This is a genomic window from Roseivirga sp. YIW32, assembly GCF_057219245.1.
Window position 1 is genome coordinate 1,209,318 of record NZ_JBXVVG010000002.1, and the last position, 57,671, is coordinate 1,266,988.

Genomic DNA, 57,671 nt, shown 5'->3' on the forward strand with positions numbered 1-57,671 from the left:
GATCATTGAAAAAACGCCTTTCGACGAGCAGCAACTTATGGCTCGTGCTTTGGATAATATGCGAAAAAAGGCTGATCCTACTTATCAGGGCGCCTTTCATGAGAAAAAAAAGAAGCCTGGTAAACCCTCCACAAAGAAGAACTTCCGTCAAAAACGAAAAAAGCGTTAAGCATTCCTTTCAGGAATTTTCGTAGTTTCATTTAGTCAAAACGAAGATGCTATGAAAACAACACTTATTGCTTTATGCTTGCTCATAACAATCCCGATTCAGCTGGCTGGCTGCACAAGAAGATGGAGAATACCATTTGGACGAAGTTTATGCAATGGCGACCGAGGGAACCCTTTTTCTGAGGTCTGAAGATGCGAAGGTGCGCATCACTGGAAGCGATCGGAAAGATGCACGGGTAGTGATCGACAGGGTAGAAGAAATTCGAGGGATCACCACTAAACGGGCGAGTTTTGAAATGGAGATAGAAGAAAAAGATGGCGATCTATATGTCACAGAGAAAAGCCGTTCATCTACACGTGTGAATTTTGGAATCAGTGTTAGCAGTTTGAGCTACGATATTTCAATAGAGTTACCTCAAAACGCCTCATTGAAAATAGACGGAGAGGACGATGATTACTTGATCAGATCAGTGAATGGTCGTATTCGAATCGATACGGAAGACGGTGACATAGAGCTATTGAATTGCCAAGGAGATGACTTCGAAATAACTATAGAAGATGGTGATCTGACCATGGATGGAGGAAATGGGAAGCTTTATGCCAACGTAGAAGATGGTGATCTTGATTTTCGCAATGGAAATTTCAGAGAAGTTGAGTTGATCACTGAAGATGGTGATGTCATCCTCGAGACACACCTAATGGATGGTGGTATGTATGACTTGGATGGAGAAGATGCCACCATCGAATTGATCGTTTTAAGTGGAGCAGGTACTTTTACTATTTCCCGAGACGATGCACGCGTCAGCGCCAGCAGTGCATTTGAGTTGACCAGAGAGACGGAATCAAGAGTGGCGTATCAGCTGGGAACCGGAGGTGCTGAGGTTCGAATAAGTACAAAAGATGGGCGAGTCAAGCTCGAAAAGAACTAGAAATAAAAAAAGAGCTACTCGTCGAGTAGCTCTTTTTTGTTGAAGCGTTTATCTACTTCCGTAATCCATATCGTCTTCTCTGTCAACAGGTGTTCTTTTGTCTCTGTTGGCCAATAACCAAGCGGTGTGGAAAACCAACTGCGCTCTTTTTGCCATGACGTCAAAAGCAATCTTATCGACTGTATCGGTAGGTCTATGGTAATCCGCATGTGTCCCATTAAAATAGAAAATGATCGGAATACCACTTTTTGCAAAATTGTAATGATCCGAGCGATAGTAGAATCTGTTTCTATCGTTAGGATCATCGTAGCGATAGTCTAGGTCCAGACCAGTATAGGTGATGTTGGCATATTCTGAAATGACCTTCAAGTGACTTGACAGTTTTTCAGATCCAATCACGTAAACGTAATCTCTGTTACCGGACTCCTCGTGCTCAGGGTCTACTCGGCCGATCATGTCAATGTTTAAGTTGTTGACTGTATTTTCAATCGGGAAGATCGGGTTATCGGCGTAGTAGGCAGAACCTAAAAGTCCTTTTTCTTCACCGGTTACATTTAAAAACAAAATGCTGCGACGTGGTCTGTGACCCTCCTTGGCAGCCTGTGCGAATGCTTCCGCGATCTCCATAACACCTGTGGTTCCAGAACCATCGTCATCTGCACCGTTGTTAATGACGGTACCGTCTTCATTCTGACCGATGTGGTCATAATGTGATGAGATCACCAATACCTCATCTTTCAGGTCAGTTCCTTCAAGGTAGGCCATCATATTTTCTGTAGAAATGGTATTTAAGTTCTCTTTGATCATCAGGCGAACCGTTCTGTTCTTTACGGAAGAAGGATCGTCTAATTTCTCAACAGAGGTATTCATCATTTCTGCCGCCATGGCTTTTGATACATAGAACGTAATGTTCTCTTCGCTTACTTTTTCATCAAAACGAAGTCGGCTGTTCATCATTGATCTGGTGAATCGCGGTAATCTGCTGGCAAATTGCTCATCGTCTGCACTGGCAATGAACACAGCTTTGACACCGGCCTCGTTCATTTTAGTCATGACTTCTCTGCCACCACCGATGATGATCACGCCCATGTCTTTGTAGGCTGTGAAATCGGTATCGGCCGTCACTTCACCCAAATAGGCTGTGGTAAGCTTCATTTCTTTGTCCATGTTGGCATATCCGGCAAAAATGTATCCGTCACCGTTCATTTTTTTGCCTTTTGTTCTGACATAAACATTCTCCCAGTTCGACTGGTACATATTGAATTTTTGTCTGTAGGTGCCATCTACGGGCCCTTGAAGGCCGATATTTTGGTAAAAGTCTTCTAAGAATCGAGACGCTTTCTTTTGTCCTTCTGTTCCTGTTTCTCTACCCCCGAATTCATCAGAAGCCAAGATGGTCAGTTTGGCTCTCATGTCTTGAGGGGTAATGGTTTCAGCATACTTTACTGATGCATCTTGTTGTGCCAAGAGGCCTGCGGGAAAGAGCAGGGCTGCACAAATCAATGAACTTAATTTCCTCATTTTTTAAACAATTATGGATTACAAATTTTTAGCGCAGTAAAGCTAAAGATTATTTTGAAAGCTGCACGGAGGTTTTCCTTGAAAGGGAAGGTTTTTATCCCTTAGATGTAAGGAAATCAAGACATTGTAAATTACATTTGCAGCTCGAAAAGTGATGCGACTTATTCGCTTAGAAAAATACATATGACAAAGATCGATCTACGCAAAACGCAGAAATTCGAAGACCGTCACAATGGTCCGGATCAACAAGAGATTAACGAAATGTTAGAGGTGATCGGTGCATCCAGTTTGGATACACTGATAGGTGAAACGGTACCCGCCGGGATTCGAATGCAAGCCCCACTGAATTTGCCTGCGGCGAAGTCAGAATTCCAGTTCATGAAAGATCTGCGTCATATTGCTGCGCAGAACAGACTGTTCAGATCCTACATTGGAATGGGTTATTACGATACCATCGTGCCGGGAGTGATCCAACGAAACATTTTGGAAAACCCAGGATGGTATACAGCCTATACGCCTTATCAAGCAGAGATCGCTCAAGGTAGGTTAGAAGCCTTGATCAACTTCCAAACCATGGTGATGGACTTGACTGCCATGGAGATCGCGAACGCCTCTTTGTTGGATGAAGGAACGGCAGCTGCTGAGGCCATGACCATGTTCTTTGGTCAGCGCAAAAAGGAGAAGAAAGATGCCAAGGTGTTCTTTGTCGATGAAAATACTTTTCCGCAAACGATCGATGTGTTGAAAACGAGGGCAGTACCCGTTGGCATTGAATTGGAGATCGGAAAATATGCTGAACTTGATCTAACAAGAGAAGATCTTTACGGTGTCTTGATCCAGTACCCAGCAGGTGATGGACGAGTCATCAATTACAAATCATTCGCTGAGTCTGCTCATGAACAAAATGTGTTTGTCACATTCGCGGCAGATCTGATGGCCTTAACATTGATCACACCTCCTGGTGAAATGGGTGCAGATGCAGTGGTAGGAACAACACAACGCTTCGGTGTACCGATGGGCTATGGAGGACCGCACGCTGCATTCTTTGCGACTCGCGATCAGTTCAAACGCCAAATTCCGGGACGAATTATCGGTGTTTCACAAGACTCTCAAGGGAAAAAGGCATACAGAATGGCCTTGCAAACTCGCGAGCAGCACATCAGAAGAGAAAAAGCCACATCGAACATTTGTACGGCTCAGGTTTTACTTGCAGTAATGGCCGGAATGTACGGTGTGTACCATGGATCGAAAGGGGTGAAACATATCGCGCTGAAGATTCATGGATTTGCAAAATTATTAGAGAAAGGCCTTGCACATTTCGGTTTTGAGCAGCTCAACAACTTATACTTCGATACGCTGAGAATATCATGTGAGTCTGCCTTGGCAGATAAGATCAAAACCATTGCAGAGGTAAATGAATCGAACTTCCGGTACTTCGAAAACGGCGATATTGGTATTTCTGTAGATGAAACCACAAGGGTAGAGGATATTGAAACTGTACTCAATGTCTTTTCAGAAGCCGTTGGACAAAAAATGGATTTCGACTTGGACGGAGAGGCTGCTGATTTAGCGGTTGAACTTCCTGAAGAATTGAAAAGAACTTCTGATTTCATGACGCATCCGGTGTTCAACCAATACCACTCTGAGCATGAGATGTTGCGTTACATCAAGAAGTTAGAAAACAAAGACTTGTCGTTGGTGCACTCCATGATCTCATTGGGTTCGTGTACCATGAAGTTGAATGCTACTTCTGAAATGATGGCTGTGACTTGGCCAGAATTCGGCGGTATCCATCCGTTTGCTCCGAAATACCAGACTCGTGGCTATCATATGATGTTCAACGACTTGGTGGATTGGTTATCGGAGATCACCGGTTTTTATGATGTGTCCTTGCAGCCGAACTCCGGTGCACAAGGAGAGTACGCCGGTTTGATGGTGATCAGGGCCTACCATCAAAGCAGAGGAGATCATCACAGAAATATTGCCATCATTCCTTCATCTGCTCATGGTACGAATCCAGCTTCCGCAGTTATGGCAGGAATGAAAGTAGTGATCGTGAACTGCGATGAAAAAGGTAATATCGACCTTGATGATCTAAAATCTAAGGTTGAAGCCAATAGTGAGAATCTTGCCGCCTTGATGGTCACCTATCCTTCTACCCACGGGGTATTTGAGGAAGACATCAAAGAGATCTGTCAAATGATCCATGATCATGGTGGACAGGTGTACATGGACGGTGCCAACATGAATGCTCAAGTCGGATTGACGAGCCCAGGCTTGATCGGAGCAGATGTGTGTCACCTGAACTTGCACAAGACCTTCTGTATTCCTCACGGCGGTGGTGGACCAGGCATGGGCCCTATCGGTGTTGCTGAGCACTTGGCTCCTTTCTTGCCAAATAGCGCAGTAATGGATACCACGGGTGGAGATCAGCCGATCAGTTCGATCTCATCAGCTCCTTGGGGCAGCGCGAGTATTTTGACCATCTCCTACGCTTACATTGCCATGATGGGGGCCGAAGGACTAACCAATGCTACGAAGATCGCTATCCTGAACGCGAATTACATCAAGTCAAGATTGGAAGGTGAATTCGATATTCTGTACACCGGTAAAAATGGTTGGGCGGCGCACGAAATGATCGTGGATTTGAGAAAATTCAAAGCCCAAGGCATTGAAGTAGAAGACATCGCGAAGCGTTTAATGGATTATGGTTTCCATGCACCAACGGTTTCTTTCCCGGTAGCCGGAACCGTGATGATCGAGCCAACTGAATCTGAAGCTAAGATCGAACTCGATAGATTCTGCGATGCCATGTTGAGCATTCGAGAAGAGATCAGAGAGATTGAAAACGGTTTAGCGGAAGAGGGCAATAATGTGGTGAAGAATGCACCACACACAGCGAGTATGGTACTTGAAGGGGAATGGACCAGACCATACTCTCGAGAAAAGGCCGTCTACCCGACGGAGTTTGTAAAAGAGGTGAAGTTCTGGCCAACAGTGGGTAGAATCGATTCTGCCTATGGCGACAGAAACCTCATGTGTAGCTGTATTCCGGTTTCCGAGTACCAGGAAGAGGAAGCAATTGTCTAGACGATAGACAAGAGATGATTGATATTAGAAAGGCTACCTTAGGTAGCCTTTTTTGTTAGCCATCTTAAAAGCAGTAGGATACATAAGATTGAATAGTAGCGAAATGAGGATGATCACTCAATCTGAACCTATTTTGAGGGTTTCTATTGCGTTAGCATCTCCTGACTTAAACAGAATATTCTTCCTTATCAAAAATCAAAGCGTTAATTCCGGCTGATTTTCAATGAGCATGTAGCATATCAAGTCGTTTGTTTACTTCGGTCATTCCGATACACGAATCCCATAAAAAGAAAAGCCATCCTGATCGATCAAGATGGCTTTTGATATTTTTTCTTAAGCACTGAGCACCTAAACATGCACATGTCTTTCCGCATGGTAAGATGATCTCACCAATGGTCCAGACTCAACGTATTTGATTCCTCTTTTCTCACCTTCTTCTTTAAAGAAAGCAAACTTATCGGGGTGAATGTACTCGATCACCTCGTGATGTCTTTTGGTGGGCTGTAGATATTGGCCTAAGGTCAACACATCTAGTCCAACTTCTATCAAATCGTCCATTAATTGGAAAACCTGATCATCTGTTTCACCCAAACCAAGCATGGCACCCGATTTTGAGCGCTTGCCGAACTCTTTGATCCTGCGTAGCTCTTCCAAACTTCGGTCATATTTCGCTTGAGGACGTACTGGGCGATACAACTCCCTTACCGTTTCCATATTGTGCGAGACCACTTCCTGCCCTGCTTCGATCATGCGATATAAGGCATCCCAGTTTCCTTTTACATCGGGTATTAGCGTTTCGATCGTGGTGCTTGGGCTTAATTCTTTCGTTTGTACCACTGTCTGGTACCAGATCTCTGCGCCACGGTCTTTCAACTCGTCACGGTTGACTGAGGTGATCACCGCGTGTTTGACACCCATTTTCTTGATTGACTCTGCGACTCTTCGTGGTTCGTCCGTGTCGTATTCAGGTGGTCGACCTGTTGCTACTGCACAAAAAGAACATGAACGCGTACAGACATTACCCAGAATCATGAAAGTGGCTGTTCCAGCTCCCCAGCATTCACCCATATTCGGGCAATTTCCACTTTCGCAAATGGTGTGAAGCTTATTTTCGTCAACCAGCTTACGGACCTTCGCATATTCAGGTCCAATAGGCAACTTGACTCTCAACCAATCTGGCTTTCTTCTCTTATTCTCAGTGGTTTCCTTAGAAACGACAGGTAGTTCAATCATAACGTTCTCCTCTGTCTTAATGAACACAAAGTTAAACCAAAGGTTCCAAAATTAAAGAGGATTGAATTATCTTCTTTTGCCGAAATAGAGTGATAGGAAGGCAGCAGGGAAGGCACTGTAATTCTCAACAAGCGGTAAGATCTCTATTTCTCGCGTATACACGTCTAAGGTAAATCCTACTTCAAAGCCAAACACACGTTGTTTGGTTGAGTTGGTTTCAAAAGTAAGCGAGGCTTTTGCATGCAATCCGACCACAACATTGGTATCTCCTATTCCTCGGAAAGGTCCTGCACTACCACCTATAAAGGGGCGTGCGTGTTGTGGGTTCAAGGGGTCGTATTGTTCCTTTCTATTTCCCCCTAGTTCAACATAATACGGGATCTCTAGTCCTAACGTAGGTCCTGCGGCGACGATCGCAGTTACTCGAGCACCCTGTTGAGGTGCTTTTTTGAACAGAATTCTTTCCCGACCATAGGTCGGACGAACGGACACAAAGTAATTGGACTTGCCAAAAACAAAAGAGCTTCCTGTGAATGTGGTTTCTCTCGCTTCTCTTGGATGCTTGATATTGACCAGTTCAATGCCAATATTGCTGAGCGTCAAGTCATTCAATTTTTTTGAACGACGGTAATAAAACCCTGAGATCAAGCCACCGTTTGTCGCTTTAACGATACCAAAGACATTTTCAATCAAATACTCTTCATCTACCTCGCCGCTAGGGTTCACTTGAGCTAAAAGTTCAGGGGAGCCTAAAAGGAGACAAATCAATAAACAGAGAAAATATTTTTTCATCGTGCGGAATGTGTACCAAATCGGAAACGCTAAATTAACGAAAAAATAGAGCCCTTAGTTTATGATAACTGTCAAATCGAAATATGAAGGAGGATTGCGTACAAGTGCTGAGCACGTCAAATCAGGCAAAACTTTCCAAACGGATGCTCCGGTAGATAACAATGGCAAAGGAGAAACATTTTCACCTACAGATACGGTAGCTGCTGCATTGGCTAGCTGCATGATGACGGTAATGGCCATTGATGGAGAAAAGAAGGGGATCGACATGTCCGGTATGCGCACAGAAACGACAAAGATCATGTCTGCCGAACCGCGTCGCATTGCCGCTTTAAAACTAAATTTCTATTGGGATAACTGCTCAGCCTCGAAAGAAGAAAGGGCAGCGCTCAAAAACATTGGACGAAATTGCCCAGTGGCCTTGAGCTTGTCAGAAAACCTAAGGCAAGAGATCACATTTCATTTTTAGTGCATGGTTATAGTACATGGTATCTGGTACAAAGTACGTGGCTAATGGCTTTGTACTAAATACTATGTACCATGTACTAGTAACCATCAGCCCATCAATTTCTTGTACTTGATCCGTTGCGGATCGACATCTCCCATGCGTTTTTTACGATTCTCCTCGTAATCCGAGTAAGATCCTTCGAACCAATATACCTGAGAGTTGCCTTCAAAGGCCAAAATGTGCGTACAAACACGGTCTAAGAACCAGCGGTCGTGAGAAATGATCACTGCACAACCTCCAAAGTTTTCCAAGCCTTCTTCCAGTGCTCTCAAGGTATTCACATCTAGATCGTTTGTTGGTTCATCAAGCAATAAAAGATTAGCGCCTTGCTTCAGGGTCAGTGCGAGGTGAACACGGTTTCGCATACCGCCTGAAAGCTCACTCACTTTTTTGTTTTGGTCGCTTCCGCCAAAATTGAATCGGCTTACATACGCCCGGCTATTGATCTCTTTGCCACCTAGCTGAATCAATTCATTTCCTTCTGAGATCACCTCCCAAACCGTTTTGTTCGGATCGAGCTTGGTGTGTTCCTGATCGACATAAGCGATATCCACTGTTTCGCCCACTTCAAAGGTTCCAGCATCCGGTTTTTCTCTTCCAGTGATCAGGTTGAAAAGCGTGGTTTTCCCCGCTCCGTTCGGTCCGATCACCCCTACGATGCCTCCTTGAGGTAAGGAGAATTCTAAATTTTCATACAGCAGTTTGTCTCCGAAGGCCTTCGACACGCCGTTGGCTTCGATCACCTTGTTCCCCAGTCGTTCCCCAGGCGGGATGTACAATTCGAGCTTTTCTTCTCGCTCTCTCGCTTCTTGTCCGACGAGTTTGTCGTAAGCAGAAAGCCTCGCCTTCGATTTGGCCTGTCTTCCTTTAGGTGACATCCGCACCCAATCGAGCTCTCGCTGAAGTGTTTTTTGCCGTTTTGATTCTGTTTTTTCCTCATCAGCCAGTCGTTTTTGCTTTTGATCGAGCCAAGAAGAGTAATTGCCTTCCCAAGGAATACCTTCTCCACGATCCAATTCAAGGATCCAACCGGCTACATTATCAAGGAAATACCGATCGTGTGTTACTGCTATGACGGTTCCTTTGTATTGTTTCAAATGTTGTTCAAGCCAATGTACGGACTCCGCATCGAGGTGGTTGGTTGGTTCATCAAGTAGGAGCACGTCCGGTTCTTGGATCAGCAAGCGGCAAAGGGCAACTCTTCTCTTTTCACCACCTGATAGGTTTTCGATCTTGGCATCACTTGAGGGAGTTCGCAAGGCATCCATGGCACGCTCTAGACGAGAATCGAGTTCCCAAGCATTCATCTGATCGAGTTGCTCCTGCACTTTGCCCTGCTCTTCGATGAGGTCATTCATTGCATCGGGATTGTCCAAAATCTCAGGATCAGCAAACTTGAGGTTGATCTCTTCAAATTTCTTCAGTGCATTGACCACATCGGCAGCACCCTCTTCCACAACTTCCTTGACCGTTTTATTCAGGTCAAGTTGTGGTTCTTGCTCCAGCATGCCAACTGTGTAGCCAGGAGAGAAGACAACTTCTCCTTGGTACTCTTTATCTACCCCAGCAATGATGCGCAGCAGACTTGATTTACCGGCACCGTTCAGACCGAGTACCCCAATCTTTGCTCCATAGAAAAAGGAGAGGTAAATATTTTTAAGTACTTGTTTTTGTGGCGGGTAGATCTTGCTGACCCCTGCCATAGAGAAAATGATCTTATTGTCACTCATGTTGGCTGATTTTGAGTCCAAATATGGAAAAAATATCAACTGGATGCTGCTGAATGAATGAAATAACTAATTTCGGGCTAAAATCAGATAAGGAAGAAGTGGGTAAGTCAGCTTTTGGATTTGTAGAGGACGGTAAAGTGGTCAGAGCGCCTTTTGGTAAACACAAGGAGCGCATCATCGGTGAGGTGAATTCTACCGAGGAGGATGCGCTTCAATATTTCGAGAAAAAGTTTGCCAAGCTAGCGGAGGAGGTGAGTGAGATTGCTGAAAAAATTAAAGAGCAAGACAACAAGGGTTCTTTTTTGACCAAAGTGGAATACTTAAAAAGCACATTGCCTGAGTTTGATGGCATAGGAGATTTTGAAGCCCTTGAGCAAAAGATCGACGGCATGCTGTTGGATTTGAATGCTTACATAGAGCAGAATAGGCACAAGAATTTACAGATCAAAACCGCTTTATTGGAACAATTGAAGCCCATTGCTACCAGTCATGAATGGAAGACGGCATCGGCTCAGATTAAGGAGATTCAGCATAAATGGATCAAAACAGGAGCCGTTGTTGAAGACAAAAGAGAGCGAATTGAAGGAGAATACACTTCCTTGATCGAGGGTTTTTATGCACGAAGGACTGCCTTTTATGATGACCTCAACAAAATGATGGAGGAGCGAGAAGCCGATTATCAAGAGTTCATCAAAGGAGCTGAAACACTCCTAAAAGTAGATGATCTTGAAAAATTGCGTCAATTGATCTATCAAAAACAGGAGGAGTGGAAAGGACTCGGCAAGATCAAACCGGCAAAACACAGCGAGTTTTGGTCGCAGTTTCAAGAGCTGATAAAAAAGGCCTTATCGAAGACAAAAAAGAAAGCAAAAAAACTAAGTGGTGGTAGTGCTAAAGAACAGCTTGAGAAAGTCAACAACTTCGCTGACCGCTTAAAGAAAGCCAATGAGCAGTTAATGCCGACTCTTGACTTGAAAGAAGTGAAGGAGCAATGGCGGTATATTCAAAAAGTCAAGCACAAAGACGCTGGTGCCGTAAAGCGTGAAATTCATTTTTTGATGGATATGCTGTCAGAAAAACAATTCATTGACAGTTTAGTGAAGAAAAGAAAAGGAGATCGAACTGATCTCAAGTTGCGATTGAAGATCAGCAGGGACCTTCTTGAGAGAGACCGTAGAGAGTTTCTTACCTTCCAAGAGAACCTAGGGAAGTTCAACATGGCCGATGGTTTGGACAATATGTTGACTAAAAAACTCAAACAGCAAGAGCAAAAAGTGGAAGTAAAGAAGACAATTCTTGAGCAGATCAAATCTCAGTTAGCCTAAATATGCTGTTTTCGCGTGCTTACGGGAGCTTTTAGGCTGAGAAAAATAAATGGGGGTATCCTTTTGAAAATTAATGATTTATTATCTTCTTTTGCACGCTAAATAAGGAGTAGAAAAATGTATTGGACGTTAGAATTAGCCTCATATCTGGAAGATGCACCGTGGCCTGCAACTAAGGACGAGTTGATCGATTTTTCGATCAGATCGGGTGCGCCATTAGAAGTGGTTGAAAACCTTCAGGAACTTGAAGACGATGGTCAACCCTATGAAAATATTGAAGAGATCTGGCCGGACTATCCGACCAAAGAAGATTTCTTCTTCAACGAAGACGAATATTAAAAGAGACCCTGGCAACTTTGTCAGGGTTTTTTATTTACCGTTAACACAATCCTTCGCAGATCTGCAGACAGTTCAGTCTGCTTTTAAATTTTGGAATGCTTATATTTCACTACTGACCAAATGAGACATTGGGTTCGGTGGATTGCATAACATTCTAAAATTATTCTCAATGAACTTAAACCTAAAGGCAAAGCAGGAACGCACCTTTGATGCTATTGTAGTTGGCTCCGGAATTAGCGGGGGGTGGGCTGCCAAAGAACTAAGCGAGAATGGCTTGAATACCTTAGTGCTGGAAAGAGGTCGAAAGATCGAGCACATCAAGGATTACCATACCGCAACAATGGATACTTGGGATCTTCCAAACAGAGGAAGAACGCCCAAAGAAGTAATTGAAAAAGATTACCCAAAACAGAACCGAACCGGATACACGACCGCTGAAGCACATCGACACTTCTTTGTCAAGGATAGTGAACATCCCTACCAAGAGGATACCCGCTTTGATTGGATGCGTGGCTATCATCTCGGTGGACGATCCATTACCTGGGGTCGTCAGAGTTACCGTTTGAGTGATGTTGATTTTGAGGCCAACCTCAAGGACGGCATTGCTGTGGACTGGCCGGTACGTTATAGAGACATCAAACCTTGGTACGACAAGGTGGAACGCTTTATTGGTGTTAGTGGTGAGAATCGAGGATTTAAGCAATTACCCGACGGGCAGTTTCTTCCTCCAATGGAGATGAACTGCGTGGAAAGGGATTTCCAAAAGGCAGTAGAATCGAAGTGGAACAACCGATGGGTAACGATTGGTCGAACCGCACACCTAACCCAACCCTTGAGTGTCAATGATCCAAATCACCCTAATCAGGGCGGTAGAAGCCAGTGTTTGATGAGAAACAGGTGCATGAGGGGCTGTCCATATGGAGGGTACTTCTCTAGTTTGTCTTCCACATTGCCTGCAGGTTTAGCCTCCGGGAATCTGACGATCCAGACGGATGCCATTGTTCATGAGGTGATGTATGACGAAAGCACGGGCAAGGCTACTGGAGTTAGAGCGATCGATCAAAACACAAAAGAGTCAACAGAATATTATGCTAAGGTGATCTTCCTTTGTGCATCGGCTATTGCATCAGCTGGCATATTGCTTCAATCCAAGTCGGCGCGTTTTCCTAATGGTATGGGTAACGACAGCGGTGAATTAGGGCATAACATCATGGACCACCATCTCGGTGTGGGAGCGTATGCTCGGGTTGAAGGTTACGAAGACAAGTACTATAAAGGACGTCGAGCCAATGGTATCTATGTTCCGCGTTTCAGAAATTTAGGAGGAAGTTCTAATGTCGATAACTTCATCCGTGGTTACGGCTATCAAGGTGGGGCATCGCGTGAAGGATGGGGTCGAAATTTAGGAATGGAGGAACGTGTTGGTGCTCAGGCCAAAGAAGCGGCTATGGAACCGGGCTCTTGGACCATGAGCATCGGTGGTTTTGGTGAGGTATTGCCTCAACATAAGAATTATATGTACCTCGATTATGACAACTTGGATCCTTACGGCCTACCTCAAATGCGATTTGATGCAGGAAATTTTCATGAGAATGAATATGAAATGCGTAAGGACATGGCCTCAGCCGGAGCCGAGATGTTAGAAGCGGCCGGTTTCAAGAATGTGGGTACCTATGACAATGGTCCACACATGGGCTTGGGTATTCACGAGATGGGAACCGCTCGTATGGGTAGAGATCCGAAAACATCTGTTTTGAATAAATGGAATCAGATCCATGCGGTCAAAAACGTATTTGTGACGGATGGGGCATTCATGACATCAGCTGCTTGTCATAACCCATCTTTGGGCTATATGGCTTTCTCAGCAAGAGCAGCAAACTATGCGGCAGATCAATTGAAAAAAGGAAACATTTAAATCATGGAAAGAAGAGAAGCACTTAAAAATATTGGTTTTGGTTCAGCAGCCATCTTTAGTACCTCTGTTTTGTTCGGTTCTTTGCAGAGTTGTTCTGCGACTCCGAAAGTAAACTGGGTTCCTGTTTTCTTTAATGCAGAGGAGGCAGCTCAACTCGAGCGTGTTTGTGAAGGGATTTGTCCGAAAACAACCACACCGGGTGCCATTGAAGCGGGTGTGCCCGCGCATTTGGATAAAGTGATGGCGGCCACCGCTAATGAGCCAGAAATACAGTTGACTCGTCAAGGGCTTGGGGTATTTGTTGAGCAATTCAACGAAAATCAGGAAGTTGATTTCTTTGAGGCTACTACGGAGCAAATGACATCGGTTATCAACGGGTATTTCAAAAAGTATGACGAAAATCCAGAGACGTTAAGAAGTTTAAGGGAGGCGATGCGTGAGGAAAACCCCACCTTGACACCAGAGTTACAAGAAGCGCTATTTGTTACGCAGATAGTCAACTCAACCTTCTGGAGTTACTTTACCTCTGAGTTGGTCGGTGAAACTGTGATGCGGTATGATCCGATTCCAGTCAAATATGAAGGATGTATTCCCTACGAGCCGGGGCAAAAAGCCTGGTCGAGTGTGTGATCATCATAAATCGAAGCGTCCTGATGGCAGCGTCAGGACTTTTTTTGAGACGATAAAAAAAGCCATTCTGATCATTCAGAATGGCTTTTCTTGTTTTTGGGCTGTCGTGTTTATAGCTCTCTCACCCAAATATTCCTAAATCTGACAGGGTTGCTGTGGTCCTGTAAGATGATGCTGCCGTCCCCATGTGCTGGATTTTTAGGGAAGCCGATATACTCAGTCGTTCCCAGCAGTCTTTGATGGTTTTGAATCACCACGCCGTTATGAATCACGGTCACATAACCGTCTTTTACCTTGATGCCATCTTCATTGAACTCAGGGGCATGGAAGATGATGTCGTAAACATTCCATTCGCCGGGTGCTACTGTTGCGTTCACCAATGGGATGGACTGTTTGTAAAGTGAGCCTGCTTGTCCGTTGGAATAGGTTCTGGAAACATAGCTATCCAATACTTGTACTTCGTATCGTTCTTGCAAAAAGACTCCGGAGTTGCCTCTTCCTTGTCCTTCTCCTTCGATCACAGTTGGGGCGCTCCATTCAATGTGCAATTGGATGTCACCAAATTTGCGATTGGTCATGATGTCGCCGGTGCCTTTGACCACTTCCATATAGCCATTTTCAACCTTCCATTGTGCTGAGGAGCCATCTTTTCTCGATTTCCACTCGTTCAGATCAGTCCCATCAAATAATACAATGGCATCCGATGGAGCTGCGCCGTTCTTACCTGGCGTCACTTTTCTCGGTACTGGATCCCAGACCTCTGTCGCTTTGGGGTCGGTGATTTGGCCAAAGGCGCTTCCTCCGAGAATGAATAAGGCGATGATTAGTAGTTGCTTTTTCATGATTTGTCTATACCTAAAAGTTTCTTGAATTCTTCTTCGCTGATGCCTGCGTCTGCAAAGTCATCAAAGTTTTTCTGTGTGGCTTCAATGATAAAATCACTGATGTACTGAGCACCCTCTCTTGCCCCTTGTTCAGGTGATTTGATGCAACACTCCCATTCCAGAACAGCCCACCCGTCATATCCGTATTGGGTCATTTTCGAGAAGATGGCTTGAAAATCAACCTGACCATCTCCAATGGAACGGAAGCGTCCCGGACGATCTATCCAATCCTGGTACCCACCGTAAACACCTGATTTTCCATTGGGATTGTATTCGGCATCTTTCACATGAAACATGCCGAAAAACTCATGGTAATGGTCGATATAGGCAAGGTAATCGAGTTGTTGTAAAATGAAATGTGAAGGGTCATAAAGTAATTTCACTCGCTCATGCTTCCCGGTAGCCTCATAGAACATCTCAAATGAAGTGCCATCATGTAGGTCTTCACCTGCATGCACTTCATAACAAACATCGACACCTTGCTCATCGAAGTGATTGAGGATTGGCTTCCATCGATCGGCTAATTCTTTGAATCCTTTTTCGATCAAGCCGGCTGGTCTTTGTGGCCAGTTGTAAAAATAAGGCCATACCAAGGCGCCTGAAAATGTTGCATGGACATCAATACCTAAGTTTCTTGAGGCAACAGCAGCCTTTTTGACCTGATCGATGGCCCACACATTGCGCTGTTTGGCATTCATGCCTTTTGGCGCAAAGCCTTTAAAAAGTTCTTCATAAGCAGGATGTACAGCCACCAATTGACCTTGTAAGTGTGTAGAGAGTTCGCTCACTTCAAGCCCGTATTGAGCCAATGTACCCTTCAATTCGTCACAATAGGTTTTGCTCTCAGCAGCTTTGTCCAGATCGATCAAACGACTATCCCAAGTAGGTATTTGAACTGCTTTATAACCTAACTCACTGGCCCATTTGGCAATGTTAGGTAGGTTGTTAAAAGGCGCAGTATCATCTGCGAATTGCGCTAAGAATATTGCCGGTCCTTTGATTGTCTTCATACTAGTCTTCTATTTGAGTCCAAATATTTCCATTATTTGAGGAATGTAGAGTTGCTTCGATAAACTTCATTCCTCTAACACCTTCTCTGATGGTTGGATATTCACCATCAAGCACTTTTTCGCCTCTTATGGCCCTCGCTGTACCCTTATAAATATTCCCCATGGAATCAAAAATCCCCTCTGGATGACCAGGAGCCATTTTCGTACTGATCTTGGCAAGCTCGCCATTGTATTCATGGCCCGGCTTCAATACTTGAAGGGCTTTGCCTTCATCCATGTAGTAGAGATAATTTGGGTTTTCTTGTTCCCATCTCAGACCACCTTTGGTGCCATATACAGCTACGCGTAAACTGTTCTCTTCGCCCGTAGCGATTTGGCTCGCCCGTACAATTCCTTTTACACCATTGTCAAAACGCAGTAGGGCAGTACCATCTACGTCCAATGCATTATCTGCATATAGGGTTTCCAATTCGGCGAGTACCGCATCCGTTTTCAATCCTGTCATGTATTCTGCCAGGTTAAAGGCATGAACACCGATATCCCCCATGCAGCAGCTTTGTCCAGCCTTGGCGGGATCAAGGCGCCAAACGGCTTTTCGTTTTTCCTTTTCGTGAATGACAGGATTGATCCAGCCTTGATAATACTGTGCATCTACTTTTTGAATTTTACCGATCACTCCACTTCTGATCATATCGCGCATTTGTCTGACCATGGGATAACCTTGGTAGGTATGCGTGAGACAGAAGACTACCTTGTGCTTGGCCACGAGCGCTTCTAACTCAACAGCTTCCGCAGCAGTATTGGTCACCGGCTTTTCACAGATGACATGAAATCCATTTTCGATCAACTGCTTGGCCATGGGGTAATGCAAGAAGTTGGGCGTAACAACTGTCACTACCTGAATGCGTTCTGATTCAGGTCTTGCTGTTTCTCCAGCAACAAATTCGTCAATGGTAGGATACACCCTTTCAGGATCGATATCGAGCCCATTGGCAAAGGTGAGCGCCCGATCATAATCCGTATCGAAGGCACCGCCTACCAATTGATAATCTTCACCTGTATAAGAAGCTATGCGATGAACGATTCCAATGAAGGAGCTTAATCCACCACCGATCATTCCTAATCTAATTCTGTTACTCATGATTCTTTATATTCTACTTTTTCATTTTTGAACGTGATTGCGAACAGGACAAAAACAAGTGCAGCGAAGGCAGCTGGTAAAATCCAGATGCTGTTCCAATCGTGTCCATCACCAACAACATAATATTCAGAGATCTGTCCTGCAGCCCAGAATCCTATCAACATACCAACACCATAAGTAGCCAGTGTGATCAAGCCCTGAGCAGAGCTTTTGAATTTTTCACCAGCTTTTGAATCAGTGTAGATCTGACCTGAAACAAAAAAGAAATCATAGCAGATGCCGTGAAGCGCAATTCCTAATAGGAGCATCCAAACACCGCTATCCGCATTGCCATAGGCAAAAAGCACATAGCGGAGTGCCCACGCCAACATGCCAAACAAGAGCGTCTTTTTTATGCCGTACTTCTTTAAGAATAAGGGGAGCAATAGCATGAAAAGGACCTCAGATAACTGTCCTATCGTCATTTTACCCGTGGCATTGGCAACGCCTATTTCTGTTAGAAAAGGGTTGGCATTTTGGTAGTAAAAAGCCAGTGGAATACAAATGAGAACAGAAGAAAAGAAGAAAATGGCAAAATTCTTATTGGTTAAGAGCTTCAAGGCATCCAAGCCAAGGATTTCTTTGATTCCGGCTTTTTCAGATTTATCTGCCATTGGCGGTGTTTTTGGAAGTGTAAAGCTAAAAAGACCAAGAGCACCTGAAGCAATGGCTGTCATCAAGAAAGTGTTTTTGAGCATGCCGTCTGCAATTGATGCTTGAGAATCCCATGAGAAGACATAACTGATCACAAGACCTGCGATGATCCAGCCTATGGTACCCCAAACCCGTATTTTTGAAAAGTCCTTTGCAGGATCAGCCATCGTTCTAAAGGCAACTGAATTCACTAATGCTAATGTGGGCATGTAAAGGATCATGTAGCCGAGCACATACGGATAGAAGACAGCGAAGTCAGTGGTGTTGGCCATCAAGTACATCAATAAAGCGCCTATCAAGTGGAGTACACCAAGAATGCGTTCCGCATTGAAGTACCGATCGGCGATCAAGCCAATGATGAATGGGGCAATGATAGCACCCCATGATTGCGTGGAGAATGCTTGAGCGATCTGCCCGTCTGTCGCATTTATGTTATTTCCTAAAAATGTTCCTAAGGTGACAAACCAGCCACCCCAAATGAAAAACTGCAAAAACATCATGACGCTGAGTCTGATCGTGATGCCCATAGTGTTTGAACTCATATCTTTTTAGTTAGTAGTCAGTAAAAATTATTCTTCGTTGTCCAGTGATCGGATCAATATTTTCCTGAATTGAATGGGATGGCTTTCACTTTGAAGTGCAAAATAGCCACCGTTTACAGGTTCATTTTCTTTCATTACCCCTTCCTTGAGGTTATTTGCCATATCACCCCCCATGATTGGGTTTTCATATTTGATCAATGTATCACCATTAATGACATGCGCAATTCGGCCATCTGCCCTCGCCACAATGTCCATAGTCACCCACTCTTCGCCATCGTAAGTTGGCGCCTTTGCATTAATGCAGTGTTGGGTGATCAATTCACCATCCATGTAGACATGCATGCCGGGGGTGCACAGGTTGCCGGTAGGTCTTGGGCCTTCTCCAAGGCCACCTAAGAATTGGGCTTCGAGGGAGATTGGAAAATCCTGCTGTTCGCCCATTGAGTCTGGGGATTGGGCATGAAACATTACACCACTATTCTTGGTCGCCCATCGCTGCCCTCCTGTAGCTTGTTCTCCAACGAACCGATACTCCACGCGAAGGACATAATTAGAAAAAGGCTCTTCATAAAAGAGGTGTCCAAATCGATTAGAGAAACGCGCATAGTTCTCATAGCTCACGGTAAGCAAGCCATCTTCGACACGAAAGGTTTCACCGTAATTCTCACCAGTTGCGTACCCCGTGATCTTTGGGATCCAGCCGGTAAGGTCTTTGCCGTTGAATAGACTGCGCCATTCGCTTTGATCAGAAGAGTTATTGCAGCCGAATAGCAAGGAGCTGATGAAAAGTAAGCAGATGAGTGGGTTGATGTAGAGTTGTTTCATTTTCAAAAACGATGCAATAAGATAGAGAAAATCTAAGGGATTTCAAGTTGCTTTTATGCGTCTAAATAGGTTTCTGCAACCAATAGGTCTTCCGGTGTGGTGATCTTTATGTTTCGATAATCACCATCAATCAAATGGATGCGTTCGCCCATGGCTTCTAAAACCGCAGCATCGTCTGTGAATTCTGTATGGGTTGCGAGTTGAAAAGCCCGTTTTATGCGCTCAATCTGGAAGGTCTGTGGGGTTTGGATGAGTCGGTAGGCCGCCCTGTCCTCTGCAGAATTGGTATCCCCCTCGACTCTTCTTATGGAGTCTTTTAGTGCTACTGATGCAATGGCATTCCCATTTGTTGCCGCCTCTTGAAAGGCTGATCTGATGAGTTGTTTTTTGATGATTGGCCGCACCCCATCATGGATCGCGACGAGGCCCTCTTCGCTTTTTAGGCTATTTAAGCCATTCTGTACGGATTCAAATCGTGTATTTCCACCTTCTACGACAGTATGAGGAATGAAAAAGGCATTTTTTTGACATAGCTCTTGCCAAAAGCTGATCTGTTTTTTCGGCAGGACGAGAATGAGTTGGATTCCATCAAAATGGAACGCCTTAAGCGTGTGCATGAGAATGGGTTTACCCAAAATGGGCATGAATTGCTTAGGTAGTTCACTTCTCATTCGAGAGCCACTTCCACCAGCAACGATCAGGGCATACTTTTGCATGTCCTAAAATAGGAAAGCCAATGATTCAAACGAATCAATTAACCCATAATATGATAGCCACCATCAACATGTCTGATCTCGCCCGTGATTCTAGCGTTGGGTCTAAAGAGGTGAACGATCTCGAAAGCCAGATCTTCAGGACGTGCATTACCGAGTGGACTTAGCTTATCTGAGATCTCTATGTCTCGATCTGTCAAGGTTGCATTGCCTGCTTTACTGCCCATAAAGGGTGAAAACCGAATGGCATTGACTCGTGTTCCGTTTCGTTTACCCAGTTCATCGGCTAATTCTATGGTGATTCTTTCCAGTGCGGCTTTGGCGATACTGATGTTTCGATAGGGGTGAAAGGTGACTTTTTCAGCGGCGATATAGCTCAAGGAACAAATAGAAGCTGCCGGTGCCAGCACATCGTGTTTGAGCAAGAAATGGGTTAGTCGCACCAGGGAGTAAGCAGAAACGTCCATTGTATCGCAAAACTCTTCGCGCGTTACTTCGATCAAGGGTTTGACTTGCTTTTGCCGAATGGTTTTATCCATGGCGATGGCATGTAATAGGCCATTGAGTTTGACGCCCTGTTCTTTCAAGGAAAGAGCAAGCTCTTCCATGCTGTCGTCAAGGGTTACGTCAAGGATATAGCAGGGTGCTCCTGGCAACTCTTGCTTGACCGCCTGTTCGAACTGCTCATAGGTGCCCTGAAGGAAAGCTTTTGCTCGCTCAGAGAGTGATTGGTGAAAAGTGGTTTCGCCCAATCCTGTACAGACTATTTTTCCTTTTTGTTTGATGATCTCTTTGGCGGTGTACATGGCCAAGGATTGCTCGTCAGCTATCCCTGTAATTAAAAAAGTGTTTCCTTCTAGCATATTAACATTGATAAAGTGCGGTTCCCCATGTCCAGCCTGCACCTACTGCAGCAAAAAGAAGCAGGTCGCCGGCTTTTGTTTCATTTGCCCTCATCGTTTCATCTAAAACGATGGGAATGGTTCCACCGGAAGTATTGGCGTATCGGTCCATATTGGTTTTTACCTTTTCGAAAGGTAACCCAACTCTTTTGGCGATCTCTTCCAGTATACGGATACTCGGTTGATGAGGCAACATCCATTTGATCTGCTCGATGCTGATCTTGTTTTTTGTAAGAATCTCATCGATTGATTTGGGTACTACCTCGATAGCGGTGTTGAATACCTCGGGTCCGTTCATTTGGAAGAAATGCTCATTGTTGGCTGTGCTTTCTGCTGAGGCAGGTTTTTCAGAACCACCGGCAGGAATGGTGAAATGTTCTTTTCCTCGACCGTCTGTATGCAATAAGAAATCTAGGAAACCTTTATTTTCTTCTGTAGCCCCTAAAAGAATGGCACCAGCACCATCACCAAAGAAAACGGAGTCTCTTCTGGTCCAATCGGTTATGTTGGAGAACGTATCGGCACCTATGACCAGCACATGCTCATACATACCTGATCGAATATATTGTGTGGCCGTACTGGTGGCAAACAGGGCACCCGAGCAAACGGCTGAAATATCAAAGGCTACAGCATTGGTAGCCCCCATTTTCTCTTGCACGAAGCAAGCGCAAGAGGGCGCTTGCCTGTCAGCTGTTGCCGTGGCTAAAATGATGAGGTCGATATCGGTCACCTCAATTCCTGCTGCTTCCACTGCTCTTAAACCCGCTTCGGTAGCCAGGTCGCTGGTGGTTTCTCCTTGTGAAATTCTTCGTTCCTTGATTCCAAGGTTTTTGAAGATCCAGGCATCGTTCGAGCCCACAGCTTCAAAAAAACTATTCTTCACTACATGCGCTGGAGCATAGGAGCCTGTTCCTTTTATGTAAGCATTCGCCATAATTCCATAGTATCTTCTTTCAAAGACAATGAACATTTATGTATTAAGGATGTGAAAACCTAAAATTCAAAACAATCGTTTGCATAATAATGTCAAAACAAAATAAAAAAGCCCTCTCGCAAGAGAAGGCTTTTTTCTAATGACTGCTGGCTATCGGATCAGATGATCAACATCGCATCTCCGTAGCTGAAAAATCTATAGCCTTCCTTGATGGCTTCTTGGTAGGCCTTCATGACATGGTCATAACCTCCAAAAGCAGCTGCTTGCATCAATAAAGTGGATTCCGGTAAATGGAAATTGGTCACTAAGGCTGAGCAGATTTTGAATTCGTAAGGAGGGAAGATGAATTTATCCGTCCAGGCTTCGTTCGCTTTCAATCTTCCGCTTGCTGAAACGGACGATTCAAGTGCCCGCATGGAAGTGGTGCCAACTGAGATCACTCTTTTCTTTTCGTCTAGGGCTCTATTGACCAACTTTGCCGTGTCTTCTCCGATGATGTAATTCTCGGAGTCCATTTTATGCTTGGTCAGGTCTTCAACATCTACATTACGGAAGGTACCTAAGCCGATGTGCAGCGTTATCGGAGTTACATCGACGCCTAGAATTTCAAGTCGTTTGAGGACTTGCATAGTGAAGTGCAATCCGGCTACTGGCGCCGCGACGGCACCCACATTTTTAGCGTAGATGGTTTGGAAACGTTCTCTGTCCTCTGGTTCTGTTTCTCTCGGGATTGTTCGCGGTAGGGGAGTTTCTCCTAATTGGTCGATCGTTTTGTAGAATTCCTCATCCGTCCCGTCGTACAAGAAACGAATGGTTCTTCCTCTTGATGTTGTATTATCGATCACCTCGGCAACTAGTTCGCCTTCACCGAAATAAAGTTTATTTCCAACTCTGATCTTTCGTGCCGGGTCTACCAAGACATCCCAAAGGTGCATTTCAGGATTTAACTCGCGTAGTAGGAAGACTTCTATCTGGGCACCTGTTTTTTCCTTTTGACCATAAAGTCGGGCTGGAAAAACTTTGGTGTCATTATTGACCATCACATCACCTTCGTCAAAGTAGTCCACGATGTCTTTGAATACTTTGTGCTCAATTTCACCCGTATCTTTTCTTAATACCAAAAGTCTTGATTCGTCTCTTGTTTCGGTGGGATACTTGGCAATTCTATCCTCTGGAAGGTCAAATTTGAATGCAGATAATTTCATATATTTTTATTCTTCAGGCCTTTGCTGTTAAATAGCTGGCAAAGATAGGGATAATTGCAAAAGCGTCATACAGAATGCTGGCTAATTCTGCCGTTCGCCCATGCCTGAGCGTTGGGTAGATTCCATTCAACTGTTTGAACGGCCATTCAGCTAGGGAAACGATTTTTTTAACCAAAACTCATTGGTCGCCGTTTACATTTTTTGATTCTTTACGTTCCAATAGAAGGTCAATCTTAGAATGTAAGTCACATGAAGCTCGCTATCTTTTTAAAGCTATTCGCTGAAAGTATCCGTTTCGCGGTTCAAGTATTGACCACTAATCTCTTACGGACGACACTTTCTTTGCTCGGAGTGACCATTGGGATCATGCTAATCATCAGTGTTTTTACCATTGTCGATTCCTTGGAAAAGAACATCAAAGATAGTCTCGATTTTCTAGGCTCTAATGTCGTTACCGTCGATAAATTCCCTTTTGAGTTCGATGATCCCAATTTCCCTTGGTGGAAGTATTTCCGCCGCCCAAATAACAGCTATGCAGAGTATGAGTTCTTATCAGCGAATCTTAGAAATGCTTCTTCCATTACCATTGTTGGTAAGGCCAACACAACGGTGAAGTTTAAAAATAGTAGCTTGAATTCAACCGATCTTTGGGGAATTTCCTATCAATACAAAGATGTCTACGAAGTGGAGATTGAGAACGGGAGGTACTTTACCCAACAAGAAATAGAAGGTGGGCGCTCTGTCGTGATCATCGGAGATGAAGTAGCCAAATCCCTCTTTCCTTATGAGTCGGCCATTGGCAAAGACATCAAAGTCAAAGGCTATAAACTTCGTGTGATCGGTATTATGAAGAGAGAAGGGGAGAGCTTTATTGGCACCCCGAGTAATGATGACCGCATGTACATTCCGTATAAAATGTTTACGAAAATGTATTATATCGGCCTCCGGTTTGGAATTAACCCTTCTCTAGCCGTTAAAGGAAGAGAGGACGATATTGGGCTTGTCGAACTCCAATACGAAATGGAAGGCTTACTACGTAAATCGCGTGGCTTGAGGCCAAAAGAAGAGTCCAATTTTGCTTTGAACCGACCAGAGGCCATTGCGGATGCTTTGGGTGGTATTTTCGACATATTGGGTACTGCAGGATGGGTGATCGGTGGCTTTGCCATATTGGTTGGCGGTTTTGGAATCATGAATATCATGTTCGTTTCGGTGCAGGAACGGACCAAACTGATCGGTATCCAAAAGTCCTTGGGGGCGAAGAATTATTTTATTCTCTTCCAATTCTTGTTTGAATCCATTTTCCTCTGCCTGATCGGGGGAGTCTTTGGTGTGCTCATCGTCTTCCTGCTGACCTTCATAGATTTCGGAACACTGGAGGTGGCGCTGAGTGGTAAGAACATCATCCTTGCCGTGGTGGTATCTTCTGTCATCGGTATTGTGTCTGGGATCATCCCTTCGGCAAAAGCTGCCCGATTGGACCCAGTGGAGGCGATGCGGGCCTAATAGACAGGTTGGCTTAAATTTTACGATATAAAAAAAGCCCTCATTTGAGGGCTTTTTCTTTGGCGGCTTTTCGCCTATTTTTCTTCAGGTGCTTCTTCCAATTCACCATTCACAAAAGCTTTAATTTTCTTTTCCAGCTCCTCTGCCAACTCCGGATTGTCTTCGATCAGGCTTTTCACAGCGTCTCTACCTTGTCCAAGCTTTTCTCCATTATAGGAGAACCAGGAACCGGCTTTTTTGACAATGTTGTATTCCACACCAAGGTCCAGGATCTCACCTGATTTGGAGATGCCTTGTCCATACATGATGTCAAATTCAACCACTTTAAATGGTGGTGCCACTTTGTTTTTGACCACCTTCACACGTGTACGGTTTCCTAAAATGTTATCGGCGGACTCTTTGATCTGCCCAATTCGTCTGATGTCCAAACGAACGGAAGCGTAGAATTTGAGCGCATTACCACCCGTAGTCGTTTCCGGGTTACCGAACATGACGCCGATCTTCTCTCTCAATTGATTAATGAAGATACACGTACAGCCCGTTTTGTTGATCGCGCCGGTGAGCTTTCTAAGCGCTTGCGACATCAACCTTGCTTGAAGACCCATTTTGCTATCTCCCATCTCACCTTCGAGTTCACCTTTAGGAACCAATGCGGCAACTGAGTCAATCACAATGATGTCGATCGCGCCAGAACGGATCAAGTGCTCCGCGATTTCCAGGGCTTGTTCGCCATTGTCAGGCTGCGAGATCAATAAGTTTTCTGTATCAATACCGAGTTTCTCGGCGTATGATTTGTCAAAAGCATGCTCAGCATCAATAAATGCTGCCAAACCTCCTGCTTTTTGTGCTTCTGCAATGCAATGCATGGTCAGCGTTGTTTTACCTGAAGATTCAGGTCCGTAGATCTCAACAACACGGCCGCGAGGTACGCCACCGATGCCCAAGGCAATGTCTAGTCCTAAAGAGCCTGTTGAAATGGAGGGTAAGTCGACAACTTTTTCATCACTTAACTTCATCACAGCGCCTTTACCATAGGCTTTTTCTAATTTGTCAATGGTTAGTTGTAGCGCTTTTAATTTTTCCGTATTGTCACTCATAAGTTTGGGAGATTTGAATCGATAATAGTGTGAAGATAGTTCAAAGCTGAGCAATTCTCAAAATTGATTTTTTCCTAAATTACCCAAAATGAAGCGCAAAAAAATTCTTCTTCGTCTTCTCGTCTTGTCTATTCTTTTCCTAGGTGTCTTGCTTTTTAGCTATCGTGACTTGGTGAACTATGGCTGGATGCAATTGAAAGGACAATTGGCTGTGGTGAGAGAAGCCATTCCGCTCGAAGAGTTCATGGCGCTAGAAACAACTACAGCTGAACAAAAAGAACGTATTCAGCTAATTTTGGAAGCGAAGGCCTTTGCTTTTGATGAACTCGGAATCAATTACTCCGAGAATTACTCCACCATTTTCGACCAGCAGGGCAAAGCCTCGATGTACGTGGTTACTGCCTGTGCTCCCTTTGCTTTTGAACCGAAGATGTGGTCTTTTCCAATCGTTGGTCGCTTTCCTTATAAGGGCTTTTTTGATCGAGAGAAAGCCATAGAAGAATTGGAGAGGATCCAACAGGAAGAGCAGCTGGATGTGGGGGTACGCACAGCAGGAGGTTGGTCTACGCTTGGTTGGTTTATAGACCCGGTTTTATCCAATATGCTCAATCGAACGGAGGGTGATTTGGCAGCGCTGATCATTCATGAATTGACACACGGGACCTTGTTTGTGAAAGACTCGGTCACCTTCAATGAGAATTTGGCCAATTTCATTGGTGATGAAGGTGCTGAATTATTCTTGGCCAAGAAGTACGGATATGCTTCCGAAGAACTGCAAGACTATAAAAATCAACGGTTCGACGAGCAGAAATTCAGAACCTATCTGTTAGCCGCCGCTCAAGGCTTAGATTCCTTGTATAAGTCGATGACGACTGCGCCGGACTCTTTAAAGTATAACTTGAAGGCAGAGCGAATTGCGAAGATCAAATCTAACTATGACACCCTCAATTTTCGTTCGGAACGTTATATTGGATATTTCGACGATTACACCCCCAATAATACGTTCTTCATGTCCATGCTTCGTTACAATAGTCAGCAAGAGGAATTGAAGCGAATACTGGCGGAGGATTTTGAGGGAGACTTGAAGGCCTATTTGAGGTATTTAAAAGAAAAATACCCGTCGCTTTAAAAAAACTTGGTACAACATTTGAAAGACTAGGCACAAATGAGGCTGAGATTAATTTTCCTAGGGCTCCTGTATGCCTCTATATCGTTCGGGCAAAAGGACGACAAAGCTGAATTGGATACCAGCTTGTATCATATTGCCAACGACTATCCAATTGTGGAGGCTCCTCCATTCATGCCAGGCGAATCGCTTGACTTTAAGGCTCGAATTGGTTGGGTAAAAGCTGCAGAAGCCAACTTTGGTGTAAGCGAACTGATCTACCAGACGAATGATCGACCTACCTGGAAAGTGGATATCAATGCCAGGACGGTAGGTATTTTTGATCTTGTTTCCTCTGTCAGAGACAATTGGGGCACCTTTATCGATACCACGAACTACGAAACACAGCAATTCTACCGCTACATTAAGGAGGGTCGCTTTACGCGTAATGAGATCGTTCATTTCGACCATGCGATCGATTCTGCTACGGTGGAAAAATTGCACAAAGAAACACGCGTGTTGGAACGAACTGTAGACTTTAGGGTATCCAAGAATGTACAAGATATGGTCAGCAGTTTTTATTACCTGAGAGCCCTTGACTGGTCCAATTTTAAGATTGGCGATATCATTACCATCAATGTCTTTTTTGACGATAAATTGGAGCCCCAGCGCGTGAAAATTGTTGATAGGGAGGTGATCAAAACCGACCTGGGCGAAATCAAAGCGGTGGTTCTTGTTCCCATCAGGGAAAAAGACAGTTTGTTTGTGGAGGAAAATACAGTGAAGGTGTGGCTATCAGATGATCAGAATAGGATTCCCTTAAAGGTAAAAGCCAAAATTTATGTTGGCTATCTCACGGTTGATATCATGAGGGCAAAGAATCTCAGACATCCTTTGGCGCTTGTAGAGTAAACATTAATTTTATAGGGCAAACAGAAGTTCAACACTTCTTGATAACAATTGATCCATGGGAAATAAACAAAACCCTAAGGTTTTGGTGGTTGATGACGATCCGGATATCTTGGAGTTACTCAAATACAACCTTAAGAAGGAAGGCTACGACGTAGAAACGGCTGATAATGGGATAAAAGGAGTAAGCCTTGCTAAAAAAATTATTCCAGATCTTATCCTGTTGGACATCATGATGCCACAGCAGGATGGTGTTGAAACGTGTCGTCAGATCAGGGAATCACCTGAACTCGCCGATGCACACATTACCTTTTTAACGGCTAGGGCAGAAGAATACTCTGAAGTGGCTGCTTTTGAAGCTGGGGCAGATGATTACATCACCAAGCCGATCAAGCCAAGGGCCTTAATGAGCAGGATCAGTGCCTTGTTCCGAAAAGAGAGTAAGTCTAAATCTAAACCGCAAGTGGTAGCCGGTGACCTTACGATCGACCGGTCGAGTTACACGGTAACGGCGAAGGACAAACAATTTACGCTTCCAAAGAAGGAATTCGAATTGCTCTATTTCTTGGCACAGAATCCGAATAAGGTGTTCGGAAGGGACGAGCTACTCCAGAATATTTGGGGGACTGACGTCTATGTTTTGGCGCGTACGGTCGACGTACACATTCGGAAAGTCCGTGAAAAGATCGGGGATGGCTACATTTCTACCGTCAAGGGCGTAGGATATAAGTTTGAACTGAATTAGATGTTATACAATTCAAGAGTAGTGGCATTGGTACTGGCTGGTTTAGTAGCCGTCGTGACCACTGCGTTCTTGTCTCTTGTTCCTGAAACGACTGCTTTGGCGCTGACGGTCGCCGGCTTACTTTCCTTTTCTGCCACCTATTTGCTCGTCTATGTCGTCTTCGAATTTTTAGTTTTCAAAGAAATAGGTGAGATCTACAAAGTATTGAATAAAATGAGAAAGAAGGATTTCTCTTTTATAGAAGCAGAACAGAGTGGAAATGCGAATAACCCATTGAAGCGCATCAATAAGGAGATCTTTACTTATGGGATCAATCGGCACAAAGAGATCGAGGACTTAAAGCGACTTGAAGCCTTTCGAAGGGAGTTCTTAGCCGACGTCAGTCATGAATTGAAAACACCGGTTTTCTCAGCACAAGGATTCGTTCACACCTTATTAGATGGTGCCGTGGATGACAAAAAGATCAGAAAGAAGTTTTTGAAACGCGCTGCGAAGAGCTTGGATAACCTGGATTCCTTGATTCAAGATTTATTGACCTTATCACAGATCGAGACAGGTGAGATCAAGATGCATTTTGAGCACTTTAATCTTGTCAATACGGTCATCGAGATCATCGATCAAATGGAAGATAAAGCCGAGAAGCGTGGTCTAACCATTCGTCTGGATCGCGATTATAAAGACCCCTTATTCGTGTATGCAGATTCTAAACGTATTTATCGCGTCATTATCAATCTGGTATCTAACGCCATTAAGTACACGGATAAAGGTGAAGTGGTCATAGGCATGACACAGACCAATGAAAAAGTTGAAGTAGCGATAAAAGATACCGGTGTTGGGATTCCACCAGAGCATTTAAAAAGAGTATTTGAGCGATTCTTCCGAGTGGATAAATCTCGTTCAAAGGACTTGGGAGGCACTGGTTTGGGGCTTGCCATTGTCAAGCATATTTTAGAGGCACACGATTCGAAAGTGAGTGTTACCAGTGTTGTCGGCAAAGGCTCTACATTCAGTTTCAAATTGCCAAAAGGACAAACTACGGCCGAAATGGAAGAAGAAGCAAAGAAGGAAATGGAGCTTCTTCTGAAAGAAGAGTCCGAAGTTGAAGAAATCGAATCCTGATATGCCGAAGCTCAATTTTGCTGAAATGATCCTCCATGAGGACGACGATTACCTGGTGATCAATAAGCCTCCTTTGGTGGCTTCTTTAGAAGACAGGGGTAGCCAAGTCAATATTCATAAGTTGGCGCAGGCGCATGATCCAAACCTGATGTTATGTCATCGACTGGATAAGGAAACCAGCGGGTGTTTGTTGTTGGCGAAAAATGAGGAGGCTTATCGCTTTGCTTCTATCCAATTTGAGCACCGGAAGGTGAACAAGATCTATCATGCCGTGGTCAGCGGTTTGCATGAGTGGAGGGAGAAAGATGTCGACTTGCCTCTTCTGATTCAATCGAATAAGGTGGTTGTTTCGCCAAAAGGAAAGGCTTCTAAAACAACCTTTACTACACTCGAATTATTCAATAAGCACAGCTTGATTCAATGTCAACCGGAATCTGGCAGAATGCATCAGATCCGTGTTCATTTGGCGCAGCTAGAAGCGTCTATCGTTGGGGATGCACTTTATGGTGGACAGGATCTCTATCTTTCGAGCCTTAAGCGAAATTTTAAGTTAGGAAAAGACCGAACGGAACAGCCCTTGATCCAACGTTTTGCTCTGCATGCATACCGTTTGAGTTTGCCCACTTCCACGGGGCATTTAACCGTTGAGGCGCCTTATCCAAAAGACATGCGCGTCTTGTTGAAACAATTGAAGCAAAATCGTTGAATGGAGCGAGTGGACTAACTTCCTGATTTTCTCCCAATTATTTATTAGGCGATGTTGGATTATAAAAACCAAACATCTATCTTTGTGTCCCTTTTTCAGGGGAAGGTCTGTTTAAAGTATTGAAATTCAATTAAATATAATAAAGTGGATACACTAAGTTATAAGACGAAATCGGCAAACAAGATGACTGTAAATAAGCAGTGGGTCGTTGTTGATGCTGAGTCGAAAACATTGGGAAGATTAGCTAGTGAAGTAGCTAAAGTAATCAGAGGCAAAAATAAGCCTGATTTCACCCCACACGTAGATTGCGGAGATAACGTGATCGTCATCAATGCCGATAAGGTAAGATTGACAGGGAAAAAGTGGACCGATAGAGTATATTTATCGTACACCGGTTACCCAGGTGGTCAGAAGGCTACTACTCCAAGACAATTAAAGGAGAAGTCATCTACGCTATTGGTAGAAAGAGCTGTAAGAGGCATGTTGCCAAAGAACAGACTGGGAAGACAGTTATTCAATAACTTATTCGTTTATGAAGGTGCTGAGCATCCGCACGAAGCGCAACAACCGAAAACATTAGAATTTTAAGATTTCTTAGATGGAAGTAATTAATACAATCGGAAGAAGAAAAACATCTGTTGCACGACTATACATGTCTGCTGGTAACGGAGAAGTGACCATCAATGGAAGAGCGATCGCTGACTACTTCCCGTCAGATGTTCTTCAGATCATCGTTGAACAGCCTTTAGTGAAAGTAGACGCCGCTGACAAATTCGACATGAAAGTGAATGTTGATGGAGGTGGGTTGAAAGGACAAGCAGAAGCGATCAGATTGGCTATTTCAAGAGCACTTTGCGAGGTTGATCCCGAGCATCGTTCTCCTTTGAAGGCTGAAGGTTTCTTGACTCGTGACCCTAGAATGGTGGAACGTAAGAAGCCAGGAAGAAGAAAAGCGAGAAGATCGTTCCAGTTCTCAAAACGTTAATCGAATTCATATTCATTTATATACATGTCAAAACTAGAATACAAAGACTTACTTGATGCTGGTGTTCATTTCGGGCACTTAACGAGAAAGTGGGATCCACGCATGGCACCGTACATCTTCATGGAGAAGAACGGAATCCACGTGATCGATCTTAACAAAACCATTAACGGCCTCGAAGAAGCGTCAAATGCCGTTAAGAATGTTGTTCGCTCTGGGCGAAAGGTAATGTTTGTGGCTACGAAGAAACAGGCGAGAGCGATTGTTTCTGAAGAAGCTACCCGATTGAACATGCCTTTTGTAACGGAAAGATGGTTGGGTGGTATGCTCACCAACTTTGCGACCATCAGAAAATCGTTGAAAAAACTCGCTGGCATCGACAAGATGATGAAAGAAGAAGCTTTCAAAGCCTTGGCCAAAAGAGAACGATTGATGAAAACACGTGAAAAAGCAAAATTGGAGAAATTGTTAGGCGGTATTGCTGACTTGACGAGACTCCCTGCTGCTTTATTCGTAGTGGATGTCAAGAGAGAGCACATTGCAATTGCAGAAGCGAAGAAATTGAACATTCCTGTGTTCGCGCTTTGTGATACCAATTCAGACCCTACCAGCGTTGATTTCCCAATTCCAGGTAATGATGATGCCTTCAAGTCAATTGAAGTGATCACAAAAGCGTTTGGAAAAGCGATAGAAGAGGGATTGTCTGAAAGAAAGAAAGACAAAGAAGAGAGAGAAAGAGAAAAAGCTGAGCAAGAGAAGATCGCTGCTGATAAAGCAGAGACAAAAGCCGAAGCAAAAGCTGAATAATTTCGAATAATTCATAGTTGATAAAATCATAACAAAAGGTTGAACATTGAATCTATTCGATGTTCAATTTTTGTTTAACCCAATCTGAACAAGATAAAATCTTAATAAAATGGCGATTACTGCACAAGAAGTAAACAAACTAAGACAGATGACTGGTGCCGGCATGATGGATTGCAAAAAGGCATTGGTAGAAGCAGATGGTGACTTTGATAAAGCCATCGAAATTCTTCGTAAGAAAGGTCAAAAACTCTCTGAAAAGAGAGCAGATAGAGAAACCACAGAGGGTAGCGTTTTCGCTAGAATAAGCGAAGATGGTACTAAGGGCATTATGGTTGCCTTTACTTGTGAAACTGACTTTGTTGCAAAGAATGATGACTTCCAAGCCTTGGGCAATGAGATTGCTGATGCGGCGATGGCCAATAATGCAGCTGACCTAGAGGCCTTGAAAGCGCTAAGTCTTGGTGAACTAACCGTTCAGGACAAAGTAACTGAGTTGTTGGGCAAGATCGGTGAGAAATTAGAAGTTACCGTTTATGAGCACCTAACTGGTGAACAGGTCGCTACTTATATTCACTCTAATGGCAAGTTGGGCGTATTGGTTGCCTTGGCTGGAACCAACGGTGGAGACTATGCTGACGCAGGTAAAGATGTCGGTATGCAAGTAGCTGCTATGAACCCTGTTGCCTTGGATAAAGACGGCGTTGATGCGGTTACGATTGAGAAAGAGATCGAAATTGGAAAAGAGCAAGCACGTCAAGAAGGTAAGCCTGAGGCTATCTTGGAGAAGATCGCGCAAGGTAAATTGCAGAAGTTCTTTAAGGAGAACACCTTATTGAGTCAGTCGTTTGTAAAGGAACCAAAGCAAACAGTAGCAGAATACGTTGACTCTGTCAACAAAGGTATGACTGTTTCTGCTTTCAAAAGAGTAGCGATCGGTTAACACTTAACTGTTTCGATATATTATGACCCTGTAGTTTTATACTACAGGGTTTTTTTATGCCTAGAATTCTAGGATCTGTCCTTGTTTGGCCACTTTGAATCCTGCTTCTTGGACCAATCTAGTCTCAGCCGATTCACTCATGAGTAGTGGATTGGTATGGTTGAAATGAATGAAATGCACCTTGGCCTTGTCCTCTGGAGATAAATTGGCAAATAACGTCATGCTCTCCTCAACAAAAGGGTGAGGAATTTCGCTCATGTCTCTACCGGGTATTTCTCCATTTGAATAGAAGGTGGCATCGAGTAAAGCAATGTCTACCTTTTTGATCCAGTCTAGAATGGACTCATTCCATTTTTCCCATTTGTCAATGTCAGGGATAAATAAGAGCTTTTTATCAAGGACATGAATGACAAAACCAACGGTCTCGGAGAATTCATCTCTATGTGGCACTTGAATGGGCATCACTGAGATCCTTTCATTGAGTTGTGCCGGTGCTTTGTTTGCCAATGGCTTGAGGTCGATATTCTTTAGACTTACTAGCTGACTCCAAGGGCCATTGTTAGTCAGAAAGTAGCGCATGCCTGGCATGGCATAAACAGGTATATTTTGAGCACCCATGACTTCTCTACCAAGGTGCATCAAGCCGGTGTAATGACCGATGTGCGCATGGGTAAGGAAAATGCCATCGTACGGGTAATGAGTTGTCTTAGAAATTTCATCCATCAGGTTGAGCTGACGGTTGAAATGAGGGGTGGCCTCAAATAGCCAGCGCTGATTGGAGACGGGGTCAATAATCCCTAAAGAGGTAGCCAAACCTAGTGTTCTTTCTCCTGACTTGAGTTGCTTCCATTCTTGGCTCTGACCAGCTTGAGGGTAACCTGCGTCTTGAGCTACACCGAGAATCATGAGAAAAGGTCGATTTGTCGGGATTTTAGCCTGGTCATTTTCTTTTGGACTACAGCCAAAGAGCAAGCATAAAAAAAGAGCTCCGAAGAGCTCAGTAGTTAAGGTTGAAAATGGTTTTTTTAATTTCATAATTAGCTACCGCATCCCACGCAGTCAAATGAAGAATCCATGGGTTTAACGCCATTCAATTTCATTTTCAGGTTGTGGATCTGGTCTTTAATGTCCATATCGGTAAACATGTCACCGGTTAGCTGGGATTCAAGCGTATTGATCTCTTTTTCGAGTTGTTCTTTCGTTAGTTCCATGAGCTTGTTATTTGGGTGTAAGGTCTTTCAATATAAAGGAAAGCCATAAAAATTCAAATTTGGTTCCCTAACTTCATTTGGAAATGCCGCTGTTGGTGTTGTCACCAACAGCCGAAGTGTAGTTAATTCTTTTTGGTGATGACACCAACAAGGGCGAGGAACCAATTATTGCGAAAAAATAAATACTATTGTATCAGCCAACTGATTTTTACGACATGAAGAATATACTTTTTCTGGCATTGACTTTTGTGATCTTTCAACTCAATGCACAATCTGATAAAGCAATCCTAGACTAACTCTACAACAAACTCAGCAGTCTTGATAATTACAAAGTAGACATTACCTATACTTTTGACAATGCGGCAATGGGCTTTTCCAATACACAAGAAGGTCAGCTAGTGGTTCAAGGAGACAAGTATCGACTTAATTACGAGAATGAAAAACTTTGGGTAAGTGATGGCAAAACGGAATACATTGGTACCAAAGAAGAAGATCATTCGCAGATCCTATATTTCTGCGCGGGTCAAAATGAAGAAGCTATGCTGGATTTTACCCAATTTTTGACCTTTTATGGGAAGGACCACAAACTTGTAGGAAAGCAGGGAAACACATTTCAGCTTGAATCTACGGGAGAGACCATTTATGTGGAGGCCTTTATTGAAACTGACGGTAAGTCCATTTCACAGATCAAATTGGTTGATGATATGAATGGTACCTATACTTTTAAGCTAGCAGGCTTTTCTACCAATACCTCTGGTACCGATTTCACAATTAACGAGAATGACTACCGTGAGAAAATTGACGAAAGAAGAGGTTGTAATTAGCCTCTCTTTTGATTGACCTTGAGGTCAAAAACATCGTTGCGCTGATAATGACCTGTAACATCTAATGCCATGCGCTCCTCATAGCAACGCTGTATATCCACTTCCACAACGAATACACCTTCTTGATCCCAGATGGGTTCCAGCACATATTGGCCATCAGGTCCAACCACGCAGCTACCACCATTCAGTAGCATATGGTTAGGTTTATCCTTTAGGTCAGAAGGAACCTCAAACTCCTTCGGGATATCACTGATACGCATGATCTGGCCAACGCCCACAGCATAACAACGACCTTCAAAGGCATAGGACCGAGTCGCGATCTGCAACATTTCATGTACCTTAGGCCATACGGCTACATGAATGTGCTCTCCGGAATTGTGCATGGCCTGCCGGGTTAAAGGCATCCAGTGTTCCCAGCAGATCAAGCCTCCAACTCTACCAAAGTCTGTGTCGACAGCTTGGAGTCCCATTCCATCACCCTGTCCATAAAGCAGACGCTCTGTATGAGTTGGCATCAATTTTCGATGATGATTTATGATCTCACCAGCCTTATTCCATGTGATCAGGCTATTGTAAATAGTGCCATTACCAGGGCCTAATGAAACCTTTTCATTGATCCCCATAACGACCGTAAGGCCAAAGGCTTTGATCCATTCACTGATCTGCTTTACTTCATTTCCTTGAATGTCCAGACTGTTTTGATAGGTTCTTGCAAAAACCTCTTTTGTAGGTTTATAATCCCATTTGGCATATTCATTACAGTAATCTATCCAAGCAGGATAACCTGTGAACCAAGTTTCTCCGAAGCAAACAAGGTCAGCTTCTTGGTCAGCTGCTTCTTTCAGAAGCCCATGAAGCTTCACCATTGATGCTTCGATGTCTAGATATGCAGGTGCAGACTGGACTACTGCGATCTTAACTTTGCTCATCATTCGATCTTAACGTCTTCGTTAATAATTCTCGACAGCTCAACTAATTCACCTTTATTAAAGGCTTCTCTTATGCTTTTAATAGTTACTTGATCATCTGCAGGTTTTAAATTGATATAATCTTGGATGAGCATTCCACTTACTCTTCTTGGATTGATGGCTTCTCTCATCCTTAATCCCCCGCCATCAGTATAATAGAGATATGCCATATAATCCATACTGTAATCCTCAGCATCAAACCAATAAAGGAATACATCTTCAAAGTGATCACCACCACCTTCTTGAGCAAAAGTCACTCTTACTTCATGAAATTTCCTGCCTTTGATCTCTACCTCTCCATTGTAGGTTTTCCGGACGGCATCATCATTCAAACCAAATGGCAATCTGAAAAAATAGATCACTGAATTCACTGATCGGCTAAATGCACCATTCCGCTCTTCCGATAATTCCACAATTTGTCCATCAATGGATCTTTCAAGACCATTATTATTCAAGACGTCAACAATTGTGGCATCCGTACTGTCTGTTTGTGTTCGAGTATATTCATACATACCATCATGAAGACTGTATGTATATTCCATATCACGGAAGGTGAGACTGAAGTCTGCATCATAGAGTTTTTCCATACCGTGAAATGAGATTGCACTATCAACTACGCTCTGAGCAGTTGGTACTGATGGATTGGTTGTGCAAGCTAAAATCGAAAGGGTGAGGAGTAATGATATGGTCTTCTTCATAATTAAAATCAACACCTAATGTATTAAATAGTTCCATTTATACATGGTACTGAAATGGTGCTTAAAAGATAGGGCATAAAAAAACCTCCCCGATGAACGAGGAGGCCAATAAACACACACAATACCAGAGGATTGGAACCTCCAGATTATCTTTAAAACGAATGCAATCGTTTTTTAGTTCTTTCTTATACTAAGAAATATGGATTTATTTAAAGCGCAAAGACAAATCTGAAAATTATTTTGAATACATGGAGATAGTCATATTTAAAGCAGAAATATTTTAATCAAAAATGCTTCATTCCGTTAGCGAGGAGACTAAAATGAGAAGCTTGCGGTCTGTACTCTTGGTTGTTTTTCGTACTCCGTCCAGGCTACTATAATCCTACTGTCCTGAGTAGTGACCTGAGGAAACCCGCTGGCTCTTTCCATACTCGTTTCGGCTAGTTTTACTCTTTCTTGAATTGTCCCATCTTCATTGATGATTGCGATGAAGATGTTCGCATGGCTGGCTGTCCTCTCCATCCAGGTAACCACGAAGCGCCCATTGGGGTACGGACTTATACCTACTCTGCCCAGGGTATTGCCTTCAGACAAGGTCTTTGGAGGAAGGAAAGAATTGCCCAAGTCCTCACTGATTGCCAACTGCACCTTAGGCGTATTTCCGGAGGCAGTGTACCAGACAACGGCTAGTTTTTCTTCGGAAATGGCCAGATCAGGTCCGTTCACCGGGCATCCGGCTATTTCCCAGAAATCATTGGCGACTGGAATAGGCTTTGACCATTCGTTCCCATTGTATTTGGTCAGAAAAATATCTCTGATCTCTTGCGTCGATCGATCTCGATACACAACGATAGGTCCTTCATCTGACATGACAGCTGATGTCTGGCAGCAATCACAGGTCATGTCATCCAATTCCCATGCAGAGATGGTTTGACCTTTAGGATCAAATATGCCTGCCCTTAACGTCATGGCTCCTGAATGCTGCATTTCTGAGCCTTCATGCTGAGCTGTTTTGGTATTTCGTCCATCTAGCCAAGTGGCAAAAATATGATCATCTTTCATCGGGAGCATACTTACAAAACCGTGCTCGGCTTGAATTCCATCTTGATGAGGCGTAAAGGCGGGAGACCAGCCTTCCCCTTGCACTGAAGTGGAGATCTTGATGTCATAGTCATAAGTGCCTTGGGCACTTTTTTGTAACCAGTGCGCCGCCATACTATTCTCGCCAACTATCATGGATGGGAAATCCGCCCAATTCACAAACCAATTGTCGCCCTTGCTGATTTGAGTGGCTTTCGACCATTCCTGTCCGATCAATTGACTGTAGTACAATTGACTTTCTTCCTCAGTCGTTTCAACCCAGGAGAGGTAGATATCACCCGCCTCACTGGTGAAAAGGTTGGGCAACTGACTATTTTTCTCAGCTGGTGTTGTGAGAAAATTGATTTCAACTTCTTCTTTTCTTGAATCGCATGAAAAAATGCAGCTCATGACCAAGGCGCAAAAAAGGAATTCCTTTTTCATTGCGCAGCTATGGTTTCTTCAACGCTACCACAGGTGAGCATCAGATTTCCAAAATAGGGATTCATGACCTGTTTCTCTGCACTGAGCCAATAGGCACCCCTTGATTGAAAAGCCATGGGGCAATATTGCTTATAGAGCGTAATATTGCTTCCCTTCTCTTCAACCATGGTCAGCATTAATTTCGATAATTCCAGAAAAGCTTCTCTTTGTATCCTGACATCCGAACTCGATGACATCTGACGGACGTAAGGAGCCAGTTCTTCATTATCGACTTGTTGCAAAAAGTCTTTGGCCAGTGCCTGGGCTTTGGTGCCATCGGTGGCTACCAAGGCATCTTTTACGGCCAGATAATAAGAGAGTACCGGGTCGCTCGAACTTTTCTTTTCCTTACATGCCGATAAGCATAGTAAAAGGGTCAATAGATAAAGGGTATTTTTCATGTTAATCATTAGTTATGGTTTCTTCCGTGTAACCGCAGGTTAGCATTAAATCGCCAAAATACGGGTTTATGATGTTTTCTGTCAAGCTTATCCAATCTGCTCCTTGGTCATTATTTGCCATCGGGCAATGCTGGATGTAAATCGGCTGTTCGCTCTCGGTACCAAATGATTTTATGGCATTGATGAGCACCTTGCTCAAATTGATAAATTCTAATCGCTGGTTTTCACTAGTCTTCGCCGATTCAATGTTGATCAAACTGGATTGCATTGTTTTTTGCAGTGACGACCAGTGCGTAAGCGCATTTCCTTCCAAAAGGCTGCCGTCAATCGCATTCAACTTGGTTGTGACTTGTTGCGCCTCTTTTGCGATAGGGTTGGTTAAGCCATTGACCATGGCATCTTTTAGTTTTATGTAGGCCAAGGTGAAGGTCATGAGTTGTTCTTGGAAAGCAGAGGGCGTTTGTTTGCCCATGGCTAGCGGAGCGACAAGGTTCACTTCTGTAAACGAAACCCCTTTGACAGGTGTCGCATTGACTGTTTGCATCATGCTCATTTTCCCCTGCAATTGGGCTTCGGCGTCTAAGGTGAATGTACCATTTGTCACCACTTCTTCTCCAGGCTCGAGCCCAGAAACAACCTCATAATCTTCACCGATGGTTGAACCCTGTTCAATTGTTCTCAATTCAAAGATGAACGCGTCAGGTTGCTTCACATAGACAATAGATCGCTTGCCCGTCCACAAAACAGCTGAGCGTGGAATGGTCAATACCTCCTTTGATTCCGCTTTCTTTTTTATTTCGCCATCAATAAACATGTCCACTTTTAAGCTACCGTCAGTATTGCCTACGTCAGCGCGAACTTCGATGACCCGCGAACTTGGCTCTACGCGTGGTGAGATAAAAGAAATGCGTCCTGTGTAGCTAGAAGTTGTGCTTTGCGTTTGAAATTCAATGACATCGTTCAAATTCAACTGAGCGATATCCTTCTCATAGACTTCAAAAACAGCCCATAGTTGTTTGTTGTTGCTGATCTCAAGTAGCGGATCACCTTCCATCAGGTGGTCGCCGTTATTCACGAACTTCTGTGAAACCACACCATCATATTGAGCCAAAAGAGGGAATTCTCGAAGCACTTCATCTTTTTGTATGATCCGGTCTATCTGTTGGTCTGTTAATTTCCATGACCTGAGTTTTTTCCTAGCGGATGCCAGTAGGAGTGGGTTATTCTTGGCGACCTTTTTTGCCTCGAGTAATTCTTCTTGAGCCGCAACTAATTCGGGAGAGTAGATATGCGCGATGACTTCCCCCTTCTTTACTTGTTCGCCTTCAAAGTTTTTAAATAGCTTTTCTATTCTTCCTCCAAAATGGGTGGTCTGTGAATGAACACTTCGGCCATCATATTTTAACTTCCCGTTTAAGCGGATGCTCGAAGCTTTTGGGTTCAAGCCTACACGGGTGGTTTGTATATTGGCAAGTGCCATCGACTCTTCTGTGACGACAAGCGCATTCGGATTTGAACTCCTATTTTCTTCCACAGGAATCAGCGCCATACCGCAAAAAGGACAGTCTCCCGGCTCACTCTGACGAACTTGTGGATGCATTGAGCAAGTCCAACTGCTGTTTTCGCCTGTATGGTCATGGGTTTCAAGTCCCTGGCTTTCAATAGTAGACGTTCCTCCAAAGAAGAATGCCCCGACACTCATGCCGACCAATAAGGTAACTGCGATGGTGAGTATATAAGACTTATTCATTTTCATAACTAATAAGGTTTAGGAGTTGATCACCTGCAATAAATTCTTTCTTTATCAAGGCCTTGTATTGCGTGATTTTCACTTTTTCTAGCGCAAACTTCAACATGATCAACTGTTTTTCTGTGGACAGCACATCTTCGAAATTCGTACTTCTATTGGTGTATTCTCCAATGAGAATATTGAGCATCAATTCTTTCTGTTCTATCTCTCGTTCATATTGCGCTTTCAAGAGTTCGGCTTGTTCCAATTGAAATTCAGCCTGCGTCCATTCGTTTTCGAGCCGATTGAGCTCCGCTTCTAGTTCGTATGTGGCACTAGCCTTGATGTGATTGGCCTCTTTGATCAATGCCTCATTTTTCTTCCCAAAAATTGGTAAGCTTAATGAGATCATGGGCATAAGAATATCGCGCCCATTGTCTGTTGGATTGATGTCGTTTCTTTTTCCTACAAAGGCATAATCTAGTCCTACGCCAATACTTGGTCTGTTCCGAATACTACTTAATTTGACCAGCTCTTCAGAAGCAGTGATCCTGGCTTGCTTCATTAAAATTGAAGGATTGTCCATGAGCAATGTATCGATGGCAATAGGGGTGTAGTCCTGGAGCCTTGGTAATTCCACTGATTCAATGGACATGGTCTTTGGTTGGTTAATGAGGGTATTCAATTGGCTCACTAAGCCTTTTTTTGTTGACCGAAGGACTGCTAGCTGGGTGTTCGCATCTTCAATGGAAAGTTGCACTCTGATCAGGTCTGTCAAAGAAACCAGGTTAGATTCGTACTTGGACCTGACCGTAGGCTCAAAGCTTTCCAATACCTCGATTTCTTCTTGTTTGAAAGCAAGCTCTTTTTGAACAAGGTAAAGGTCGGCGTGGGTGTTTTTAATCTGTAAAAAGAGCCGATTTCTTTCTTGCATGAATTGCTCGAAGAACACCTTCGCTTCTGCAGTTGCTACTTTTCCTTTTTGCTTGGAGGTACCCATCCACGGAAACATCTGGGCAATAGAGATTTTGAATTGTTGTGGTCCAACACGCGTCTCTACTGGCGAAATGAAATAACCAAAACTGAGGGTAGGATCAGGAAGTGCCTCTTTTTGGTCAACCCGCTCCAATGCAGCTAAATACTGCTCATATTGCGCCTTGAGCGCTGGATTATGCTGTGCCGCTTCAATCAGCAGGCTGTCTAGGCTTTGCCCCTTCGCATAGAGAAGTAAACAGAGAAAATGGATGATTAGAATGACTTTTCTTTTCATTTTTCGTCCCCTTTCGAAGATATTTTGAGTTGAAATTCTTGATAATAGGCGTACAATACCGGCACCACAAACAGTGTGATCAAGGCGATTGACATACCACCGAAGGATGGGATGGCCATGGGTATCATGACATCGGCACCACGGCCCGTGGATGTTAAAATGGGTAACAGTGCTAAAAGTGTCGTTGCTGTGGTCATCAGACATGGACGGACCCGTTTTGTTCCTCCTTCGATGATCTTTGCCATAATTTCTGTCTTGTTTTTGGCCTTCTGCTTAAATGATTGGTCCAAGTAGGTGGCCATTAACACACCGTCGTCAGTAGCAATACCAAAAAGCGCAATAAAACCAACCCATACTGCGACGCTCAGGTTGATTTGTTCTACTTGAAGAAGATCTCTCATGTTATATCCGAAGAGGTCAATGGCTAGAAATCCTTGTTGTCCATATAACCAGAGCATGATAAATCCTCCGGAAAATGCCACTGCAATGCCAGAAAAGATCATTAAGCTGATCGAAATCGACCTGAATTGTAGGTAAAGAATAACGAAGATGATGAAGAGTACGATTGGAATGAGCAAAGCCAAACGACCTTCCGCACGAAGTTGGTTTTGGTAATTGCCGGCAAACTCAAACGAGATACCGGTTGGGACTTGCAGGGTTCCGTTTTTAATTCGCTCATCCAGTTCTTGCTGTATGGTCTCGATCACGTCCGTTTCAGCATAGCCTTTTGCCTTATCAAAAATGACATAGCCGACTAAGAACGTGTCTTCACTTTTGATCAGTTGAGGGCCGCGTTCAAAGCGAATATCGGCAATGTTGGCCAATGGAATTCCTTCACCTGTACTTGTTGGGATCAGAATCTCTTGAAGCGATTCCGGGTCATCGCGTAGTTCGCGAGGATAGCGGACCCTGATGTTATACCGTTCTCTTCCTTCCACCGTAGTGCTTAGTACCATGCCTCCAATCGCTACTTGAATGTATTCTTGTACTTGTTCGATGCGTAGTCCATAGCGCGCGAGCTGTTGCCTGTTCAAGTCTATGATGAGGTACGGTTTGCCGACAATGCGCTCGGCGAAAACAGCCTCCTGCTTCACCGCGGGTATTTCTTTTAAGAACTCCTCCAGTTGTAAACCAAAGGATTCGATAGACTCCAAATCAGGGCCTTTGACCTTAATGCCCATAGGTGCTCGCATTCCTGTTTGGAGCATGACTAGCCGTGTTTCTATCGGTTGGAGCTTGGGTGCAGAGGTCACTCCGGGAAGCTTCGTGTTGTTGACAATCTCCTGCCAGATGTCATCCGGTGACGTGATCTCATCTCGCCATTGCCTAAAATAGCGGCCATTTTTGTCGGGTATCAGTTCCCCCTTATCGTCCCTTACATAGTCCCCGTCCTCGTATTCAAACTTCATTCGGCGCCCTTGAGGATCAGTTTTGTATTCACTTTTGTAATTGATGATGTTTTCATACATCGAGATCGGTGCAGGGTCTAATGCGCTTTCCACACGCCCCAGCTTACCGACTACCAGTTCCACTTCCGGAATGGAAGCCACGCCCATGTCGAGCAGGCTCAGCACTTCTCTATTTTGTTGAATACCAGCATGAGGCATGGAGGTTGGCATCAGTAAAAAAGCTCCTTCATCAAGAGCAGGCATAAATTCTTGCCCTATTCCTGGTAAATGATCTGATAGCTGCGCATAAAGTCGTGATTTCTTAAGTGGACTTGGCAAAAAGCCCAAGACAGAGTCGAAGCCTAGCCAGATGGTCGACCCAAATAATACCAGAAAGACAGGCAGAAGTAAAAATTTGATTCTGTTGTTAAGGCACCAGGAGAGGAGTTTTGGATAATAAGCGATGAAAATGTTGAAAGCACCTAGGACTATTCCTAGGATAGAAGCAACGAATAAAAAGTTAAGTAAACTACTTCCGGAGGTACCAAGTGGCAACCATTTTTCTGAAAGTAAAAAGGCCGCACCCATTAGGGTGATGATGAGTCCAGCATGTTTTAAGGGTCCCGCCAATGAACTCACGTATTCCCTGATGAATGCGATAAGGCCCAAGGCGATGAGCAATGTTGCAGCAAGCGTGTAGCCCTGCCATGCGATCCAAGCTCCAAAGAGTATGACACCCGAGTTGATGGCTATTTTGCCCCAGGCACGCTTCGTTTTAAAACCAAAGAACCAGTAAGCTAGGGTTGGTAGGATGAAAAGTGCGATAAAAATAGCGGCAACTAGAGCGAAAGTTTTGGTGAAGGCCAAAGGCCTGAATAGTTTACCTTCTGCTGCTTCCAAGGCAAAGACAGGAATAAAACTCACGATGGTGGTGAGTACAGCGGTAATGATCGCCGGTGCGACTTCTTGTGTGGCATGAAGAATGATCTGCTGAAGCGGACCTGTTTTCTCCTTTACATGTCGAGAGATATTTTCTGTGAGCACTATACCCATATCGACCATCGTGCCAATGGCAATGGCTATTCCTGAAAGGGCAACAATATTTGCATCTACTCCGAAATAGCGCATGGCTATAAAGCAGGCCAAGACGGCCACAGGCAGAATGGACGAAATGATCAAGGAAGCTCTGATGTTTAGAAGCATGACCAATACGACGACTATCGTGATGATCACTTCCAGGCTAAGGGCCTCCTCCAGGGTACCAATGGTCTCGTTGATCAATTGGGTGCGATCGTAGAATGGCACAATAGTGAGTTGAGAAACCCTTCCATCGGCTAGTGTTTTTCTTGGAAGACCTGTTTGAATGTTTTCTATCTTTCCTTTTACTGCCTCAATTACCGCGAGTGGGTTCTCACCGTATCGAGCAACCACAACACCACCTACGGCTTCCGATCCGGCCTTGTCTAGGGCGCCTCGTCTTGCTGCCGGTCCAATTGATACTTTTGCAACTTGTTTTAGCAAAATGGGGGTATTGTTCGTTGTTCTGACAACGGCATTTTCTAAGTCTTCGAGTGATTTGACGTAACCCAAGCCCCTGACGAGGTACTCCGCCTTGTTGATTTCAATGGTTTTCGCCCCAACATCCAAATTGGTTTCTCGAACTGCACGGGCAATATCTGCAATGCTTAGATCATAACCCTCCATTGTCGAAGGGTCAATGTCCACTTGATACTCTTTAACGAATCCCCCGATGGAAGCCACTTCTGCAACTCCCTCAGCCGATGCCAAGGCATACTTGACCGTATAATCTTGAATGGAGCGTAATTCTTGAGGATCCCAACCGCCAGCAGGACTTCCATTCTCGTCCCTTCCTTCTAGGGTATACCAAAAAATTTGACCTAAGGCGGTGGCATCCGGTCCTAGGGTAGGTTGCACATTTTCAGGGAGGATGCCTTGGGGCAGGGCATTCAGTTTTTCTAATATGCGACTTCTGCTCCAATAGAATTCGATGTCTTCCTCAAAGATGATGTAAATTGAGTTTAGCCCGAAAATGGAGGAACTTCTGATTGTTTTAACCCCGGGCACCCCTAAAAGGGCCGTGGTCAGCGGGTAGGAGATCTGGTCTTCAATGTCTTGAGGAGACCTTCCCGGCCATTCGGTGAACACGATCTGCTGATTTTCACCAATGTCTGGAATGGCATCGACAGGCACCGGATCTTTTGGCAAGCCGGTTTGCCAATTGAAAGGAGCAGTTACCAATCCCCAGCCCACCAAACAGATGAGTAGAAGAAAGGTGATCAGACGGTTCTCTAAAAAGAATTTTATGAGTTGATTTATCATTTACCTGGTTTACAAACGATCCATACATAGTTTGATCGCACGATCTGCGATGAACAAACAGGCATTGTTTCTCAAGGAACTAGTGCCTTAGGATTGTAGAGTAACCGGTAATTTGAGCTGACGATAAAAGAGGTACAAAGGGGGGCTTACCTTGTCCGGAGGGGCATTGTCATGAAGAATCAACGCTTGACCGTCTTCGTTTAGTTCGGATGTCACATCCGGAAGGATAATTTCAAATAGAACGAAAAAGCTTGCTTTCGGTGCATGAAGTGAATTGCTCATTTGCTGTTCATCTTCGATGATCTCCAACGTCCATTCGTCATCGCAGCAATTCTCCATGCTACCATGCATAAGTTCACTCATCCCACATTTCACTTCCACTTTTTTGAATAAAGCGGATTCGTTTACCCTCCCCATGCAGAAATGCTGACCAAGTAGAATTCCACTACTTGAGAGCAGGTAGATCAGGGTGAATGATATGGTTAAAAGCTTTTTCAACGCGGTAAATATACATAAAAACGAGAAATCAATAACTAAGTTGGTTTCCTGAGACAAAATCTAGGGCAGTGATGTTCCCATTCTCACTGCTATCGGCATCGGTTTGGATTTTCCAGGTGCCGTTTACTTTTCGCAGTGTCACATAGAATTTACCATAATGATTGGTCTCTTGACCAAATTTCCCGAAGCGTCTGATCTTATAAATGCCGACCTCATAGGCCCAATCTTCCTTTTGCAGTCGACTCAAGAAGCTAAACTCAATTTGTTGGTTGAGTCGATTGGCATTCCATCGGTTAAACACTTCCAGGTTTCTGTCCAAATATTCCCTTCCCACCCATACTTGTTGCTGGTCGAGCACTACTCGCATCACATCATCTGTATGAATTTGATTGAACAAGCTCGCATCAAGGTCTTGATAGGCTTGCATGAAATTGTACCACACATCTTTGTTGATCTGATTCAATTCGAGAGAATCGACTTGTCCAAAAAGGAGGGTACTCCAACTCAGGCAAATAAAAAATAACATGGTTCTCATGTGGAAACTAACGCGAAGCGTAGGGCTTTGTTATCTATTGATCAACAAAGATCCGTTGGCTTTATTCTGCAAAGCAGCGGGGTTTTGAAACAACTCAATGGCCTTCAGGTAAACTTCATTGGTTTGATTGTAGACTTTAAAAAAGGTGTCGTCATCAAAAAGATCTCTAGCCAATTGTGATTTGATCAAGAATTTTAACAATCCTTTTGATCGATTCAAGCCCTTGTCGTCTCGTTTAAGTCCTTTGACTTGGCCAATGGCCACGACCTGATCGATCATTTGTTGTGTTACGTAGAAATTTGCTATAAAATCCTCTGCGTCCAGGTCCTTTAATTCTTCATGCGTATCGCGATAGTCTAATGTAAATTCACGGATGGCATTACTTGAAAAGAGCCTGTTCACATAAAGGCTTGTGTTGGTGGTGTCTAATGGGACAAAATAATCGGGCATAATGCCACCGCCTCCGTAGACTTTTCTCCCACCACTGGTTTCGTAAGCCAGGCTCTCGTCGAATTCAACACTATCCTCAACGAACAGCTCACCCGAGGTATATCGAGCATAGTAATCACCATTGTAATCTTCCTCATCGCCATAAGGTTTTTGAATGCTTCGTCCGGAAGGGGTGTAATAGCGAGCGATGGTCATGCGCAGTTCAGAACCATCTTTCAGATCGAAAGGTAGCTGAACCAAACCCTTTCCGAAACTTCTTCTTCCTACGATCAAGGCGCGGTCGTTGTCTTGCAAAGCACCGGCTACAATTTCAGAAGCACTTGCACTGCCTTCGTTCACCAACACCATAACGGCGCCGTTTTGAAAGACACCATTTTCGTCTGCAAATGCTTTGCTATCGTATTTAGCGCTTTGCCCTTTCTGGCTAACGATCAATTGATCTTCTCCCAAGAACTCGTTGCAGATATTGATGGCAGCACTCATGTAGCCTCCGGAGTTATTTTGAAGGTCAAGAATCAACTTGGACATGCCTTTGCTCTTCAAGTCCAAAAGTGCCTTTTTGAATTCTGTGAATGTGCTTTCGGCGAATTTATTCACTTTGATGTAGCCAATTTCAGCGTCGACCATGTAGCTGGCATCCACAGAATACTGCGGTATAGACCCTCTTTTCAATTCGACGTCCATGACCTCTGAAGTGCCTTTGCGCATGACGCCCACCGTTACTTCTGTACCACTGGGTCCTCTGAGTTTATCAAATATTTGTCGGTTGTCGATACCAATGCCTGCGATGTTTTCTCCATCTACACTAATGATCTTGTCGCCGGCAATGATTCCAGCTTTTTCAGAGGGTCCAGCTGCGAGTGGAGTTACAACATACAGAGTGTCACGAAGAATGTTGAATTCGATGCCGATCCCATCGTAGGTTGCACGGAGCTGTGATTGTGCCAATTCAGCATCACGGGGAGGGATGTAAACGGTATGCGGATCTAATTTGTCAAGGATGTTTTCAATGGATTCTTCAATCAGTTCTTCGGTATTGACCGAATCGACATAGTCGTTTTCGATGTATTCCATGAGTTGCTGCAGCTTTTGATAAGAGCTAAGGAATTCCTTACTCACTTTAGGCTGAGCAAAGTTTTTCCCGATCATTAAACCGATGATCAACGCAGCGGAAATCAACAAAGGGAGTCTTATTTGAGTACTTGAATTTTTGTATTCACTCACTTAACCGATATTTTTTGAGTTTGACAGATTTATAGTGATTAAAATCATGGTATGGTACTAACGAAATGGTTTTGTTTGTGTTTTCAATTTGTACGAAACAACTGATTTAAACTCAAATTTATTAGATTCAACTTATAGAACAGTCAAATGAGTAAAATTCTCAAACGAACGATCAACGAGCTGGTCGCTGAAAACCATGTCAGAGCTTCGGTACTTTATTACTTTGGAGTCAAATTTTATGATTACGAGACGGAAACGCTTGAAGAAGTTTGTGATCGTCATGGATTGAAGGCAACAAATGTGATCAAGGCCCTGGAACTAGTCAAGGATGCCTCACAACAGACGTTGATTCAATTGAGAGAATTACCTGTCGATTTACTTATTGAATACCTAAAGCATGCGCACTACTTATTTGTGAAGAAGCGCTTGCCTTATCTAGGGCAGCTGATCGATGGGTTGGCTAAGGTCAACTTTCGGTATAAGGCGCTTTCTGATGACCTCAAAGCGATTTTTCCAATGTTTGTGGAGGATTTTATTCATCACATTCATGAGGAAGAGGATACGGTGTTCAGCTATGTTCAGCAACTCAAGCAATTTGAAGATAGTGGCGATAAGGCCTCGGCTGTTCTTTATGCAATGAAGAAATTTTCAATCAGTGATTTTGCGCTCGATCATGAAGTGCACGAACATGAGATGGAAGGGTTTAGGCAAATCACCAACGATTACCAATACTGTGATGAAGCCGATTTGCACATCAAGGTGCTATACAGTGAATTAGAGCGTTTTGAGCAAGATTTGCTGACACACGCTAAAATTGAGAACGATATCCTTTTTCCAAAAACCTTGCGTTTGGAAAATCAGGTGAAGGCCAAATTTGAAGAACTCGCGAAGCTTAATTAATGGGACGTATTTTGGCCATTGATTATGGAACCAAGCGTGTTGGGCTTGCTGTTACGGATCCATTGCGAATCATTGCTTCCCCTTTACAGACAGTGCATGCCAAGGATGTGATAGAATTCCTTAAAACCTACGATGCGCAAGAGGGAATTGACGAACTGGTTCTGGGTATGCCCAAAAAGCTAGATGGTTCAGCGACCAACGCCACTGCACACGTTGAGCAATTTCATAAAAACCTAAAGAAACAGTTTCCTGAAAAACCTGTTTATTTGCATGACGAACGTTTCACTTCTAAAATTGCCCTAGAGGCAATGATCGCAAGTGGTTCTAAAAAGAAAGACAGAAGGAACAAAGGGAATATTGACAAGGTGAGTGCTGCTGTGATCCTTCAATCCTACCTGGAAAGCAAGAATTTATGATCTATCCTATACTGGCATACGGAGAGAATATTTTAAGAATAGAGGCGGAAGATTTCCCAAAAGGGGATAAGGACCTTACAGAGTTGGTTGAGAACATGTACGAAACCATGTACAACGCCAATGGTGTGGGCTTAGCTGCACCACAAATTGGGCTTTCGCATCGCATTTTTGTCATTGATTCTACTCAAATGAGCGATGAAGAAGGGCAGGGGATCAAAAGAGCCTTCATCAACCCGGAGATCTTGGATGAGTACGGCAATGAGTGGTCTTTCGAAGAAGGATGTTTGAGCATACCCAATGTGCATGCAGAGATCTTAAGACCTGAAAAATTGACCATTCGTTATTTTGACGAGCTTTGGAATGAACACGAAGAAGAGTTTGATGACCTTACGGCACGGGTTATTCAGCACGAATATGACCATTTGGACGGGGTGCTCTTTACCGATTATGTCAAAGGCATTAAAAAGCAGATGCTTCGTTCCAAACTTGTTGGGATCTCAAAAGGTAAGGTCGATGTAAGTTATCGAATGAAATTTCCCATCAAGAAATAGTTGATTGTTTTCTACCTTGGACAAAAGTTCAAGCTGATGAAAACCACCTACTTTCTATTGTCCATTGTTCTATTTGTTTCCTGTCAATCAGAACAAAACAGCAACGAGGATGAACTCACAGAACATCCTTTTGTCCATACCGCTTATTTTTGGTTTACCCCCGGCTTGTCACTTGATGAAAAGGAGTCGTTTATTCGAGATTGCGAAAAGCTTCGAGAGGTTGAAACCGTACAGGCCTTCTATTCAGGTGGTCCCGCCAATACCAACCGAGCCGTCATAGAGAATACGTACGACTATGCTGTAGTTTTCCATTTTAAAGATCTAGAAGATCAAGAGTATTATCAGCAGCACCCGCTGCATCTGTCCATGATCGAAAAGCATCAAGATAAATGGGCCAAGGTCATGGTCACGGATATTGAGCATTAGGAAGGATTCTTATGGCAATTCAAGACTTTAGAGCTAGCTATGGCTATTTTCTTTAGAAAGTGACCGATTTGATGGTAAGGACAAAAGCACCGCTTTCCTTTTTTCAGCTTTGTTCAGAAGCTTTATTTGATATTTTTGCAGGGTCGAAAAAACTAAATTGACTATTTCATGCAGCAACTCAACGAGTTTTTAAAGCTTATCGATAGTTTCATTGGGAGTTCCCCTTGGTTTCCTTTTGCACTACTTGGTACAGGTCTATTTTTTACCATTTACCTCAAATTTCCTCAGATCAGGTATTTCCGTTTCGCCTTTAATGTGGTGCGAGGAAAGTTTGATAAGGAAGGAGATGAAGGAGACACTTCACATTTTCAAGCCTTAACCACAGCACTTTCGGGCACCGTCGGAACCGGTAATATCGCCGGTGTGGCCTTGGCTCTTCATTTAGGTGGTCCTGCTGCTTTATTCTGGATGGTTGTCACAGCTACCATTGGTATGTGTACCAAGTTTGTAGAGGTAACCCTCTCGCATAAGTACCGTGAGAAAACAGCGGATGGTAGTATGGCGGGTGGACCGATGTATTACATGAAGAACAAGCTGAACATGAAATGGTTAGCCGTGATCTTTGCCATTGCAACAGTCATCTCTTCATTTGGTACAGGCAATATGCCACAGATCAATAGTATTGCGGGTGCAGTGAAATCAACCTTTGCGATTGAACCGTGGATCACCGGAGCGGTCCTTTCGGTCATATTGGCTTTCGTTATCATCGGTGGGATCAAACGAATTGCAGCGGTTACCGAAAAACTAGTGCCTGGAATGGCTGTCGTTTACTTCATCGGCTGTTTTGCAGTGATCTTTGCCAACATCGGCAACGTTATCCCTTCTATCTTGTCCATTTTCGAAAGTCTATTCACGACTACGGCAGCAACAGGTGGCTTCTTGGGAGCGACAATTTCATACGCCTTCAATGTGGGGGTTGGTCGAGGACTTTTCTCAAACGAAGCGGGTCAGGGATCAGCGCCTATTGCGCACGCATCAGCAAAAGCACATGAGCCGGTTTCTGAAGGCATGGTTGCCATTTTAGAGCCTTTCATTGATACGGTCATCATTTGTTCTATTACTGGAATCACCTTGCTTTCATCAGGCGTCTGGCAAGAAAAGCATTACAACGATTTTGCTGTAACCGATATGTCCATATTGGCGGGAACTGATTATTCCGATAACATTAAAGAAGATCGGATTGCCTTAAAAGAGCATTTATCCGGTGAGAATCCCTTGCCTGTTTTTGATGGAATGCTGGAAGTGCAGAATGGCCAGATCATCTCCGATGTTACGGTCATCCATGCGCGTTCTGTGGCAGAAGATGTTGTAGTCAATGAATCTTTTGGAGGAGATCCATTAACGGGTAAAGTAGAAATTAAAAAAGGTGTACTTCAAGATGCCAATATCTCATTTTATGGAAAATCTTTGGTGCATAGCTCTCCATTAACGGCCATTGCCTTTACGAAGGGCTGGTTTGGTGATTGGGGTCAATACATCGTCTCTATTGGGTTACTCCTTTTTGCTTTCAGTACAGCGATTTCATGGTCCTATTATGGAGATCGAGCCATGACCTTCTTGTTAGGGCCTGGTTCGGTTAAGTATTATCGCGTGGTATACGTGGCTGGATTCTTCATCGCGGCTATCGCAGACACAACCATTATTTGGACAGTGGCAGCCATTGCCATCGCCTTGATGACCCTGCCAAACTTGTTAGGTATCTTCTTGCTCAGAAAGGACATGAAGAATACGGTGAACGAGTATTGGGATGGCTTCAAGAAAGAATACCCGGACGAGAAAACACCGGAATAAGGAAATGAAAAAGAGCTCTTTTCGAAGAGCTCTTTTTTTGTTTTGAAGTAAGTTAAATACTGTGATCTTTTTTAATGACTGATTCTCTTTTCCGCTTCAGCAATTTGACGGTTCATCTCTTCTTCACGGTAAACCGCTTGCTCAACAGCCTCTGCGACAATCTGGGCCAAGGTAGTGTCCAAGGCTGAAGGAATGACTTCGTCGGCAGTTGGATTCTCTAACGAATTGGCGATGGCATAGGCCGCTGCCAGCTTCATTTCAGTTGATATGGTTTTGGCTCGTGCTGCCAAGGCCCCTTTGAAGATGCCCGGGAAGGCCAATACGTTATTGATCTGGTTTGGGAAGTCGCTTCTTCCGGTGCCAACAATGTAGGCTCCAGCCGCTTTGGCTTCTTCCGGGTCAATTTCTGGTGTAGGATTGGCCATGGCGAAAATGATTGGATTTTTAGCCATTTTTTTCACATCCTCTTTGCCTATGAGATTGCCTTTAGAAACACCAATGAATACATCAGCATTGTCCATCACATGATGAATATCACCCTTGACATCTTCAAAGTTTGAATACTTCAGGAGTTCTGTTTTGGCCTTATTCAAGTCCGTTCTGAACCGATGGATGGCGCCATGGGAGTCGCAAACGATCAGGGTCTTTACCGATTGACAGAGCGGTGAATCGATATGGAAACAACGAAGGAGTTTGGCAATGGCAATTCCTGCAGCACCGGCTCCGTTGATCACCACTTTTAGGTCAGTGAGTTCTTTTCCGGTCACCTTACAAGCATTAATTAAAGCCGCCAGCGTAACAATGGCCGTGCCATGTTGGTCGTCATGAAAAACAGGAATACCAATGTCTTGCAGCTGTTCTTCTATTTCAAAGCTTTCAGGCGCTTTGATGTCTTCCAAGTTGATTCCACCGAATGAAGGTGCAATTCGTCTAATGGTTTCAATGATGTGTCGGGTGTTGGTGCTGTCGATGCAAATGGGAAAGGCATTGATGCCTGCAAATCGCTTGAATAGCATGGCCTTTCCCTCCATTACAGGAAGTGAGGCTAAAGGACCAATATTGCCTAAGCCCAATACCGCGGTGCCGTTTGTGACAACGGCAATGGTATTGCCTTTAATGGTGAGGTCATAGGCTCTTTCAGGGTCTTTTTCTATTTCTAGGCATGGCTGAGCTACTCCGGGAGAATAGACCAAGGATAGCTTTTCTTTGGTGTCTACGGGAATCTTGTTGACCATTTCAATCTTCCCCTTCATCTCTTCATGTAACTTGACCGATTTCTTGTAAACTTCTTCCATCTATGCTAAAGATTAATGCCTGCGTAATTAATGCCCGCCAATTTATGGATATCCCAATTGAAAGTGCTCAGGTCTGAAGGATTAAATTTTATAAAATCATTATAGCCGCAAGCACGTGCAATCACTTTCATCAATTCAGTGGTGGCATTGAAGAAGTTGTGGAGTTGTTTCGCTAAGGCCTGAATTTGTAGTCTACTCCTGAAGTCCTCTTTTTGAGTGGCGATCCCAACCGGACAGAAGTTGGTGTGGCAAGCCCTCATTCCTAAGCATCCGATGGCCTGCAGTGCAGAATTTGAAACGGCGATGGCGTCGGCACCTAGCATTAAGGCTTTGGCAAAATCCTCGGCAACACGAAGTCCACCAGTGATGATCAGCGAGACATGATCTTCCTTTTTAAGGTCTAAATGCTTTCTGGCCCTCGCCAAGGCAGGAATAGTCGGAACATTGATGTGGTCTCTTAAAATGGTTGGTGCAGCCCCTGTTCCACCACCCCTTCCATCTAGGATGATATAATCCACACCAACAGCCAAAGCAAAGTCAATGTCTTCTTCTATTCTTGATGCGGCAATTTTAAAGCCGATGGGGATTCCACCGCTTACTTTACGAACGCGATCGGCGAATTCCTTAAAATCCTCTACCGTACGCAGATCAGTGAAAGTCGCTGGAGAGATCGCCGATTCGCCTTCTTTTAATCCTCTTACCTCTACGATTTTTTGATCAACTTTTTCACCGGGGAGATGTCCTCCTGTGCCTGTTTTTGCTCCTTGCCCTCCTTTAAAGTGGAAAGCTTGAACCTTTTTGATTTTTTCCCATTCAAAGCCAAACTGTGCGGAAGCCAATTCATAGAAATAACGACTATTTGCTTCTTGCTCCTCAGGCAACATGCCGCCTTCTCCCGAACATATTCCTGTTCCCGCCATTTCGGCACCTTTTGATAAAGCGACTTTTGCTTCAAATGAAAGGGCCCCGAAGGACATGTCCGATACGAATATGGGGATGTCAAGTGTTAAGGGTTTTTTGGCCTTAGCACCAATAATGGTGGTTGATTCAACCGGCTCCTCATCCAGCAACGGTTTATAGGCAAGTTGAGCAGGTAAAAACTGGATGTCCTCCCATTTTGGTAGAGTGTTTCGATCAACTCCCATAGCAGCAGTTTTGCCATGATGCCCCCAATTTTTCAGTCCATTTCGGGCAAGTTCATTGATGTATTGGGTATAGGGTTCTGTTGAGGCTGGATTTGTATCGGCATAAGCGCCCAAATAGCTGGTGCGATCGAAAGGAGAGGGGTTGTCAACTTCAAAGTCGAGCACTTCCTGTTTATCGATGATGACTTTGTCGTCAGAGATGGTAGCGGTGAATTTCTGTAAGAATTCGCTATTGTCTTATTCACTCACGCCAGTGTCAACGCGGTAATCCCACTGGTGTAGACCGCAGATCAAATTACCTCCATCGACATAACCATCAGCCAATAAAGCACCTCTGTGCAGGCACCGACCATATAAAACAGAGACCTCTTCTCCATACTTGATGACCACGAGGTCTGTGTTGGATACTAGGGCGTGAGTTGGTTTATTTTGTTCGAGGGATGAGAAGGAAGTTAGGTTGATCGGATTCTCCATGCATTTAATCGGTTAATCAGTAAGCTATGGATAAGATCAAAGAAATGAAAATGCGTGCTTTTTTCTTCTTGTTAGAATCCAGGCCCCATTAGAGGTCTATGCTAGCTTTTTTTCAAGCTCTTGTGTTCTCATAAAATAGAGGTAATCGGCGAGTAAGAATGCGCCAATCCCTGAAAAGGTATGCCACAAAAAATGTGTGCCCCAAGGGATGTAATCCGTAAATGACTGATCGACCTGCCTGAACCAAATGGCGGCAATAAAGCATAAGGAACCAATGATGATATTACCTGCTTTTCTATAGTGTAATTTACGCATAATCAAGAACAGCGGAGCGAGAAAGGCAATGCCACTGATCGTATAGGAAGCATTAATTCCTCCCTGTCCTGGCCATAGGTCGATCAGACCAAAACGCAATAAAAAAACCGGTGCCACCGGGATAAAGGCCATCCACCATTTAGGCAATGCTTTCGCCCAGAAATAAACGGTGATCATCAATGTCAGGATCAGGGCAGGCACAAAATCCATGAGTAAAAAAATCCTAGATGAGCGAAGGCCATGAAATAGGGTGCTTCCTAAACCGTTTAGGATCAAAAAAGGAATTGCAGAAAGTAAAAAGGCATACTCTTTGGGTTGTTTTCGGATCTTCCATAAAAAGTAAAAGGCTGGAGCTGCAATCAGGAGGGAGGAAAAAGCATTCCACGGTTCAACAATTAAATTGTCCGTGTATTGTGTTTCTGCATACCACGGACCACCATCGGATATTTGCATTGGGCCTATTGAAACCATCGAGAAACAAACCTGCTATTCCTATTTTAGTTCTGAGGTTATTTAGGTTTTATTGGCCTATTACTTGAACGGCTAAGGTTTTGTACGAACAGCAGTTGACTTGGCATCCTTTCTCATTTGTTGGTTATCCCAAGGGCTAACTTCGCCCTCGACATGAGTAGGCAAATGCCTGTCTTCGTTGAGCAGCGATTCTTGCATGGCGATTTCTTCTCTGGCCTTTGAAATGTAATCCTCACTATTCAGAATTTTTAGCGCCAGGCGCCTCAAGCTCTGTTCGTCGTATTTAATGAAATTCTGTGCTTGCCGTTGAATGGTATATTTTCGTTTGCCCAGCATAGCCAATGCATCTCCAGCCATTTTCACGGAGGTATCAAGTGTTTCGCGATAGATGTGCTGTACCTCTTTATCAAGAAGTTCATAGGCATCTACTCTACTCTTGGCCCGCATAAGAATTTTCAGGTGGGGAAAGTGTTTCTTCAGGGTATCCACCAACTGCAGATTGAGTTTTGGATTATCGATGGCGGATATAAGTATCTCTGCTTCAGCTGCGCCTGCTGACTCAAGTAAATCGACGCGGGTGGCATCTCCATAGTAGACCTCAAAGCCCATTTTTCGCAAAAGTTCCACTCGGTCAGAGTCGTGGTCGAGAATGGTTGCATTGACACCATTCGCTCTGAGGAACCTTCCTGCGGTGCTTCCAAAATGCCCAAAACCGACAATGATCACCTTGTTGCGCTCATCAATAGGGTCGGCTTTTCTTTCCTCTTTCTCTTTGGTGCCAATTCTAGGGAGCACCAGTCGTTCATTGATAATATTCAGCACCGGAGAGATGGTCATGCTGATGGCAGTGATGACCAAGAGAATATCGAGTAATTCCTGATTTAAGAGTTGGAGTTGATAGGCGAAGGACAACAGGACGAAAGAGAATTCTCCGATCTTGCTTAGGCCTACTGAAAAAAGAAGTTTTTGATCGAGTCCTACTTTGAAAATAGTGCCCACGCCCATCAGTACAAGAATTTTCAGCAGCATCGCGCCGACAACCAAACCGATAATGAGTACAGGTGCCTCCGCGATGACAACGAAATTAATGGATGCGCCAACGGCCATAAAAAAAAGACCCAATAGAAGTCCTTTGAAGGGTTCTAGATTGCTTTCAAGCTCATGTTTAAACTCGCTATTGGCCAGAACTACTCCTCCTAAAAAGGCACCCAAGGCTGGGCTAAGACCAACCAAATTCATGAGATAGGTAATGGCGAGTACGATCAAAAGAGCACAAGCCGTAAAAAGTTCTCTTAAACGTGTTTTGGCTACTTGTCTCAAGACCGGGACGAACAAATAGCGCCCTGCAAAAACCACCAAAGCAACACTGAGCAAGACAGCAAGGGTTTGAAAACCTAAGGGTAAGTTCTCTAGAAAGGAGCTGTGGTCACCACTTTCATGCGACGAGGCTCCATTACCAGAGCTAAGGAGGGGAAGCAGAGCCAGCATTGGAATGACGGCAATATCCTGAAATAACAGTACAGCGAATGAATTTTGGCCATAGGTCGTGTTCATAAGTCCCTTTTCCTTGAGGGTTTGGAGGACGATGGCTGTTGAAGAAAGAGCAAAGGCCATCCCTATGGTCAGGCCTACTTCCCATGTCAAATCAAAAACCAACAGACACAGGGCAAAAATTAGAAGTAGTGTCCCCGTAACCTGGAGGCCACCTAGTCCCATGATCGACCTTCTCATTTTCCAAAAGGCAGAGGGCTCAATTTCTAGTCCGATCAAAAACAGCATTATCACC

Annotated in this window: 55 protein-coding genes (2 of these 55 cut by a window edge); 24 read left to right on the forward strand and 31 right to left on the reverse strand. The window is 44.0% G+C overall.

The genetic code is table 11. The annotated features are described in order from the left end of the window. A protein-coding gene (locus AC2D6U_RS14205; RefSeq protein WP_484721651.1) for a DEAD/DEAH box helicase crosses the window boundary here: on the forward strand, window positions 1–169 show its 3' portion. The gene continues 1,136 nt to the left of window position 1, outside the view; 169 of the gene's 1,305 nt are visible here — the last part of the coding sequence; the start codon falls outside the window, past its left edge; its stop codon occupies window positions 167–169. Between the two features lie 154 nt (window positions 170–323). After that, window positions 324–1,097 (forward strand): DUF4097 family beta strand repeat-containing protein, encoded by a 774-nt coding sequence (locus tag AC2D6U_RS14210; protein ID WP_484721652.1) that lies wholly within the window; start codon window positions 324–326, stop codon window positions 1,095–1,097. Between the two features lie 48 nt (window positions 1,098–1,145). Here AC2D6U_RS14210 and AC2D6U_RS14215 read toward each other — a convergent pair whose 3' ends face one another. After that, window positions 1,146–2,618: a M28 family peptidase gene (locus AC2D6U_RS14215; RefSeq protein WP_484721653.1), complete on the reverse strand. Its 1,473-nt coding sequence runs from the start codon at window positions 2,616–2,618 to the stop codon at window positions 1,146–1,148. A gap of 183 nt (window positions 2,619–2,801) precedes the next feature. Between AC2D6U_RS14215 and gcvP the strand changes: the two genes are divergently transcribed. Beyond that, complete coding sequence (gene gcvP, locus AC2D6U_RS14220) at window positions 2,802–5,708, forward strand: aminomethyl-transferring glycine dehydrogenase (RefSeq protein ID WP_484721654.1); 2,907 nt, start codon at window positions 2,802–2,804, stop codon at window positions 5,706–5,708. A 348-nt stretch (window positions 5,709–6,056) separates the two neighbouring features. Here gcvP and lipA read toward each other — a convergent pair whose 3' ends face one another. Together lipA and AC2D6U_RS14230 are read right to left on the reverse strand one after the other, a co-directional pair. Continuing rightward, window positions 6,057–6,941 (reverse strand): lipoyl synthase, encoded by an 885-nt coding sequence (gene lipA / locus AC2D6U_RS14225; protein ID WP_484721655.1) that lies wholly within the window; start codon window positions 6,939–6,941, stop codon window positions 6,057–6,059. Between the two features lie 66 nt (window positions 6,942–7,007). Next, window positions 7,008–7,733, reverse strand: coding sequence for a hypothetical protein (locus tag AC2D6U_RS14230; RefSeq protein WP_484721656.1), 726 nt, complete (start codon window positions 7,731–7,733; stop codon window positions 7,008–7,010). Window positions 7,734–7,794: 61 nt separating this feature from the next. Between AC2D6U_RS14230 and AC2D6U_RS14235 the strand changes: the two genes are divergently transcribed. Next, window positions 7,795–8,199, forward strand: a complete 405-nt coding sequence (locus AC2D6U_RS14235; RefSeq protein WP_484721657.1) for an OsmC family protein — start codon at window positions 7,795–7,797, stop codon at window positions 8,197–8,199. Between the two features lie 86 nt (window positions 8,200–8,285). On the opposite strand, the gene ettA is transcribed toward AC2D6U_RS14235, so the two are convergent. After that, a complete protein-coding gene (gene ettA / locus AC2D6U_RS14240) occupies window positions 8,286–9,968 on the reverse strand; it encodes an energy-dependent translational throttle protein EttA (protein WP_484721658.1) in 1,683 nt (560 codons plus the stop codon). Window positions 9,969–10,021: 53 nt separating this feature from the next. Here ettA and AC2D6U_RS14245 point away from each other — a divergent pair, with 53 nt between their 5' ends. From AC2D6U_RS14245 to AC2D6U_RS14260, 4 genes are all read left to right on the forward strand, one after another. Continuing rightward, window positions 10,022–11,293 carry a DUF349 domain-containing protein gene (locus AC2D6U_RS14245; RefSeq protein WP_484721659.1) on the forward strand — a complete coding sequence of 424 codons (1,272 nt, stop codon included), beginning with the start codon at window positions 10,022–10,024 and terminating at the stop codon, window positions 11,291–11,293. Window positions 11,294–11,410: 117 nt separating this feature from the next. Then, window positions 11,411–11,632: a DUF2795 domain-containing protein gene (locus AC2D6U_RS14250; protein ID WP_090257868.1), complete on the forward strand. Its 222-nt coding sequence runs from the start codon at window positions 11,411–11,413 to the stop codon at window positions 11,630–11,632. 169 nt (window positions 11,633–11,801) lie between these two features. Beyond that, on the forward strand, window positions 11,802–13,547 hold the full coding sequence (locus AC2D6U_RS14255; protein WP_484721660.1) for a GMC oxidoreductase: 1,746 nt from the start codon (window positions 11,802–11,804) through the stop codon (window positions 13,545–13,547). Window positions 13,548–13,550: 3 nt separating this feature from the next. Next, window positions 13,551–14,177 carry a gluconate 2-dehydrogenase subunit 3 family protein gene (locus AC2D6U_RS14260; RefSeq protein ID WP_484721661.1) on the forward strand — a complete coding sequence of 209 codons (627 nt, stop codon included), beginning with the start codon at window positions 13,551–13,553 and terminating at the stop codon, window positions 14,175–14,177. 110 nt (window positions 14,178–14,287) lie between these two features. Here the strand turns inward: AC2D6U_RS14260 and AC2D6U_RS14265 are convergent, their stop codons facing one another. The 9 genes from AC2D6U_RS14265 to queA form a co-directional block, all read right to left on the reverse strand. Next, the gene (locus AC2D6U_RS14265; RefSeq protein WP_484721662.1) at window positions 14,288–15,019 is read right to left on the reverse strand and encodes a 3-keto-disaccharide hydrolase; all 732 of its coding nucleotides are present in this window, start codon (window positions 15,017–15,019) and stop codon (window positions 14,288–14,290) included. After that, window positions 15,016–16,071 carry a sugar phosphate isomerase/epimerase family protein gene (locus AC2D6U_RS14270; protein ID WP_484721663.1) on the reverse strand — a complete coding sequence of 352 codons (1,056 nt, stop codon included), beginning with the start codon at window positions 16,069–16,071 and terminating at the stop codon, window positions 15,016–15,018. The genes AC2D6U_RS14265 and AC2D6U_RS14270 overlap by 4 nt, the downstream gene beginning before the upstream one ends. Before the next feature lies 1 nt (window position 16,072). Next, a complete protein-coding gene (locus AC2D6U_RS14275) occupies window positions 16,073–17,212 on the reverse strand; it encodes a Gfo/Idh/MocA family protein (RefSeq protein ID WP_484721664.1) in 1,140 nt (379 codons plus the stop codon). Next, the gene (locus AC2D6U_RS14280) at window positions 17,209–18,447 is read right to left on the reverse strand and encodes a nucleoside permease (RefSeq protein WP_484721665.1); all 1,239 of its coding nucleotides are present in this window, start codon (window positions 18,445–18,447) and stop codon (window positions 17,209–17,211) included. Before AC2D6U_RS14280 ends, AC2D6U_RS14275 begins: the two co-directional genes overlap by 4 nt. A 27-nt stretch (window positions 18,448–18,474) precedes the next feature. Next, complete coding sequence (locus AC2D6U_RS14285) at window positions 18,475–19,272, reverse strand: 3-keto-disaccharide hydrolase (RefSeq protein WP_484721666.1); 798 nt, start codon at window positions 19,270–19,272, stop codon at window positions 18,475–18,477. 53 nt (window positions 19,273–19,325) lie between these two features. Further along, the gene (locus AC2D6U_RS14290; RefSeq protein WP_484721667.1) at window positions 19,326–19,988 is read right to left on the reverse strand and encodes a 2-C-methyl-D-erythritol 4-phosphate cytidylyltransferase; all 663 of its coding nucleotides are present in this window, start codon (window positions 19,986–19,988) and stop codon (window positions 19,326–19,328) included. Window positions 19,989–20,026: 38 nt separating this feature from the next. Beyond that, the gene (locus tag AC2D6U_RS14295; RefSeq protein ID WP_484721668.1) at window positions 20,027–20,848 is read right to left on the reverse strand and encodes an SDR family oxidoreductase; all 822 of its coding nucleotides are present in this window, start codon (window positions 20,846–20,848) and stop codon (window positions 20,027–20,029) included. 1 nt (window position 20,849) lies between these two features. Further along, the gene (locus AC2D6U_RS14300; RefSeq protein WP_484721669.1) at window positions 20,850–21,857 is read right to left on the reverse strand and encodes a beta-ketoacyl-ACP synthase III; all 1,008 of its coding nucleotides are present in this window, start codon (window positions 21,855–21,857) and stop codon (window positions 20,850–20,852) included. Window positions 21,858–21,979: 122 nt separating this feature from the next. Beyond that, entirely contained in the window at window positions 21,980–23,026 is a 1,047-nt protein-coding gene (queA, locus tag AC2D6U_RS14305; RefSeq protein WP_484721670.1) for a tRNA preQ1(34) S-adenosylmethionine ribosyltransferase-isomerase QueA, read from the reverse strand. Window positions 23,027–23,275: 249 nt separating this feature from the next. On the opposite strand from queA, the gene AC2D6U_RS14310 reads away from it, so the two are divergent. After that, window positions 23,276–24,532: an ABC transporter permease gene (locus AC2D6U_RS14310; RefSeq protein WP_484721671.1), complete on the forward strand. Its 1,257-nt coding sequence runs from the start codon at window positions 23,276–23,278 to the stop codon at window positions 24,530–24,532. 74 nt (window positions 24,533–24,606) lie between these two features. Here the strand turns inward: AC2D6U_RS14310 and recA are convergent, their stop codons facing one another. Beyond that, complete coding sequence (gene recA / locus AC2D6U_RS14315; RefSeq protein ID WP_484721672.1) at window positions 24,607–25,629, reverse strand: recombinase RecA; 1,023 nt, start codon at window positions 25,627–25,629, stop codon at window positions 24,607–24,609. Between the two features lie 88 nt (window positions 25,630–25,717). On the opposite strand from recA, the gene AC2D6U_RS14320 reads away from it, so the two are divergent. From AC2D6U_RS14320 to tsf, 9 genes are all read left to right on the forward strand, one after another. Continuing rightward, on the forward strand, window positions 25,718–26,758 hold the full coding sequence (locus AC2D6U_RS14320) for an aminopeptidase (protein WP_484721673.1): 1,041 nt from the start codon (window positions 25,718–25,720) through the stop codon (window positions 26,756–26,758). 36 nt (window positions 26,759–26,794) lie between these two features. Then, the gene (locus AC2D6U_RS14325; protein ID WP_484721674.1) at window positions 26,795–27,646 is read left to right on the forward strand and encodes a DUF3108 domain-containing protein; all 852 of its coding nucleotides are present in this window, start codon (window positions 26,795–26,797) and stop codon (window positions 27,644–27,646) included. A gap of 55 nt (window positions 27,647–27,701) precedes the next feature. Then, on the forward strand, window positions 27,702–28,388 hold the full coding sequence (locus AC2D6U_RS14330) for a response regulator (RefSeq protein ID WP_484721675.1): 687 nt from the start codon (window positions 27,702–27,704) through the stop codon (window positions 28,386–28,388). Next, on the forward strand, window positions 28,389–29,507 hold the full coding sequence (locus AC2D6U_RS14335) for a sensor histidine kinase (RefSeq protein WP_484721676.1): 1,119 nt from the start codon (window positions 28,389–28,391) through the stop codon (window positions 29,505–29,507). It abuts the gene before it with no gap. A 1-nt stretch (window position 29,508) separates the two neighbouring features. After that, window positions 29,509–30,213 carry an RluA family pseudouridine synthase gene (locus AC2D6U_RS14340; RefSeq protein WP_484721677.1) on the forward strand — a complete coding sequence of 235 codons (705 nt, stop codon included), beginning with the start codon at window positions 29,509–29,511 and terminating at the stop codon, window positions 30,211–30,213. 144 nt (window positions 30,214–30,357) lie between these two features. Continuing rightward, window positions 30,358–30,801 carry a 50S ribosomal protein L13 gene (gene rplM, locus AC2D6U_RS14345; RefSeq protein ID WP_484721678.1) on the forward strand — a complete coding sequence of 148 codons (444 nt, stop codon included), beginning with the start codon at window positions 30,358–30,360 and terminating at the stop codon, window positions 30,799–30,801. A 10-nt stretch (window positions 30,802–30,811) separates the two neighbouring features. Next, entirely contained in the window at window positions 30,812–31,198 is a 387-nt protein-coding gene (rpsI, locus tag AC2D6U_RS14350; protein ID WP_484721679.1) for a 30S ribosomal protein S9, read from the forward strand. A gap of 24 nt (window positions 31,199–31,222) precedes the next feature. Continuing rightward, window positions 31,223–32,002, forward strand: a complete 780-nt coding sequence (gene rpsB, locus AC2D6U_RS14355) for a 30S ribosomal protein S2 (protein WP_484721680.1) — start codon at window positions 31,223–31,225, stop codon at window positions 32,000–32,002. 109 nt (window positions 32,003–32,111) lie between these two features. Beyond that, a complete protein-coding gene (tsf, locus tag AC2D6U_RS14360; RefSeq protein WP_484721681.1) occupies window positions 32,112–32,942 on the forward strand; it encodes a translation elongation factor Ts in 831 nt (276 codons plus the stop codon). A 60-nt stretch (window positions 32,943–33,002) separates the two neighbouring features. On the opposite strand, the gene AC2D6U_RS14365 is transcribed toward tsf, so the two are convergent. Next, window positions 33,003–33,977 carry an MBL fold metallo-hydrolase gene (locus tag AC2D6U_RS14365; RefSeq protein WP_484721682.1) on the reverse strand — a complete coding sequence of 325 codons (975 nt, stop codon included), beginning with the start codon at window positions 33,975–33,977 and terminating at the stop codon, window positions 33,003–33,005. Window positions 33,978–33,979: 2 nt separating this feature from the next. Beyond that, window positions 33,980–34,153, reverse strand: a complete 174-nt coding sequence (locus tag AC2D6U_RS14370) for a hypothetical protein (RefSeq protein WP_484721683.1) — start codon at window positions 34,151–34,153, stop codon at window positions 33,980–33,982. 365 nt (window positions 34,154–34,518) lie between these two features. Here AC2D6U_RS14370 and AC2D6U_RS14375 point away from each other — a divergent pair, with 365 nt between their 5' ends. Continuing rightward, window positions 34,519–34,977, forward strand: coding sequence for a hypothetical protein (locus AC2D6U_RS14375; RefSeq protein ID WP_484721684.1), 459 nt, complete (start codon window positions 34,519–34,521; stop codon window positions 34,975–34,977). On the opposite strand, the gene AC2D6U_RS14380 is transcribed toward AC2D6U_RS14375, so the two are convergent. The 10 genes from AC2D6U_RS14380 to AC2D6U_RS14425 all read right to left on the reverse strand — a co-directional run bounded on the left by AC2D6U_RS14380 (window position 34,974) and on the right by AC2D6U_RS14425 (window position 47,999). Then, a complete protein-coding gene (locus tag AC2D6U_RS14380; protein ID WP_484721685.1) occupies window positions 34,974–35,909 on the reverse strand; it encodes a carbon-nitrogen hydrolase family protein in 936 nt (311 codons plus the stop codon). The genes AC2D6U_RS14375 and AC2D6U_RS14380 overlap by 4 nt on opposite strands. Further along, on the reverse strand, window positions 35,906–36,643 hold the full coding sequence (locus AC2D6U_RS14385; RefSeq protein ID WP_484721686.1) for a DUF6503 family protein: 738 nt from the start codon (window positions 36,641–36,643) through the stop codon (window positions 35,906–35,908). Before AC2D6U_RS14385 ends, AC2D6U_RS14380 begins: the two co-directional genes overlap by 4 nt. 315 nt (window positions 36,644–36,958) lie before the next feature. Next, window positions 36,959–38,167, reverse strand: coding sequence for a sialidase family protein (locus tag AC2D6U_RS14390; RefSeq protein WP_484721687.1), 1,209 nt, complete (start codon window positions 38,165–38,167; stop codon window positions 36,959–36,961). Further along, entirely contained in the window at window positions 38,164–38,607 is a 444-nt protein-coding gene (locus AC2D6U_RS14395; protein ID WP_484721688.1) for a DUF3347 domain-containing protein, read from the reverse strand. The genes AC2D6U_RS14390 and AC2D6U_RS14395 overlap by 4 nt, the downstream gene beginning before the upstream one ends. Window position 38,608: 1 nt before the next feature. Then, on the reverse strand, window positions 38,609–40,357 hold the full coding sequence (locus tag AC2D6U_RS14400) for an efflux RND transporter periplasmic adaptor subunit (RefSeq protein WP_484721689.1): 1,749 nt from the start codon (window positions 40,355–40,357) through the stop codon (window positions 38,609–38,611). Beyond that, entirely contained in the window at window positions 40,350–41,606 is a 1,257-nt protein-coding gene (locus tag AC2D6U_RS14405; RefSeq protein ID WP_484721690.1) for a TolC family protein, read from the reverse strand. The genes AC2D6U_RS14400 and AC2D6U_RS14405 overlap by 8 nt, the downstream gene beginning before the upstream one ends. Then, on the reverse strand, window positions 41,603–45,334 hold the full coding sequence (locus tag AC2D6U_RS14410; protein ID WP_484721691.1) for an efflux RND transporter permease subunit: 3,732 nt from the start codon (window positions 45,332–45,334) through the stop codon (window positions 41,603–41,605). Before AC2D6U_RS14410 ends, AC2D6U_RS14405 begins: the two co-directional genes overlap by 4 nt. An 87-nt stretch (window positions 45,335–45,421) precedes the next feature. Beyond that, complete coding sequence (locus AC2D6U_RS14415; RefSeq protein ID WP_484721692.1) at window positions 45,422–45,832, reverse strand: HYC_CC_PP family protein; 411 nt, start codon at window positions 45,830–45,832, stop codon at window positions 45,422–45,424. 28 nt (window positions 45,833–45,860) lie between these two features. Beyond that, window positions 45,861–46,358, reverse strand: a complete 498-nt coding sequence (locus AC2D6U_RS14420; RefSeq protein ID WP_484721693.1) for a YybH family protein — start codon at window positions 46,356–46,358, stop codon at window positions 45,861–45,863. A 39-nt stretch (window positions 46,359–46,397) separates the two neighbouring features. Continuing rightward, complete coding sequence (locus AC2D6U_RS14425) at window positions 46,398–47,999, reverse strand: S41 family peptidase (protein WP_484721694.1); 1,602 nt, start codon at window positions 47,997–47,999, stop codon at window positions 46,398–46,400. A 189-nt stretch (window positions 48,000–48,188) separates the two neighbouring features. Between AC2D6U_RS14425 and AC2D6U_RS14430 the strand changes: the two genes are divergently transcribed. From AC2D6U_RS14430 to AC2D6U_RS14450, 5 genes are all read left to right on the forward strand, one after another. Continuing rightward, entirely contained in the window at window positions 48,189–48,941 is a 753-nt protein-coding gene (locus tag AC2D6U_RS14430; protein ID WP_484721695.1) for a hemerythrin domain-containing protein, read from the forward strand. After that, window positions 48,941–49,357 carry a Holliday junction resolvase RuvX gene (gene ruvX / locus AC2D6U_RS14435; protein WP_484721696.1) on the forward strand — a complete coding sequence of 139 codons (417 nt, stop codon included), beginning with the start codon at window positions 48,941–48,943 and terminating at the stop codon, window positions 49,355–49,357. The genes AC2D6U_RS14430 and ruvX overlap by 1 nt, the downstream gene beginning before the upstream one ends. Beyond that, a complete protein-coding gene (def, locus tag AC2D6U_RS14440; RefSeq protein ID WP_484721697.1) occupies window positions 49,354–49,908 on the forward strand; it encodes a peptide deformylase in 555 nt (184 codons plus the stop codon). The genes ruvX and def overlap by 4 nt, the downstream gene beginning before the upstream one ends. 36 nt (window positions 49,909–49,944) lie before the next feature. Next, window positions 49,945–50,334 carry a Dabb family protein gene (locus tag AC2D6U_RS14445; RefSeq protein ID WP_484721698.1) on the forward strand — a complete coding sequence of 130 codons (390 nt, stop codon included), beginning with the start codon at window positions 49,945–49,947 and terminating at the stop codon, window positions 50,332–50,334. Between the two features lie 168 nt (window positions 50,335–50,502). Next, a complete protein-coding gene (locus tag AC2D6U_RS14450) occupies window positions 50,503–52,185 on the forward strand; it encodes an alanine/glycine:cation symporter family protein (RefSeq protein ID WP_484721699.1) in 1,683 nt (560 codons plus the stop codon). A 71-nt stretch (window positions 52,186–52,256) separates the two neighbouring features. Here AC2D6U_RS14450 and AC2D6U_RS14455 read toward each other — a convergent pair whose 3' ends face one another. From AC2D6U_RS14455 to AC2D6U_RS14475, 5 genes are all read right to left on the reverse strand, one after another. After that, window positions 52,257–53,480, reverse strand: coding sequence for an NAD(P)-dependent malic enzyme (locus AC2D6U_RS14455; RefSeq protein WP_484721700.1), 1,224 nt, complete (start codon window positions 53,478–53,480; stop codon window positions 52,257–52,259). A 5-nt stretch (window positions 53,481–53,485) separates the two neighbouring features. Next, window positions 53,486–54,790 (reverse strand): FMN-binding glutamate synthase family protein, encoded by a 1,305-nt coding sequence (locus AC2D6U_RS14460; RefSeq protein WP_484721701.1) that lies wholly within the window; start codon window positions 54,788–54,790, stop codon window positions 53,486–53,488. A 72-nt stretch (window positions 54,791–54,862) separates the two neighbouring features. Then, a complete protein-coding gene (locus AC2D6U_RS14465; RefSeq protein ID WP_484721702.1) occupies window positions 54,863–55,099 on the reverse strand; it encodes a Rieske (2Fe-2S) protein in 237 nt (78 codons plus the stop codon). Window positions 55,100–55,195: 96 nt separating this feature from the next. Next, complete coding sequence (locus tag AC2D6U_RS14470) at window positions 55,196–55,867, reverse strand: ceramidase domain-containing protein (protein ID WP_484721703.1); 672 nt, start codon at window positions 55,865–55,867, stop codon at window positions 55,196–55,198. A gap of 90 nt (window positions 55,868–55,957) precedes the next feature. Beyond that, a protein-coding gene (locus tag AC2D6U_RS14475; RefSeq protein ID WP_484721704.1) for a monovalent cation:proton antiporter-2 (CPA2) family protein crosses the window boundary here: on the reverse strand, window positions 55,958–57,671 show its 3' portion. The gene runs 191 nt beyond the window's last position; the window shows 1,714 of its 1,905 coding nt (coding positions 192–1,905); the start codon falls outside the window, past its right edge; it ends in the stop codon at window positions 55,958–55,960.

Bases quoted from the DNA above. Each gene is read 5' to 3' on its own strand.
- AC2D6U_RS14210 (WP_484721652.1), top strand. From the start codon at position 324: ATGGCGACCGAGGGAACCCTTTTTCTGAGGTCTGAAGATGCGAAGGTG.
- AC2D6U_RS14215 (WP_484721653.1), bottom strand. From the start codon at position 2,618: ATGAGGAAATTAAGTTCATTGATTTGTGCAGCCCTGCTCTTTCCCGCA.
- gcvP (WP_484721654.1), top strand. From the start codon at position 2,802: ATGACAAAGATCGATCTACGCAAAACGCAGAAATTCGAAGACCGTCAC.
- lipA (WP_484721655.1), bottom strand. From the start codon at position 6,941: ATGATTGAACTACCTGTCGTTTCTAAGGAAACCACTGAGAATAAGAGA.
- AC2D6U_RS14230 (WP_484721656.1), bottom strand. From the start codon at position 7,733: ATGAAAAAATATTTTCTCTGTTTATTGATTTGTCTCCTTTTAGGCTCC.
- AC2D6U_RS14235 (WP_484721657.1), top strand. From the start codon at position 7,795: ATGATAACTGTCAAATCGAAATATGAAGGAGGATTGCGTACAAGTGCT.
- ettA (WP_484721658.1), bottom strand. From the start codon at position 9,968: ATGAGTGACAATAAGATCATTTTCTCTATGGCAGGGGTCAGCAAGATC.
- AC2D6U_RS14245 (WP_484721659.1), top strand. From the start codon at position 10,022: ATGAATGAAATAACTAATTTCGGGCTAAAATCAGATAAGGAAGAAGTG.
- AC2D6U_RS14250 (WP_090257868.1), top strand. From the start codon at position 11,411: ATGTATTGGACGTTAGAATTAGCCTCATATCTGGAAGATGCACCGTGG.
- AC2D6U_RS14255 (WP_484721660.1), top strand. From the start codon at position 11,802: ATGAACTTAAACCTAAAGGCAAAGCAGGAACGCACCTTTGATGCTATT.
- AC2D6U_RS14260 (WP_484721661.1), top strand. From the start codon at position 13,551: ATGGAAAGAAGAGAAGCACTTAAAAATATTGGTTTTGGTTCAGCAGCC.
- AC2D6U_RS14265 (WP_484721662.1), bottom strand. From the start codon at position 15,019: ATGAAAAAGCAACTACTAATCATCGCCTTATTCATTCTCGGAGGAAGC.
- AC2D6U_RS14270 (WP_484721663.1), bottom strand. From the start codon at position 16,071: ATGAAGACAATCAAAGGACCGGCAATATTCTTAGCGCAATTCGCAGAT.
- AC2D6U_RS14275 (WP_484721664.1), bottom strand. From the start codon at position 17,212: ATGAGTAACAGAATTAGATTAGGAATGATCGGTGGTGGATTAAGCTCC.
- AC2D6U_RS14280 (WP_484721665.1), bottom strand. From the start codon at position 18,447: ATGAGTTCAAACACTATGGGCATCACGATCAGACTCAGCGTCATGATG.
- AC2D6U_RS14285 (WP_484721666.1), bottom strand. From the start codon at position 19,272: ATGAAACAACTCTACATCAACCCACTCATCTGCTTACTTTTCATCAGC.
- AC2D6U_RS14290 (WP_484721667.1), bottom strand. From the start codon at position 19,988: ATGCAAAAGTATGCCCTGATCGTTGCTGGTGGAAGTGGCTCTCGAATG.
- AC2D6U_RS14295 (WP_484721668.1), bottom strand. From the start codon at position 20,848: ATGCTAGAAGGAAACACTTTTTTAATTACAGGGATAGCTGACGAGCAA.
- AC2D6U_RS14300 (WP_484721669.1), bottom strand. From the start codon at position 21,857: ATGTTCATTGTCTTTGAAAGAAGATACTATGGAATTATGGCGAATGCT.
- queA (WP_484721670.1), bottom strand. From the start codon at position 23,026: ATGAAATTATCTGCATTCAAATTTGACCTTCCAGAGGATAGAATTGCC.
- AC2D6U_RS14310 (WP_484721671.1), top strand. From the start codon at position 23,276: ATGAAGCTCGCTATCTTTTTAAAGCTATTCGCTGAAAGTATCCGTTTC.
- recA (WP_484721672.1), bottom strand. From the start codon at position 25,629: ATGAGTGACAATACGGAAAAATTAAAAGCGCTACAACTAACCATTGAC.
- AC2D6U_RS14320 (WP_484721673.1), top strand. From the start codon at position 25,718: ATGAAGCGCAAAAAAATTCTTCTTCGTCTTCTCGTCTTGTCTATTCTT.
- AC2D6U_RS14325 (WP_484721674.1), top strand. From the start codon at position 26,795: ATGAGGCTGAGATTAATTTTCCTAGGGCTCCTGTATGCCTCTATATCG.
- AC2D6U_RS14330 (WP_484721675.1), top strand. From the start codon at position 27,702: ATGGGAAATAAACAAAACCCTAAGGTTTTGGTGGTTGATGACGATCCG.
- AC2D6U_RS14335 (WP_484721676.1), top strand. From the start codon at position 28,389: ATGTTATACAATTCAAGAGTAGTGGCATTGGTACTGGCTGGTTTAGTA.
- AC2D6U_RS14340 (WP_484721677.1), top strand. From the start codon at position 29,509: ATGCCGAAGCTCAATTTTGCTGAAATGATCCTCCATGAGGACGACGAT.
- rpsI (WP_484721679.1), top strand. From the start codon at position 30,812: ATGGAAGTAATTAATACAATCGGAAGAAGAAAAACATCTGTTGCACGA.
- rpsB (WP_484721680.1), top strand. From the start codon at position 31,223: ATGTCAAAACTAGAATACAAAGACTTACTTGATGCTGGTGTTCATTTC.
- tsf (WP_484721681.1), top strand. From the start codon at position 32,112: ATGGCGATTACTGCACAAGAAGTAAACAAACTAAGACAGATGACTGGT.
- AC2D6U_RS14365 (WP_484721682.1), bottom strand. From the start codon at position 33,977: ATGAAATTAAAAAAACCATTTTCAACCTTAACTACTGAGCTCTTCGGA.
- AC2D6U_RS14370 (WP_484721683.1), bottom strand. From the start codon at position 34,153: ATGGAACTAACGAAAGAACAACTCGAAAAAGAGATCAATACGCTTGAA.
- AC2D6U_RS14375 (WP_484721684.1), top strand. From the start codon at position 34,519: ATGGGCTTTTCCAATACACAAGAAGGTCAGCTAGTGGTTCAAGGAGAC.
- AC2D6U_RS14380 (WP_484721685.1), bottom strand. From the start codon at position 35,909: ATGATGAGCAAAGTTAAGATCGCAGTAGTCCAGTCTGCACCTGCATAT.
- AC2D6U_RS14385 (WP_484721686.1), bottom strand. From the start codon at position 36,643: ATGAAGAAGACCATATCATTACTCCTCACCCTTTCGATTTTAGCTTGC.
- AC2D6U_RS14390 (WP_484721687.1), bottom strand. From the start codon at position 38,167: ATGAAAAAGGAATTCCTTTTTTGCGCCTTGGTCATGAGCTGCATTTTT.
- AC2D6U_RS14395 (WP_484721688.1), bottom strand. From the start codon at position 38,607: ATGAAAAATACCCTTTATCTATTGACCCTTTTACTATGCTTATCGGCA.
- AC2D6U_RS14400 (WP_484721689.1), bottom strand. From the start codon at position 40,357: ATGAATAAGTCTTATATACTCACCATCGCAGTTACCTTATTGGTCGGC.
- AC2D6U_RS14405 (WP_484721690.1), bottom strand. From the start codon at position 41,606: ATGAAAAGAAAAGTCATTCTAATCATCCATTTTCTCTGTTTACTTCTC.
- AC2D6U_RS14410 (WP_484721691.1), bottom strand. From the start codon at position 45,334: ATGATAAATCAACTCATAAAATTCTTTTTAGAGAACCGTCTGATCACC.
- AC2D6U_RS14420 (WP_484721693.1), bottom strand. From the start codon at position 46,358: ATGTTATTTTTTATTTGCCTGAGTTGGAGTACCCTCCTTTTTGGACAA.
- AC2D6U_RS14430 (WP_484721695.1), top strand. From the start codon at position 48,189: ATGAGTAAAATTCTCAAACGAACGATCAACGAGCTGGTCGCTGAAAAC.
- ruvX (WP_484721696.1), top strand. From the start codon at position 48,941: ATGGGACGTATTTTGGCCATTGATTATGGAACCAAGCGTGTTGGGCTT.
- def (WP_484721697.1), top strand. From the start codon at position 49,354: ATGATCTATCCTATACTGGCATACGGAGAGAATATTTTAAGAATAGAG.
- AC2D6U_RS14445 (WP_484721698.1), top strand. From the start codon at position 49,945: ATGAAAACCACCTACTTTCTATTGTCCATTGTTCTATTTGTTTCCTGT.
- AC2D6U_RS14450 (WP_484721699.1), top strand. From the start codon at position 50,503: ATGCAGCAACTCAACGAGTTTTTAAAGCTTATCGATAGTTTCATTGGG.
- AC2D6U_RS14455 (WP_484721700.1), bottom strand. From the start codon at position 53,480: ATGGAAGAAGTTTACAAGAAATCGGTCAAGTTACATGAAGAGATGAAG.
- AC2D6U_RS14465 (WP_484721702.1), bottom strand. From the start codon at position 55,099: ATGGAGAATCCGATCAACCTAACTTCCTTCTCATCCCTCGAACAAAAT.
- AC2D6U_RS14470 (WP_484721703.1), bottom strand. From the start codon at position 55,867: ATGCAAATATCCGATGGTGGTCCGTGGTATGCAGAAACACAATACACG.